55 protein-coding genes and 2 pseudogenes (1 of these 57 only partly in view) are annotated in these 56,751 nt (G+C 69.5%); 35 read left to right on the top strand and 22 right to left on the bottom strand.

What is annotated here, in order from left to right; genetic code table 11:
* A protein-coding gene (locus ORI60_RS16030) for an SDR family oxidoreductase (protein WP_266038095.1) crosses the window boundary here: on the top strand, nt 1-621 show its 3' portion. Its footprint begins 81 nt before the window's first position; the window shows 621 of its 702 coding nt (coding positions 82-702); its start codon lies off the left edge, out of view; its stop codon occupies nt 619-621.
* On the opposite strand, the gene ORI60_RS16025 is transcribed toward ORI60_RS16030, so the two are convergent.
* Nucleotides 618-1,025, bottom strand: a complete 408-nt coding sequence (locus tag ORI60_RS16025) for a hypothetical protein (RefSeq protein ID WP_266038094.1) — start codon at nt 1,023-1,025, stop codon at nt 618-620. The genes ORI60_RS16030 and ORI60_RS16025 overlap by 4 nt on opposite strands.
* Entirely contained in the window at nt 1,022-1,600 is a 579-nt protein-coding gene (locus ORI60_RS16020; protein ID WP_266038093.1) for a DJ-1/PfpI family protein, read from the bottom strand. Before ORI60_RS16020 ends, ORI60_RS16025 begins: the two co-directional genes overlap by 4 nt.
* A gap of 107 nt (nt 1,601-1,707) precedes the next feature.
* Here ORI60_RS16020 and ORI60_RS16015 point away from each other — a divergent pair, with 107 nt between their 5' ends.
* Nucleotides 1,708-2,634 (top strand): GlxA family transcriptional regulator, encoded by a 927-nt coding sequence (locus ORI60_RS16015; RefSeq protein WP_266038092.1) that lies wholly within the window; start codon nt 1,708-1,710, stop codon nt 2,632-2,634.
* On the opposite strand, the gene ORI60_RS16010 is transcribed toward ORI60_RS16015, so the two are convergent.
* Nucleotides 2,631-3,167, bottom strand: coding sequence for an NUDIX domain-containing protein (locus ORI60_RS16010; protein WP_266038091.1), 537 nt, complete (start codon nt 3,165-3,167; stop codon nt 2,631-2,633). The two genes, ORI60_RS16015 and ORI60_RS16010, sit on opposite strands and share 4 nt — an antisense overlap.
* A 54-nt stretch (nt 3,168-3,221) precedes the next feature.
* Between ORI60_RS16010 and nucS the strand changes: the two genes are divergently transcribed.
* The 5 genes from nucS (at nt 3,222) to ORI60_RS15985 (ending at nt 8,870) form a co-directional block, all read left to right on the top strand.
* The gene (nucS, locus tag ORI60_RS16005; RefSeq protein ID WP_266038090.1) at nt 3,222-3,881 is read left to right on the top strand and encodes an endonuclease NucS; all 660 of its coding nucleotides are present in this window, start codon (nt 3,222-3,224) and stop codon (nt 3,879-3,881) included.
* 214 nt (nt 3,882-4,095) lie between these two features.
* Nucleotides 4,096-5,787 (top strand): sodium:solute symporter family protein, encoded by a 1,692-nt coding sequence (locus ORI60_RS16000; RefSeq protein ID WP_266038089.1) that lies wholly within the window; start codon nt 4,096-4,098, stop codon nt 5,785-5,787.
* A gap of 11 nt (nt 5,788-5,798) precedes the next feature.
* Nucleotides 5,799-6,035 carry a hypothetical protein gene (locus ORI60_RS15995; RefSeq protein ID WP_266038088.1) on the top strand — a complete coding sequence of 79 codons (237 nt, stop codon included), beginning with the start codon at nt 5,799-5,801 and terminating at the stop codon, nt 6,033-6,035.
* A gap of 227 nt (nt 6,036-6,262) precedes the next feature.
* A complete protein-coding gene (locus tag ORI60_RS15990) occupies nt 6,263-7,276 on the top strand; it encodes a hypothetical protein (RefSeq protein WP_266038087.1) in 1,014 nt (337 codons plus the stop codon).
* 88 nt (nt 7,277-7,364) lie between these two features.
* Nucleotides 7,365-8,870 (top strand): aldehyde dehydrogenase family protein, encoded by a 1,506-nt coding sequence (locus ORI60_RS15985; protein ID WP_266038086.1) that lies wholly within the window; start codon nt 7,365-7,367, stop codon nt 8,868-8,870.
* Nucleotides 8,871-8,898: 28 nt separating this feature from the next.
* Here the strand turns inward: ORI60_RS15985 and ORI60_RS15980 are convergent, their stop codons facing one another.
* A complete protein-coding gene (locus ORI60_RS15980) occupies nt 8,899-9,891 on the bottom strand; it encodes an ABC transporter substrate-binding protein (RefSeq protein ID WP_266038085.1) in 993 nt (330 codons plus the stop codon).
* A gap of 144 nt (nt 9,892-10,035) precedes the next feature.
* Here ORI60_RS15980 and dhaK point away from each other — a divergent pair, with 144 nt between their 5' ends.
* The 5 genes from dhaK (at nt 10,036) to ORI60_RS15955 (ending at nt 15,541) form a co-directional block, all read left to right on the top strand.
* Nucleotides 10,036-11,028: a dihydroxyacetone kinase subunit DhaK gene (gene dhaK / locus ORI60_RS15975; RefSeq protein ID WP_266038084.1), complete on the top strand. Its 993-nt coding sequence runs from the start codon at nt 10,036-10,038 to the stop codon at nt 11,026-11,028.
* 1 nt (nt 11,029) lies between these two features.
* A complete protein-coding gene (gene dhaL / locus ORI60_RS15970; protein WP_266038083.1) occupies nt 11,030-11,656 on the top strand; it encodes a dihydroxyacetone kinase subunit DhaL in 627 nt (208 codons plus the stop codon).
* Nucleotides 11,653-12,360 carry a dihydroxyacetone kinase phosphoryl donor subunit DhaM gene (gene dhaM, locus ORI60_RS15965; protein ID WP_266038082.1) on the top strand — a complete coding sequence of 236 codons (708 nt, stop codon included), beginning with the start codon at nt 11,653-11,655 and terminating at the stop codon, nt 12,358-12,360. The genes dhaL and dhaM overlap by 4 nt, the downstream gene beginning before the upstream one ends.
* A gap of 767 nt (nt 12,361-13,127) precedes the next feature.
* Complete coding sequence (locus ORI60_RS15960) at nt 13,128-14,903, top strand: 3-hydroxyacyl-CoA dehydrogenase family protein (protein ID WP_266038081.1); 1,776 nt, start codon at nt 13,128-13,130, stop codon at nt 14,901-14,903.
* A 44-nt stretch (nt 14,904-14,947) separates the two neighbouring features.
* Nucleotides 14,948-15,541 carry a DUF3558 family protein gene (locus ORI60_RS15955; RefSeq protein ID WP_266038080.1) on the top strand — a complete coding sequence of 198 codons (594 nt, stop codon included), beginning with the start codon at nt 14,948-14,950 and terminating at the stop codon, nt 15,539-15,541.
* Here the strand turns inward: ORI60_RS15955 and ORI60_RS15950 are convergent.
* Entirely contained in the window at nt 15,538-15,747 is a 210-nt protein-coding gene (locus ORI60_RS15950) for an FmdB family zinc ribbon protein (protein WP_266038079.1), read from the bottom strand. The genes ORI60_RS15955 and ORI60_RS15950 overlap by 4 nt on opposite strands.
* A 32-nt stretch (nt 15,748-15,779) precedes the next feature.
* Here ORI60_RS15950 and ORI60_RS15945 point away from each other — a divergent pair.
* Nucleotides 15,780-16,067: pseudogene (locus ORI60_RS15945) on the top strand (hypothetical protein); the annotation flags it as partial.
* A 105-nt stretch (nt 16,068-16,172) separates the two neighbouring features.
* Here ORI60_RS15945 and ORI60_RS15940 read toward each other — a convergent pair.
* A complete protein-coding gene (locus ORI60_RS15940) occupies nt 16,173-16,865 on the bottom strand; it encodes an alpha/beta fold hydrolase (protein WP_266038078.1) in 693 nt (230 codons plus the stop codon).
* Nucleotides 16,865-17,410: a GNAT family N-acetyltransferase gene (locus ORI60_RS15935; RefSeq protein WP_266038077.1), complete on the bottom strand. Its 546-nt coding sequence runs from the start codon at nt 17,408-17,410 to the stop codon at nt 16,865-16,867. The genes ORI60_RS15940 and ORI60_RS15935 overlap by 1 nt, the downstream gene beginning before the upstream one ends.
* A 24-nt stretch (nt 17,411-17,434) precedes the next feature.
* Here ORI60_RS15935 and ORI60_RS15930 point away from each other — a divergent pair, with 24 nt between their 5' ends.
* Nucleotides 17,435-17,962: a histidine phosphatase family protein gene (locus ORI60_RS15930; RefSeq protein ID WP_266038076.1), complete on the top strand. Its 528-nt coding sequence runs from the start codon at nt 17,435-17,437 to the stop codon at nt 17,960-17,962.
* A gap of 244 nt (nt 17,963-18,206) precedes the next feature.
* Here the strand turns inward: ORI60_RS15930 and ORI60_RS15925 are convergent, their stop codons facing one another.
* Together ORI60_RS15925 and ccrA are read right to left on the bottom strand one after the other, a co-directional pair.
* On the bottom strand, nt 18,207-19,592 hold the full coding sequence (locus tag ORI60_RS15925) for a chromosome segregation protein (protein ID WP_266038075.1): 1,386 nt from the start codon (nt 19,590-19,592) through the stop codon (nt 18,207-18,209).
* Between the two features lie 36 nt (nt 19,593-19,628).
* Complete coding sequence (gene ccrA / locus ORI60_RS15920) at nt 19,629-20,942, bottom strand: crotonyl-CoA carboxylase/reductase (RefSeq protein WP_266038074.1); 1,314 nt, start codon at nt 20,940-20,942, stop codon at nt 19,629-19,631.
* A gap of 164 nt (nt 20,943-21,106) precedes the next feature.
* Here ccrA and ORI60_RS15915 point away from each other — a divergent pair, with 164 nt between their 5' ends.
* Nucleotides 21,107-21,466 (top strand): SPW repeat protein, encoded by a 360-nt coding sequence (locus ORI60_RS15915; RefSeq protein WP_266038073.1) that lies wholly within the window; start codon nt 21,107-21,109, stop codon nt 21,464-21,466.
* 60 nt (nt 21,467-21,526) lie between these two features.
* A complete protein-coding gene (locus tag ORI60_RS15910) occupies nt 21,527-22,087 on the top strand; it encodes a TetR/AcrR family transcriptional regulator (RefSeq protein ID WP_266038072.1) in 561 nt (186 codons plus the stop codon).
* Here the strand turns inward: ORI60_RS15910 and mce are convergent.
* Entirely contained in the window at nt 22,056-22,496 is a 441-nt protein-coding gene (gene mce, locus ORI60_RS15905; RefSeq protein ID WP_266038071.1) for a methylmalonyl-CoA epimerase, read from the bottom strand. The two genes, ORI60_RS15910 and mce, sit on opposite strands and share 32 nt — an antisense overlap.
* Nucleotides 22,497-22,621: 125 nt before the next feature.
* On the opposite strand from mce, the gene ORI60_RS15900 reads away from it, so the two are divergent.
* The 5 genes from ORI60_RS15900 (at nt 22,622) to ORI60_RS15880 (ending at nt 28,074) form a co-directional block, all read left to right on the top strand.
* Complete coding sequence (locus ORI60_RS15900) at nt 22,622-23,812, top strand: acetyl-CoA C-acetyltransferase (protein WP_266038070.1); 1,191 nt, start codon at nt 22,622-22,624, stop codon at nt 23,810-23,812.
* Between the two features lie 11 nt (nt 23,813-23,823).
* Nucleotides 23,824-24,774: a methylmalonyl Co-A mutase-associated GTPase MeaB gene (meaB, locus tag ORI60_RS15895; RefSeq protein WP_266038069.1), complete on the top strand. Its 951-nt coding sequence runs from the start codon at nt 23,824-23,826 to the stop codon at nt 24,772-24,774.
* Nucleotides 24,771-25,379, top strand: a complete 609-nt coding sequence (locus ORI60_RS15890; RefSeq protein ID WP_266038068.1) for a hypothetical protein — start codon at nt 24,771-24,773, stop codon at nt 25,377-25,379. Before meaB ends, ORI60_RS15890 begins: the two co-directional genes overlap by 4 nt.
* Nucleotides 25,380-25,918: 539 nt before the next feature.
* A complete protein-coding gene (locus tag ORI60_RS15885; RefSeq protein ID WP_266038067.1) occupies nt 25,919-27,430 on the top strand; it encodes a GAF domain-containing sensor histidine kinase in 1,512 nt (503 codons plus the stop codon).
* Nucleotides 27,421-28,074, top strand: a complete 654-nt coding sequence (locus ORI60_RS15880; protein ID WP_266038066.1) for a response regulator — start codon at nt 27,421-27,423, stop codon at nt 28,072-28,074. The genes ORI60_RS15885 and ORI60_RS15880 overlap by 10 nt, the downstream gene beginning before the upstream one ends.
* On the opposite strand, the gene ORI60_RS15875 is transcribed toward ORI60_RS15880, so the two are convergent.
* Nucleotides 28,071-29,363, bottom strand: a complete 1,293-nt coding sequence (locus ORI60_RS15875) for a glycosyltransferase family 2 protein (protein WP_323055918.1) — start codon at nt 29,361-29,363, stop codon at nt 28,071-28,073. The two genes, ORI60_RS15880 and ORI60_RS15875, sit on opposite strands and share 4 nt — an antisense overlap.
* Nucleotides 29,364-29,735: 372 nt before the next feature.
* Here ORI60_RS15875 and wecB point away from each other — a divergent pair, with 372 nt between their 5' ends.
* The 3 genes from wecB to ORI60_RS15860 are packed head-to-tail and all read left to right on the top strand — an operon-like array spanning nt 29,736 to nt 33,391.
* A complete protein-coding gene (gene wecB / locus ORI60_RS15870) occupies nt 29,736-30,992 on the top strand; it encodes a non-hydrolyzing UDP-N-acetylglucosamine 2-epimerase (RefSeq protein WP_266038064.1) in 1,257 nt (418 codons plus the stop codon).
* Nucleotides 30,989-32,764, top strand: a complete 1,776-nt coding sequence (locus tag ORI60_RS15865; RefSeq protein ID WP_266038063.1) for a polysaccharide deacetylase family protein — start codon at nt 30,989-30,991, stop codon at nt 32,762-32,764. Before wecB ends, ORI60_RS15865 begins: the two co-directional genes overlap by 4 nt.
* 12 nt (nt 32,765-32,776) lie before the next feature.
* Nucleotides 32,777-33,391: a hypothetical protein gene (locus tag ORI60_RS15860; RefSeq protein ID WP_266038062.1), complete on the top strand. Its 615-nt coding sequence runs from the start codon at nt 32,777-32,779 to the stop codon at nt 33,389-33,391.
* Here the strand turns inward: ORI60_RS15860 and ORI60_RS15855 are convergent.
* From ORI60_RS15855 to ORI60_RS15820, 8 genes are all read right to left on the bottom strand, one after another.
* Nucleotides 33,376-34,893 (bottom strand): alpha/beta hydrolase, encoded by a 1,518-nt coding sequence (locus tag ORI60_RS15855; protein WP_266038061.1) that lies wholly within the window; start codon nt 34,891-34,893, stop codon nt 33,376-33,378. The two genes, ORI60_RS15860 and ORI60_RS15855, sit on opposite strands and share 16 nt — an antisense overlap.
* Before the next feature lie 13 nt (nt 34,894-34,906).
* The gene (locus tag ORI60_RS15850) at nt 34,907-36,397 is read right to left on the bottom strand and encodes an alpha/beta hydrolase (RefSeq protein WP_266038060.1); all 1,491 of its coding nucleotides are present in this window, start codon (nt 36,395-36,397) and stop codon (nt 34,907-34,909) included.
* Between the two features lie 223 nt (nt 36,398-36,620).
* Nucleotides 36,621-37,598, bottom strand: coding sequence for an ABC transporter substrate-binding protein (locus tag ORI60_RS15845; RefSeq protein WP_266038059.1), 978 nt, complete (start codon nt 37,596-37,598; stop codon nt 36,621-36,623).
* A 15-nt stretch (nt 37,599-37,613) separates the two neighbouring features.
* On the bottom strand, nt 37,614-38,648 hold the full coding sequence (locus tag ORI60_RS15840) for an ABC transporter permease (RefSeq protein ID WP_266038058.1): 1,035 nt from the start codon (nt 38,646-38,648) through the stop codon (nt 37,614-37,616).
* Nucleotides 38,648-39,412 (bottom strand): ATP-binding cassette domain-containing protein, encoded by a 765-nt coding sequence (locus ORI60_RS15835; RefSeq protein ID WP_266038057.1) that lies wholly within the window; start codon nt 39,410-39,412, stop codon nt 38,648-38,650. The genes ORI60_RS15840 and ORI60_RS15835 overlap by 1 nt, the downstream gene beginning before the upstream one ends.
* Entirely contained in the window at nt 39,409-40,407 is a 999-nt protein-coding gene (locus ORI60_RS15830) for a class I mannose-6-phosphate isomerase (RefSeq protein WP_266038056.1), read from the bottom strand. Before ORI60_RS15830 ends, ORI60_RS15835 begins: the two co-directional genes overlap by 4 nt.
* 29 nt (nt 40,408-40,436) lie before the next feature.
* Nucleotides 40,437-41,420, bottom strand: coding sequence for a LacI family DNA-binding transcriptional regulator (locus tag ORI60_RS15825; RefSeq protein ID WP_266038055.1), 984 nt, complete (start codon nt 41,418-41,420; stop codon nt 40,437-40,439).
* 145 nt (nt 41,421-41,565) lie between these two features.
* Nucleotides 41,566-42,279, bottom strand: coding sequence for an AfsR/SARP family transcriptional regulator (locus ORI60_RS15820; protein WP_266038054.1), 714 nt, complete (start codon nt 42,277-42,279; stop codon nt 41,566-41,568).
* Nucleotides 42,280-42,631: 352 nt separating this feature from the next.
* Here ORI60_RS15820 and ORI60_RS15815 point away from each other — a divergent pair, with 352 nt between their 5' ends.
* From ORI60_RS15815 to ORI60_RS15785, 8 genes and pseudogenes are all read left to right on the top strand, one after another.
* Nucleotides 42,632-43,570 (top strand): hypothetical protein, encoded by a 939-nt coding sequence (locus ORI60_RS15815; protein WP_266038053.1) that lies wholly within the window; start codon nt 42,632-42,634, stop codon nt 43,568-43,570.
* Between the two features lie 229 nt (nt 43,571-43,799).
* Entirely contained in the window at nt 43,800-46,007 is a 2,208-nt protein-coding gene (locus ORI60_RS15810) for a GH92 family glycosyl hydrolase (protein WP_266038052.1), read from the top strand.
* 28 nt (nt 46,008-46,035) lie between these two features.
* Nucleotides 46,036-46,515: pseudogene (locus ORI60_RS44760) on the top strand (AAA family ATPase); the annotation flags it as partial.
* Between the two features lie 1,260 nt (nt 46,516-47,775).
* Nucleotides 47,776-48,252 (top strand): response regulator transcription factor, encoded by a 477-nt coding sequence (locus ORI60_RS44755; protein WP_416234419.1) that lies wholly within the window; start codon nt 47,776-47,778, stop codon nt 48,250-48,252.
* Nucleotides 48,253-48,346: 94 nt separating this feature from the next.
* A complete protein-coding gene (locus ORI60_RS15800; RefSeq protein ID WP_266038049.1) occupies nt 48,347-49,141 on the top strand; it encodes a hypothetical protein in 795 nt (264 codons plus the stop codon).
* A gap of 78 nt (nt 49,142-49,219) precedes the next feature.
* Complete coding sequence (locus tag ORI60_RS15795; protein ID WP_266038048.1) at nt 49,220-50,131, top strand: ABC transporter ATP-binding protein; 912 nt, start codon at nt 49,220-49,222, stop codon at nt 50,129-50,131.
* Nucleotides 50,128-51,171: an ABC transporter permease gene (locus tag ORI60_RS15790; protein ID WP_266038047.1), complete on the top strand. Its 1,044-nt coding sequence runs from the start codon at nt 50,128-50,130 to the stop codon at nt 51,169-51,171. Before ORI60_RS15795 ends, ORI60_RS15790 begins: the two co-directional genes overlap by 4 nt.
* 48 nt (nt 51,172-51,219) lie before the next feature.
* Nucleotides 51,220-51,543 carry a DUF3817 domain-containing protein gene (locus ORI60_RS15785; protein WP_266038046.1) on the top strand — a complete coding sequence of 108 codons (324 nt, stop codon included), beginning with the start codon at nt 51,220-51,222 and terminating at the stop codon, nt 51,541-51,543.
* Here the strand turns inward: ORI60_RS15785 and ORI60_RS15780 are convergent.
* The 3 genes from ORI60_RS15780 to ORI60_RS15770 are packed head-to-tail and all read right to left on the bottom strand — an operon-like array spanning nt 51,515 to nt 54,149.
* Nucleotides 51,515-52,558: a phosphotransferase family protein gene (locus ORI60_RS15780; protein WP_266038045.1), complete on the bottom strand. Its 1,044-nt coding sequence runs from the start codon at nt 52,556-52,558 to the stop codon at nt 51,515-51,517. The genes ORI60_RS15785 and ORI60_RS15780 overlap by 29 nt on opposite strands.
* Complete coding sequence (locus ORI60_RS15775) at nt 52,555-53,610, bottom strand: phosphotransferase (protein WP_266038043.1); 1,056 nt, start codon at nt 53,608-53,610, stop codon at nt 52,555-52,557. Before ORI60_RS15775 ends, ORI60_RS15780 begins: the two co-directional genes overlap by 4 nt.
* A 41-nt stretch (nt 53,611-53,651) precedes the next feature.
* Nucleotides 53,652-54,149, bottom strand: a complete 498-nt coding sequence (locus ORI60_RS15770; protein ID WP_266038041.1) for a MarR family winged helix-turn-helix transcriptional regulator — start codon at nt 54,147-54,149, stop codon at nt 53,652-53,654.
* A 51-nt stretch (nt 54,150-54,200) separates the two neighbouring features.
* Between ORI60_RS15770 and ORI60_RS15765 the strand changes: the two genes are divergently transcribed.
* The 3 genes from ORI60_RS15765 to ORI60_RS15755 all read left to right on the top strand — a co-directional run bounded on the left by ORI60_RS15765 (nt 54,201) and on the right by ORI60_RS15755 (nt 56,412).
* Nucleotides 54,201-54,506 carry an MTH1187 family thiamine-binding protein gene (locus tag ORI60_RS15765; protein WP_266038040.1) on the top strand — a complete coding sequence of 102 codons (306 nt, stop codon included), beginning with the start codon at nt 54,201-54,203 and terminating at the stop codon, nt 54,504-54,506.
* Nucleotides 54,507-54,616: 110 nt separating this feature from the next.
* Nucleotides 54,617-55,441 carry an SCO6745 family protein gene (locus ORI60_RS15760; protein ID WP_266038039.1) on the top strand — a complete coding sequence of 275 codons (825 nt, stop codon included), beginning with the start codon at nt 54,617-54,619 and terminating at the stop codon, nt 55,439-55,441.
* On the top strand, nt 55,438-56,412 hold the full coding sequence (locus tag ORI60_RS15755; protein WP_266038038.1) for a tetratricopeptide repeat protein: 975 nt from the start codon (nt 55,438-55,440) through the stop codon (nt 56,410-56,412). The genes ORI60_RS15760 and ORI60_RS15755 overlap by 4 nt, the downstream gene beginning before the upstream one ends.
* The last annotated feature ends 339 nt before the right edge of the window (nt 56,413-56,751 follow it).

Raw genomic sequence — 56,751 nt, 5'->3', positions numbered from 1 at the left:
CACAAGGTGTTCCTCGGCGCACGGCGGGAGGACCGGCTGGCGGCGCTGGCCGACGAGATCGGTGGCGCCTACGCGCCGCTGGACGTGACCTCCCGCGAGTCCTTCCAGTCCTTCGTGGACGCCGCCGTGGAGCGGTACGGGCGGGTGGACGTGCTGGTGAACAACGCGGGCGTGATGCCGTTGTCCCTCATGGGCTCGCTGAAGGTCGACGAGTGGGACCGCATGGTGGACGTCAACATCAAGGGCGTGCTGAACGGCATCGCCGCCGTGCTGCCCCGCTTCACGGACGGCGGGCACGTCGTGAACGTCGCCTCGATCGGCGCGCACATGGTCATGCCGACCGCCGCCGTGTACTGCGCGACGAAGTACGCGGTGTGGGCGTTGTCCGAGGGGTTGCGGCAGGAGCGCGACGACCTGCGCGTCACCGTGATCTCGCCCGGCGTCACGGAGTCCGAGCTGGCGGACACCATCACCGAGGACTTCGCGGCGTCGCTGATGGAGGACTTCCGCAAGCTCGCGCTGCCGGCGTCCGCCATCGGTGACGCCATCGCCTACGCGATCTCGCAGCCGGCGGAGGTCGACGTCAACGAGATCGTCGTACGGCCGGTGTCACAGCGTTAGGCACCGGTGGTCGAGCCCGGCCGGAGGATCATCAGCACCGTCACGGTGGCCCACAACAGGTTGAAGATCCCCGTGTACATGGCCAGGTGCTTGACGTCCTTGGTCCTGATGGCCTTCTCCTGGCCGGGAAGGATCTTCAGGGCGAGCACGAACGCGGCGGCGGTGGTGAGCGCGATCGACACGATCACCCAGGGGTGGCCGGTCACGCCCATCACGCCGGCCGTCGCGAACCCGAAGACCGGCACCGAGATGCCGATGAGCGCGTAGACGCGGCAGATCCGGTGCAGGAGTTCGGGGTTGCCGGCCGTGGTCACGGCCTTCGGGAACATGCTGGCGGCGACGGTGACCGGGCCGATCGCGACGATGGCGGCCAGGACGTGCAGCGAGAGGAAGAACTTGCTCACGCCGCGCTCCACACCGTGCCGCGGCGTTCGTGGGCGAACAGCGTCTCGACCTCCAGGGCCTGCTGGGAGCCGACCTCGCGTTCGACGAGGTAGAGACCGAGGTCGACGCCGGACGTGACACCGGCCGCGGAGACCAGGTCGCCGTCGTCGACGATGCGGGCGCGGACCGCGTTCACCCCCATCGACTCCAGCGCTGTCAGGCCGAGGTGGTTCGTGGTGGCGTTCCGGCCCTTGAGCAGGCCGGCGATGGCCAGCACGAGCGATCCTCCGCACACGGTGGCGATGACCGCTTTCGAGTCCCGGAGCACGGGCCCGAGCGTCGCCGCTGCGGCGCTGAGCAGGGCGAACACCTCGTCGTCCTGCATGGCCGCCGCACCGGGCACGACGATGACATCGGTGCCGGGGTCGAGCCGGGCGGTCGCGTCCAGGGACAACAGGTTCATCCCGGCGGGGACCTGCCGCGGTCCCTCCACCGCCACCAGTTCGGTCGGGATTCCGCCCGCCATCAGCGTCTCGTACGGGCCGATGACGTCCAGCGGGTCGAAACCGTCGAACAACACCACTTGAGCTCTCACTGCTGCCTCCTCACGTCGGTGATCAAAACCGTAGGAGCGGGGACGGCCGTGCAGAACTGGCTGGAATGCCATGTTCCAACGGATTCTCGCCAGCTACCGTGGTGGACGTGCACGAGGTGGCAGTGGTAGCGATGGACAGCGTCGTCCCGTTCGACTTCGCGACACCGGTCGACGCGTTCAACTGGGTCGGGCGGTACCGCGTGCGGGTCTGCGGTCCGAAGAGGACGGCCGACGCGGGCTGTTTCGGGATCAAGGTCCCGCACGGCCTGGAGTTGCTGTCCGAAGTGGACACGATCGTTCTTCCGGGTCACGATCCGGCCATGGTCGTGCCGAAGCCGGTGATCGACGGGTTGCGGCAGGCGGCGGCGAGAGGGGCGCGGATCGCGTCGATCTGCACGGGCGCGTTCGTGTTCGCGGCGACCGGTCTGCTCGACGGGTTGAGGGTGACCACGCACTGGCTGGGAGCCGAGGAGCTCGCGGCGCGGTATCCGGCGCTGGAAGTCGATCCGGACGTGCTCTACGTCGACAACGGCCAGTTCCTGACGTCCGCCGGTGCCGCCGCGGGCCTGGACCTGTGCCTGCACATGATCCGGCGCGATCACGGGTCGGCGGTGGCGGCCGACGCGGCGCGGTTCGCCGTGATGCCCCTCGAGAGAGAAGGCGGGCAGGCTCAGTTCATCGTGACACCGCCCGTGACGCCTCAGGGAGCAGAGCTGGAACCCGTGCTGCGGTGGATGGAGGCCAACGCGTCGCTCGACCTGACGCTGGAGGACATGGCCAAGCAGGCGGGCATGAGCACGCGGACGCTGAACCGGCGCTTCCGCGAGCAGACCGGCACGACGCCGCTCCAGTGGCTGCACCGCGCGCGGGTCCGCCAGGCGCAGCACCTGCTGGAGACGACCAGGGACCCGGTGGAGCTGATCGCGAGCCGCGTGGGCTTCGGATCGGCCACGGCGTTCCGCGACAGGTTCAAGCGGATCGCCGGGACCTCACCGCAGAGCTACCGGGCGGCTTTTCAGGGCAGCCACGCCTAGGGCTGGGAGTGTTCGTGCAGCAGGAGAAGCGTGTACGCGGCGATCGACTGGGCGTCGGTGATCTCGCCCTTCGCGATCATCGACTCGAAGTCGGCGCGCGGGAACCACGCCGACCGCATGTCCTGCTCCTCGTGCTCCCGCTCGTGGAATCCCTCGGAGAGGTCGGTCGCGAGGAACACGCGGCCGCGCTGCGACGACATGCCGGGCGCGACGTCGAGCACGCCGAGCTCGATCATCCGGCCGGCGCGCAGCCCCGTCTCCTCGCGGAGCTCGCGACGCGCCAGCTCCAGCGGGTCGGAGTCGGCGCGGTCCGGCGCGGTGCCCTGCGGGAACTCCCAGCGGCGCAGGCCGATCGGGTACCGGAACTGTTCGACGAGCCGCACGCGTTCACCGTCGAGCGGGATGATCAGCGCGAAGTCGGGCTTGTCGACCACGCCGTAGATGCCGCTCGAGCCGTCCGCGCGTTTGATCTCGTCCTCGCGAACGGTCATCCACGGGTTTGCGTACACCTCACGGGTGCCGAGGCTTTCCACGGCACGGACCGTACCTAACGCCCGGTTGTTGGACACACCCCGTAGCCTGTCGCGGTGCGTCTCGTCATCGCTCGCTGCAAGGTCGACTACGTAGGCCGACTCACCGCCCATCTGCCCATGGCGCAGCGCTTGCTGCTCATCAAGGCCGACGGCTCGGTGTCGATCCACTCCGACGACCGCGCCTACAAGCCGTTGAACTGGATGAGCCCGCCCTGCTGGCTGATCGAGGACCCGGACATCTGGACGGTGCAGAACAAGGCGGGGGAGAAGCTGATCATCACCCTCGACGAGGTCATGCACGACTCCAAGCACGAGCTCGGCCCGGAGCCGGGCCTGCAGAAGGACGGCGTCGAAGCCGACCTGCAGAAGCTCCTCGCCGAGCACGTCACGACCCTGGGCGACGGCTGGTCCCTGGTGCGCCGTGAGTTCCCGACCCCGATCGGCCCGGTCGACCTGATGTGCCGCGACGCCGCCGGAAAGTCGGTCGCCGTGGAGATCAAGCGGCGCGGTGAGATCGACGGGGTCGAGCAGCTGACCAGGTACCTGGAGCTGCTCAACCGCGATCCGCTGCTCGCGCCGGTGCAGGGCGTGTTCGCGGCGCAGCAGATCAAGCCGCAGGCGCGGGTGCTGGCCGAGGACCGCGGGATCCGGTGCGTGGTGCTGGACTACGACGCGTTGCGCGGCATCGAGCCGGACGAGTTCCGGCTGTTCTGACCGTCAGCTCACGAGCCCGGCACCCACGCGGTGCCGGGCTCGTCGTGCTTCCTCCCCTTCGGTCCACCAGCCGCCCAGCTTCAGCGAGCGACTCGGCTCACCTCGTGGTTTGGTGATCATCCACACGGGGTAGGAACTCGCTCACCTGGAGTACTGTCCTCTCCTGGTCGTTTCTGTTCGACTTTGTTGGAAGGCTTGGAGGTGGGCAGTGTCGATGTCGGTGCTGGCCGAAGCGGACCTGCGGCTTGACGCGGGACCGATCGACTACGCGTTGCTCGTCATCTACTTCGTGGTGGTTCTCGGCATCGGCGTGATGGCACGACGATCCGTCTCCTCCAGCCTCGACTTCCTGCTGTCCGGGCGGTCGCTGCCGGCGTGGGTCACCGGTCTCGCGTTCATCTCCGCGAACCTCGGCGCGCTCGAGCTCATGGGCATGACGGCGAACGGCGCGCAGTACGGCATGGCGACCGTGCACTACTACTGGATCGGCGCCATCCCCGCGATGGTGTTCCTCGGTCTGGTGATGATGCCGTTCTACTACGGCTCGAAAGTGCGCAGCGTCCCCGAGTTCATGCGCCGCCGGTTCGGCAAACCGGCCCACCTGGTCAACGCCATCAGTTTCGCCGTCGCGCAGATCCTGATCGCGGGCATCAACCTCTTCGCGCTCGCGGTGATCATCGACGCGCTGCTCGGTTGGCCTCTGCCGGTGTCCATCTGCGTCGCGGCGCTGGTGGTGCTCGCGTACACGACGCTCGGTGGCCTGAGTGCCGCCATCTACAACGAGGTGCTGCAGTTCTTCGTCATCGTGGCCGCGCTGGCGCCGTTGACGATCGTCGGCCTGATCAAGGTCGGCGGCTGGCAGGGGATCGTCGAGAAGGTCACCGACCAGGAGCAGCTGAGCGCGTGGCCCGCGACGGAACTCACCGGCATCAACAACCCGGTGTGGAGTGTGATCGGGTTGGTGTTCGGTCTCGGCTTCGTGCTGTCGTTCGGTTACTGGACGACGAACTTCGCCGAGGTGCAGCGCGCGATGAGCGCGAAGTCGATGTCCGCGGCCAAGCGCACGCCGATCATCGGCGCGTACCCGAAGGCGCTGATCCCGGCGATCATCATCATCCCCGGCATCATCGCCGCGCTGATCGTGCCGGAGATGGCGCAGCTCAAGGCCGGTGACACGAGCGGTGGGGTGGCCTACAACGACGTGCTGCCGCTGCTGATGCGCGACCTGCTGCCCAACGGCATCCTCGGCATCGCGATCACGGGTCTGCTGGCGAGCTTCATGGCCGGTGTCGCGGCGAACGTCAGCTCGTTCAACACCGTCTTCACGTACGACCTGTGGCAGGACTACGTGAAGAAGGACAGGCCGGACGAGTACTACCTGCGCATCGGCCGTCTCGCCACCGTCGGCGCGTGCGTCCTCGCGATCGGCACGGCGTTCATCGCGGCGGCGCTCGGCGGGTCCAACATCATGGACTACATCCAGGCGCTGTTCTCGTTCTTCAACGCGCCGCTGTTCGCGACGTTCATCCTGGGCATGTTCTGGAAGCGGATGACGCCGACCGCCGGTTGGGTCGGTCTGCTCGCGGGCACGTTCACCGCGATCTTCATCTACGCGATCTCGGAGCCCTCGTTCGGCATCAACCTGCTGGAGCTGCCCGGTCAGGGCGCGAGCTTCCTCGGCGCGGGTCTCGCGTTCGTGGTCGACATCGTCGTGAGCGCCGCGGTCACCATGGTCACGAGGCCCAAGCCGGACAGCGAGCTCGTCGGGCTGGTCTACAGCCTCACGCCCAAGGAGGACAGGGCTCACTCCACCACCGGTGAGGACGCGGGCTGGTACCGCTCGCCCGCCCTGCTGGGCGGCGGAGTGCTGGCCCTGACCACCGTTCTCTACTTCATCTTCGGCTGAGGGAGGCTGTCATGAGGTTGTTCGACCTGCGACTGATCATCGCTTTCCTCTTCGGCCTGTACGGCGTTGTACTGGTCGTCATCGGGTTCGGGTTCACGACCGACGAGGACCTGAAGAAGGCCGAAGGGGTCAACATCAACCTGTGGGCCGGCATCGCGATGGTGGTGCTGTCGGCGGTGTTCGCCGCGTGGGCGATGCTGCGCCCTCAGTTCGCGGACACGGACAAGCAGCCGCTCAAGGAGCTATGACTGCGGACGGCCGGGGTAAACGGGGTTGAAGGCCTCGATCGTCCACGCGTCGAGCCAGTTGAATGCGCGGCGAATTCGGTTTCGCACGTCTCTCCTTCTGTCGGGGTCTTCACCATGTACATCGCGTTGATGTTCTGAATCGTTCCCGTAGCTGTGGGTGACATGTGCCACGGGGTAACTCGGGGTACCGCCCACGAAGGCGCGCAAAGGTCGCTACCGTGCACGTCGTGCCTCGTTTTCGTGCCACCGCTGTGGTCGCCGCCGCCGCGTTGCTGATGGCCGGCTGTGCGACCGGGCCGGGTCTTGCCAAGACCAACTCGCCGCGCCGCACCGTGCAGGCGGGTGCGGACACGTCGACGTCGACCGACCCGTCGGTCAAGCAGTCCGCGCAGCCGGGCAAACCGGTCGACCCGGCGTTCGCGCCCGAGCGCCTGCGACTGGTCAACCCGTGCGCGTTGATCGAGAAGGAGCTGCTGCAGACGGTCGGCACGCCGTCGAGGTACACGAGCAGCTCCTACACGCGCTGCTCCAACTACATGAAGGACAAGGCCGGCAAGACGCTCAACATCACGCTGGACATCGGCTACTCGCTGACGTCCACCGAGCTGAAGAAGGCGACCAAGCAGATCGCCGGCCTCAAGAGCGGTGAGCAGAAGCTCAGCGGCGCCTCGTGCTTCATCTCGGCCGTGACGCAGGAGAACCCGGCGCAGGCCGTGCGGCTGCAGGTCAGCACGGGCAACGACGGCGCCGAGGCGTGCGAGCCGGGGCGCAAGGTGCTCGAAGGCGCCGTGCGCAAGCTCAAGGGCAACCCGCAGAAGTACAGCCCGCCGAAGGGCTCGCCGGTCGAGGTCGACCCGTGCACGATCGTGGAGAAGTCGACGCTCGCGCCCGTCCTCGGTGCGTCGCCGCGTGCGCTGCCGTACGGTCTGCACCAGTGCTCGTGGACGGGGCAGAGCGCGCAGATGCAGATCGAGTTCAAGACGGCGCGCATCCCGAAGGACGGCAAGTTCGACAGCAAGTCCGTCGAGACCGATCTCGGTGGCGGGCTGAAGGGCTACCAGTCGTTCAGGGACGGCGCCTACCCGACGTGCGAGCTGGTGCTGATCCGGACGAGGGACCAGGCCGACGCGGGTGAGATCGCCGAGTTCATCGTCGCGGCCTCGAAGGAGAAGGAGCTGGATCGCTGCCAGGCGGCGCAGGCGTTCGCCAAGGCGGTTCTTCCTTCACTGCCCCAGGCCTGACCGTCCCGCACGGGACCAGGCAGGGGCTGAAAGTTCCCCGAGTACGCGTTAGTGTCGAGGTTACTGGCGAGTACCGGGAGGAGCCCACATGACGCAGACCGCTTCGGACAGCGCGCTGTCGGACGATGGCGAGCAGCGGCGGTTCGCATCATTGGACCCGCGCACGGGTGAGGTCGTCGCGCACCACCCGATCCACACGGCCGCAGAGGTCGAGGACGCCGTGTCCTCGGCGCGCGAGGCCGCCGCGTGGTGGGCGGGTCTCGGCTTCGAGGGCCGCAAGACCAAGCTCGACGCGTGGCGCAAGATCCTCTCGCAGCGCTCGGACGAGTTCATCGGGCTGATCAGCTCGGAGTCGGGCAAGCCCGCCGACGACTCCCGCGTCGAGGTCGCTCTGGTGATGGACCACCTGCACTGGGCCGCGCGGCACGCCGGTCGTGTGCTGGGCAAGCGCCGGGTGTCCTCGGGCATGCTGATGTTCAACCACAGCGCGACGCTGGAGTACCGGCCGTTGGGCGTCATCGGCGTCATCGGGCCGTGGAACTACCCCGCGCACACGCCGATGGGGTCGATCTCGTACGCGCTCGCCGCGGGCAACGCCGTGGTGTTCAAGCCGTCGGAGTTCACGCCGGGCGTCGGCACGTTCCTCGCGTCGACGTTCACCGAGGCGGTGCCGGAGTACCCGGTGTTCCAGGTGGTCACGGGCTTCGGCGAGACGGGTGCGGCGCTGGTCGCCTCGGGCGTCGACAAGATCGCGTTCACGGGCTCCACCCGGACGGGCAAGAAGGTCATGGCCGCCGCCGCGGCGTCGCTGACGCCGGTGCTGGTCGAGTGCGGCGGCAAGGACGCGCTGATCGTCGACTCGGACGCCGACCTGGCCGCTGCCGCCGAGGCCGCGATCTGGGGCGCGGTGTCCAACGCCGGCCAGACGTGCGCGGGCGTGGAGCGGATCTACGTGGCCGAGGACGTCGCCGACGAGTTCACCGAGATCGTGGTGAAGCGGGCGAAGAAGCTCAAGCCGGGTGGCGAGCCGAACGCGAACCTCGGGCCGATCACGATGCCGTCGCAGGTGGAGATCATCCGCGAGCACGTGCAGGACGCGCTCGACCGCGGTGGCAAGGCGCTGGTGGGCGGGCCGGACTCGATCAGGCCGCCGTACGTCGAGCCGGTGGTGCTGGTCGACGTGCCGGAGGACTCGCTGGCGGTCACGGAGGAGACCTTCGGGCCGACCGTGGTGATCAACCGGGTGCCGAACGCGCTGGAGGGCGTGCGGCTCGCGAACCGGTCGAAGTACGGGCTGGGCGCCGCCGTGTTCTCCAAGTCGCGCGGCGAGGAGCTGGCCGCCGAGCTGCGCGTCGGGATGGTGTCGGTCAACTCCGTGCTGACCTACGCGGCGGTTCCCGGCCTGCCCTTCGGTGGCGTCGGCGACTCCGGGTTCGGGCGCATCCACGGTGAGGACGGGCTGCGCGAGTTCGCCTACGCCAAGGCCGTGACGAAGCTGAAGTTCAAGTCGCTGATCGACATGGCGACGTTCGACAGGCCGTCCCTGGCGGGCAAGCAGATGCTGCGCCTCGCGCGGATGCTCTTCGGCCGCTGAGCCGCCGAGGAGCACCCGCGCCGGGTTCTCAGACGCCGAGCTGCTTCTTCATGTCGTCCAGGACGACGTCCGCGGCGAGCACGCCGAGGCCGAGGAAGTACGTCTCGTCGAGGACCGGCTTGGCCTTGCCCGCCTTGACGGCGTTCAGGCCGCTCCACAGCGGGCCGCCGACGACAGCGCCCGTCGCGGTCTTGGCCGGGTCGCCGTAGGTGGAGTAGAGGATGAAGTCGCCGTCGGCCTTGCTGATCTGCTCCGCGCTGACCTCGGCGGCCAGGTCGTCCACCTGGGACGAGGTCGGCTGGCCGATCTTGGCGTCGACCAGGATCGTCCCGATGAACGACTTCTTGGCGTAGAGGCGAATGCGGCCCGGCATGAAGCGCAGCGCCGTCACCGTCGGACGCACACCGAGCTTCTTCTCGATGGCGTCACCGGTCTCGACGGCCTTCTTCGTGTAGTCCTCGAGCATCTTCGCGGCGTCGGCCTGGCGGTCGAGCGCGGCCGCGTTGAGCAGGAAGTTCTCCTTCCACACGTAGCCGGGGCGCACGCTGAACACCGTCGGTGCGATCGCCGAGAGCTTCGGGTAGAGGGCCTCCGCTCGCAGCTGCGAGCCCAGGATGAGGTCCGGGTTCAGCTTCGTGATTGCCTCGAGGTTGAGGTTGTTGGTCGTGCCGACGTTCTCCGGCGTGCCGCCCTTGGCGCCGATGTAGGACGGCATGGTCGGCGAACCGTCCGTGTAGGCGATGCCGACCGGCTTGATGCCGAGCGCCACGACGTTGTCGAGCTCGCCGGTGTCGAGCACGACCACCCGTTCGGGTTTCTTCTCGAGCTTGGTCTCACCCATCGCGTGCTTGATCGTGCGGGGGAACTCGCCGGGCTTCTGCGTCGTGCCGAAACCGTTGCTCAGTTCGTACGCCTTGCCGAAGTCCTCGCCACCTTGGGCGACGGTCGGCTTGTCCGGCGTGCTGGAGCAGGCGGTGAGGGTAAGGGCGACTGCTACGAGCAGCGCTGCTCTCTTCGACACGACGTTGTTCCTCCACTACGGAACGTGATGTTGACCTGCATTTCTTAGGGCGGCCTAACGGTACGCGGGTCGTTTGCCAGTTCCGAGCGTCAGACCCCCGGAGTAAGAAGGAACACGGCACCGACTTCTCGGGAGGGCTGTTCGATGAAGAAGATCATCAATGATCCGGACACCGTGGTGCAGGACGCGCTGCGGGGCATGCAGGCAGCCCATTCCGACCTGCTGACCGTGCACTACGACCCGGCCGTCGTCGTGCGCGCGGACGCGCCGGTGCGGGGCAAGGTCGCGATCATCTCGGGTGGAGGGTCGGGGCACGAACCGCTGCACGGCGGGTTCGTCGGGCGGGGCATGCTCGACGCGGCCTGTCCCGGTCCGGTGTTCACCTCGCCCACGTCGGACCAGGTGGTCGACGCCGTGTCGCGGACGGACGGCGGCGCGGGCGCGTTGCTGATCGTGAAGAACTACACCGGCGACGTGCTGAACTTCGAGATGGCCGCCGAGCTCGCGGAGTCGGAGGTCAGGTCCGTCGTGATCGACGACGACGTGGCGGTGAAGGACTCGCTGTACACGGCCGGGCGTCGCGGCGTCGGCGGCACGGTGCTGCTGGAGAAGATCGTGGGCGCGGCCGCCGAGCGCGGTGCTGATCTGGCCTACTGCGAGACGCTGGCCCTGAGGGTGATCGCCTCGGTGCGGTCGATGGGCCTCGCGCTGACCGCGTGCACGGTGCCGCACGTGGGTTCGCCGTCGTTCGAGCTGGGCGACGACGAGATGGAGATCGGCATCGGCATCCACGGCGAACCTGGCCGGCAGAAGGTGCACGCCGGTACCGCCGCGGAGATGGTCTCGGCGTTGCTCGACCCGATCCTGGAAGACCTGCCCTTCGCGTCGGGCGACCGGGTGCTGCTCTTCACGAACGGGATGGGCGGGACGCCGCTGCTGGAGCTGTACCTGGCGCACGGCATCGCGGAGCAGTTGCTGGCTGATCGGGGGATCACGGTGGAGCGAAGGCTGGTCGGCCCGTACATCACGAGCCTGGAGATGCAGGGGATGAGTCTCACGCTGCTGCGCCTCGACGACGAGATGGTCGAGCTGTGGGACGCGCCGGTCCACACGCCCGCGCTGCGGTGGGGAGTCTGAGGTGGGCTGCACGGCAGAGGACGTCGTGGCGGCACTGCGAGCCGCCGCGGCCGTCGTCCAGGAACACCGCGACGAGCTGGTGCGCCTGGACCAGGCGATCGGCGACGCCGACCACGGCGAGAACATGAAGCGCGGCTTCACCGCACTGGTGTCCCGTTTGGACACCGAGCCACCGGACACGCCCGCCAGGGTGCTGAAGCTGGCCGCCACGACGTTGATCTCGACGGTCGGCGGCGCGGCGGGCCCGTTGTACGGCACGGCTTTCCTGCGCGCGTCGTCCGCGGTGGGTGACGCGGCCGAGCTGGACCGCGACGCGGTGGCGCGGGCCCTGCAGGCCGCACTCGACGGCGTGGTCGCGCGTGGCAAGGCCGTGGTGGGCGACAAGACGATGGTCGACGCCCTGACCCCGGCCGTGACAGCCGCGGCGTCCGCCGAGGGCACGGTGGCCGCCACCCTCTCCGCGGCCGCCGACGCGGCGGAGGAGGGCGCGTCCTCGACGGTGCCCATGGTGGCGCGCAAGGGCCGCGCCTCCTACCTGGGCGAGCGCAGCGCCGGCCACCTGGATCCGGGCGCGAGGTCGACGGCGTTGCTGTTGCGCGCTTTCGCGGACGCGGCGGCCAAGGCATGACGGCGGCGGCACCGGCGAGCCGAGTCGGCCTGGTGGTCGTCTCGCACAGCGACATGCTGGCCAACGGCGTGGCGGAACTGGCCGTCCAGATGGCCCCGGACGTCGCGGTGCTCCCCGTGGGCGGCACCGAGGAAGGCGGCCTGGGCACCGACTACGGCGCGGTGGTCGAAGCCCTGGCCGACGCGGACTCGGGCGCGGGCGTGGTCGTGCTCTACGACCTGGGCAGCGCCAAGATGACGGCGGAGATGGCCGTCGAGTCGGCGGACGACCCCTCCCGCTACGCGGTGGTGGACGCCCCCTTGGTCGAGGGCGCGGTGGCAGCAGCGGTAACAGCCCAGGGAGGCGCCCCGTTACCTGACGTGGCCAGCGCCGCCGAAGGCGCCTCCGGCGAGGCCCCGGTGGCCGCGCCCACCCGCCCGGCACTGCACCTGGTGCCGGACGCCGTGTCGGCAGAAGTGCTGCTGACCAACGAGGTGGGCCTGCACGCCCGCCCAGCGGCCCTGCTCGCCAGAACAGTCGCAGAACTGGACGCCGACGTGGTGGTCCGCTACGGCGACGAGGAGGCGAACGCGGCAAGCGTGCTGGCCCTGATGGGCCTGAGCGCACCGGGCGGCAAGTCGATCACCGTGGTGGCCACGGGCAAGGACGCGGCGGAGGCGGTGCGGCGCATCGAGGAGCTGGCGGAAAGGGGTTTCGACGACTGACGCTGCCGCCGCCACGCTCCCGAACCGCACCTCAGCTCTGCGCTGAGGCGGGCAGCGCTGAGGTGGCCAGGGTCTAGAAGCAGGAGGTGCTGGGGCCGGTGTCAGGGCCGCGTGGTGTCAGGTGCCGTGGGCACCCGTGCCGTTCGTAGTCGATGCTCTGGCTGCGATCTGCCGCAGCGGTCCCAGCTCATCTGCGGTGGACCGCAGGTGGTCGGCGTGGCCTGCTCACCACGCCGGCCATCGCGATCCGGTACCGGTGTTCAACCAGCGTGATCCGGCCGCGTCGGCTCACCGTCCACTGCGGTCCGCCGCGACTCACTCCTCGCGGACCTCCGCGCTCGGACTCGTGCCGCTCGGACTCGTGCCGTCCGGACTCGTGCCGCTCGGCCCCGCGCCGCCTAGCCCCGCGCCGCCCGAACCCACCCGCTGCGGTCCCGTCCTCCACACGCCCACACGCCCGCACGCCCGCACGCCCGCACGCCCGCACGCCCGCACGCCCGCACGCCCGCACGCCCGCACGCCCGCACGCCCGCACGCCCGCACGCCCACGCGGCCGGGCCAAGCCGTCCCTCGGCCCCAGACGGCGCAACCCTCCGTTCCCCCACACGGGTTCATCAGGCAAAAGGCCGCTGCCAGGCATCCGCTAGACCGATAACTGTTTCGATCCCGATGGCGAAGCTCACGACGCCCGCCGGCGCTGGGAGTGGCATAGTCGCCCGCAAGTTACTCCTTGGTAGCCCACGCTTTACCCCGCAGGGAGGTCTGCAGTGGCGCGCGAAATCAACACCGTCGGAGTCGTCGGCTTCGGAACCATGGGCGCGGGCATCGTGGAGGTACTCGCACGCACCGGGCTCACCGTGAAGGTGGTGGAAGTCGACGCGGCCGGCGTCGAGCGCGGTCTCGGGCACCTCGAGCACTCGACGCAGCGCGCCGTGAAGCGGGAGAAGCTGACCGCGGACGAGAGCGCGGCGCTGCGCGGCCGGGTCAGCACGAGCCTCGACCTGGGCAGCCTCGCGGACTGCGACCTCGTCATCGAGGCGGTGCCGGAGAGCATCGAGCTCAAGGCGCGGATCTTCAAGGACCTCGACGAGGTCCTGAAGCCCGAGGCGATCATCGCGTCCAACACGTCGTCGTTGTCGATCACCGAGATCGGTGTCGTCACGAAACGGCCCGGCAAGGTCGTCGGCCTGCACTTCTTCAACCCCACGCAGGTCCTCAAGCTGGTCGAGGTCGTGCGCACGGTCGTGACGGAGCCGGACGTGATCACCGACGTGGTCGCGTTCGCCGAGCGGCTGGGCAAGTCGCCGGTCGTGATCGGGGACAGGGCAGGCTTCATCGCCAACGCCCTCCTCTTCCCCTACCTCAACCACGCCGTGAAGATGCTGGAGTCCAAGTACGCGACGCGCGAGGACCTCGACGCGGCCATGCGGTACGGGTGCGGTTACCCGATGGGACCGTTGGCGCTGCTGGACCTCATCGGTCTCGACACCGCGTACGAGATCCTCGACACGATGTACCACCAGTCGCGCAACCGCTTGCACTCGCCGGCGCCGCTGCTGAAGCAGATGATCACGGCCGGCCTGCTCGGCAGGAAGACGGGGCGCGGTTTCTACACCTACGACGGGCCCGATTCGCCGGTCGTCGTCGAGGACGTGCACACACCGTCCGAAGTGGACAGCGCTACGCAGGCGCGTGAGGTCCAGCGGGTCGGCGTCATCGGAACCGGCACGATGGCCACGGGCATCGCCGAGGTGTTCGCCAAGCGCGGGTACGACGTGGTGCTGCGGGCGCGGAGTCTCGACAAGGCGGAGAAGGCGATCGGCGCGGTCCGCAAGTCGCTCGACCGCGCGGTCAGCAAGGGCCGGCTCTCCGAGGCGGACCGCGACGCGACGCTCGCGCGCATCTCGCCCGCCGTCGAGTTCGTGGAACTGGCCGACTGCGATCTGATCGTCGAGGCGGTGGCCGAGGAGATCGGGATCAAGAAGGAGGTCTTCGCGGCACTCGACGAGGTGTGCAAGCCCGGTGCGGTGCTCGCGACGACCACGTCCTCGCTGCCGGTCATCGAGGTCGCGGCAGCGACCAGCAGGCCGGCGGACGTCGTGGGCCTGCACTTCTTCAACCCCGCGCAGGTCATGAAGCTGGTGGAGGTCGTGGAGACGATCTCCACGGGCGCCGACGTGGTCGCGACGGCCCGCAAGATCTGCCTCGACCTCGGCAAGCACCCGGTGCACTGCGGCGACGTGGCAGGCTTCATCGTCAACGCGCTGCTCTTCCCGTACCTGAACGACGCGGTGAAGATGCTGGAGGCCCACTACGCGGAGGCCGACGACATCGACAACGCGATGAAGGTCGGCTGTGGTCTGCCGATGGGACCGTTCGCGCTGCTCGACGTCGTGGGGCTGGACGTGTCGCTGGCGATCCAGCGCACGCTCTACAACGAGTTCCGCGAGCCCGGCTTCGCGCCGGCGCCGTTGCTGGAGCACCTGGTCACGGCCGGTCGTCTCGGCCGCAAGACCGGCAAGGGGTTCCGCGACTACTCGTGAGCCACTCACAGGGGCACCATGTCGCGTCTGGCATGGTGGGAGCCATGCGGCGACTGGTGCTCCTGTTGGCTGTCCTCGTGTTCGCGTCCGGCTGTGCGCGGGCGGTCGTCGAGGGCAGTCCGGTCGCGCAGGCTCCGCTCGACGTGACCTCACCGTTCGACAAGGAGGGGTCCACGGACCCCAGTGCCGAGCCCAGCGAGTCCGAGGACCCGGAGACCGCGCCGATCGACGGCGAGATCACGCCCCACTGCGCCAAGCTGAAGTGGACGGACCTGCCCTACCCCGGCGCCAAGGCCGAGACGCCGCCCACGCAGATCAACTACGACTCGACGTTCGAGGAGTCGTGCCGCTGGACGACGAAGATCGACGGCGTCGAGGTCGGTGTCTCCCTGCGCTTCCGGGAGGGCACGCCGATCAAGATCGAGCGCACCACCGGCGAGTGGGACGTGAAGGGCCACAAGGTCGCGTACCTGAACCGCACGGGCGAGCAGGAAGTCGAACCGTCTTGCGTGCTCGCCCTGCCCTACAGCGGTGGCGGGCTCGGCATCATCGTCATCGACTCGAGCGGCAAGTTCGGCGACGTCTGCGAGCAGGGCCGCAAGGTCGCCGAGGTCATGATCGACCGCGAGACGGCCTAACCGCAGCAGCCTCCGCCGCAGCACCCACCGCCGCCACCACCACCGGGCGCGGCCTGCTGCGTACCGCCGATACCGGCCATGGACAGCAGCTTCACGGTGTCGGGATGGCCCTCCGGGCAGTTCGCCGGCGAGGACGACTCGCTCATCGGTCGCTGCACGTCGAAGGTGTCGTCGCAGGTTCGGCAACGGAACTCGTAGGTCGGCACGCCCTGATTCTACGAGCGGTTAACGTGTTGTCGTGCCACGTCGTAACAGCCCCAAACCCAACGAACCCCGTCCCCTCGGTGGGGGTGTGGGCTGGGCGCGCACCGAGTCGGGCCCGGACGGCGACTGGCTGGTCCGCGCCATCTCGGGTGCGCAGGCGCAGAAGACCTACCGCTGCCCCGGCTGCGACCACGAGATCCGTCCCGGCGTCGCCCACGTCGTGGCGTGGCCCGCCCAGGAGACGGGCTCGGTGGAGGAGCGCCGGCACTGGCACCAGGCGTGCTGGGACTCGCGGGGGCGGGGGGGGGCGGCCGCCCCGCGGGGGGGGGGGGCAGGTCCCGGGGGGGGGGCGCCGCGCCGCCGGGGCCCCCCGGGGGGGGGCGCCCGCGGGGGCCGGCGCGGCCCGCCCCCACGTCGCTGGTAGTCGTCAGATACCGGTCTGCTCGCGCCACCGTTCGAGGCGGAAGCGGAACTCGTCCGGCTGCTCGACGGGCGGCAGGTGCCCCGAGTTCTCGATGCGTTCGCTCGTGGAGTGCATGAGCGTCACGGCGAGCTTCGCGGCGACGTCGGGCGGCGTGAGCTTGTCGTGTTCGCCCACGAGCACCAGGGACGGGACGTTCAGCGACTCCAGCACGTCCGTCGAGTCCGGCCGCTTCGCCATCGCGCGCTGCCACCACGCCACGTCCTCGGCCTGCTGGTCGAGGATCATGGTGCGCACCGACGCCCGCGCCGTGTCCGACGCGTCCGGGCCGAGCAGGTTCGGCAGCATCGCGTCCGCCAGCCACTCGCCGACGCCCTCGCGTTCGACGCGGTCCGCCATCGCGTGCCGGTTCGCGGCCGCTTCCGGCGTGTCCGCGGTGTGCTTGGTGTCGACGAAGACCAGGCCCTTGACGCGGTCCGGCGCACGCCTGAGCAACGCCATCGCCACGTAGCCGCCCATCGAACAGCCGCCGAGCACGACGCGATCAAGGTTCCGTTCGTCGAGCACACCGAGCACCTGTGCCGCGACGGTGTCGAGGTCGGGCTCACCGCTGCCGCGCAGCGACGGCGTCAGCGCGCCCGGCACGTCCCACATCCGCGCGTCGAGCGGAAAGGCGTGCAGCAGCACCAGGTCGTCCATCAGCTCTCCCACTCCGGCGCCAGCACCGACCACACCTCGAGGTCCTGGCGAACCCCGCGGTGCAGGAAGTACGAGCGCAGCACGCCGTCCCTGCTCATCCCGAGCCGCCGCGCGACCGCGATGCTGGGCGCGTTCGCCGACGACACCAGCCACTCAACCCGATGCACGCCGCGCTCGCGAATCACCCAGTCGATGAGGAGCTTCGCCGCCCGCGTGACCAGTCCCTTGCCGGTCGCGGCCGGCTCCAGCCAGCACCCGACCTCGGCGCGGCCCTGCGGGACGTCCATCACGCGCAGCAGCACGCCGCCGACCAGCTTGTCGTCGAGCCAGATCCCGAAGATCCGCCCGGTGTCGGCCGCGGCCTTCTCCGCGTAGCCCTGCAGGAGCTCGCGGGTGCTCTCGAGGTCCTTCGCCTTGTCCGCGAACCCGATGTGCTGCCCGATGAACTCCCGGCCGCGCTCCATGTGCGCGAAGAACTCCTCGGCCTGCCACGGTTCCAGCGGCCTGAGCTCGGCACCCTCCGTGCCCAGCGACTTCACGAACATCCTGTTCCCCCAAGATGGTGTGTTGTGACGACACGAATCGTATTGGTGCGCCACGCGCAGGCCGTTCCGCCGCCCTTCGGCCTGCCCGACGACGGCCGCCGCCCGCTGACGCCCGCGGGCGTGGAGGCGGCGAGATCGTTGGCCGAGCGCCTCGTCGCGTACGGGCCGGCCGCGGTGCTGTCGAGCCCGCAGCTGCGCGCGGTGCAGACCGTCACACCGGCCGCCGACGTGCTGGGGCTCGCCGTGACGACGTGGCCCGAGCTGCGGGAGTGGGAGTCGGGCATGCTGCCGAGCGCGGACTGGGAGGAGCGGTACGCCCGCAGCTGGGCTGATCCGGGATCCGCGCAGGGCGAGGGGGAGAGCCTTGACGCGCTGACCTCGCGGGCCGGGAAAGCGTTGGCGCGCATGGCCGCGGAGTACCCGGAGGTGACGGTGCTGGTGGGGTCGCACGGGACGTTTCTGGCGCGTGCGCTGATCGCGGCGGGGCGCCGCGTGGACTGGGCGTTCTGGCGTGCGCTGCCTATGCCGGCTGTCCACGAGGTGGTGGTCTGACCTGCGCGGACGCGGAATTGTTGGTGCTGGCTGGGATAATTGAGATCAGGGGTCCCCCTGGGCGGGGGACCCCTGCGCGAGCTTGCGGCGCCGGATTTTTGGCCTGCTGCGCTCGCGTGAGCTTGGGCGGCACGAGCCTGTGCTGCTGCTACGGCGCGACTGCAGGAGCCTCGGGCTGCCTACCGTGGCGTGCGCTTGGGCGGCAGGGGCCTGGGGCCGCCTGCCGCCGCGTGAGCTTCTGGAATCAGGACTTCTTGGCGGTCTGCGGACGCGCGAGTTGTGCCGTGGGGCCGTCGACCTGAGAGGCCTGAGCCTTGGGAGCAGGTACCGGCTTGTTCGGCGCGGCGGGCGTGGCCTGCTGAACCGGAGACGCCTGCTTCGCAGGAGCCGGAGCCTGGGCCGGCTTGGCCTGCGCGGGAGCACTCGGACCCTGTGCCGGAGCCGCCTGGGTCGGAGCACCGGCCCCCTGGGCCGGAGCGGCTTGTGCCGGAGCTGAACCCTGCGCCTGCCCACCCGAACCCTGAGCGGAAGCGCCAGGCCCCTGAGCGGGAGCATTCGAACCCTGCGCCGGAGCGCTCGGGACCTGGGCCGGAGTGCCCGGCCCCTGCGGCGCGGTAGCGGGTGCCGGCTTCTCCTCGTCCACCGGGTCGAGCAGCGGCACGACCTCCTGCAGCGCCGTCCGCACGTTGTGGAGCTGGTGCGAGAGGCGGTTGCGGAGGTTGCGGAGCTGTTCGACGCGCTGCGTGGCGGCGGTGGTGCGGCGGTTGGCTTCCTCGGTGGCCTCGCGCACGCGGCGGTTCGACTCGTCGGTCGCTTCCTGGATGCGGGCGGTGGCCTCGGCGATCGCGTCGTGGCGGCGGCGGTTGGCCTCTTCGGTGGCCTCGCGGACTCGGCGTTCCGCGTCGGCCTTCGAGGTGCTCTGCTCCTGGGCGATCGCGGCTCGGACGCGGGCGGCTTCCTCGGCGGCCTCGCGCATGCGGCGGTCCGCCTCGGTCTTGGAGGCCGCTTCCTGGGCTGCCAGGGTCGCCATCGCCTCGGAGCGGCGGGCGGCCATCGCGATCTCGAAGTCCTCTTCGACGGTCACGCGGCGCTGCTCGGACTCGTCGGCGATCTTGCGGGCGGCGCTCTCGGCCTCGGAGACGATCTTCTCGGCCTCGTTGCGCGCCGTCTCCAGCACGCCCTTGTGCTCGGCCTCCATGGCCGCGCGGCGTTCGTCCAGCTCGGCGATCAGCGTCTCGTAGCGCTGGCGCAGCACACCCGCGTCGGCTTCCGCCTTGGCGCGGATGTGCCCGCCCTCCGCTTCGGCACGGGCCTTGATCTCGTTGGCCTCGTCCTGGGCCAGCCGCAGCATGCGCTGGAGGCGCTCGGAGAGCCCCTCCAGCGTCGTCGGCGGCAGTGACAGGCGCTCCACCTGGTTGCGCATCTCGGTGATCTCCGAGCGTGCGGCTTCCAGCTGGCGCGCCAGGTCGGACGTCTGGGACACGGCGGCATCGCGGTCCGCGGCGAGCAGCCGCAGGTCCGAGTCGAGGCGTTCGAGATGATCCTCGACCTGAGCGCGGTCGTAACCGCGCTTGACGATGTCGAAGCCGGATCCCAGTGGGACGAGGTCACGGTCGTCGGCGAGGCCCATGCCCCTCACGCTACCCGTTCGGGTAACCCCGGAAGGTCATACACCCCGGAATCGATTGATAGCTGTGAGGTGCTTCGCGCGCAGTTCGTGATCCAGCACACCAAGACCTTCTTCCGGCGCAAGGCAGAGCACGCCGACCTTGCCCTGGTGCACGTTGCGGTGGACGTCGTGCGCCGCCTGGCCCGTTTCGTCCATTGAGTACACCTTGGACACCGTCGGGTGGATCTTTCCCTTTGCGATCAACCGGTTCGCCTCCCACGCCTCGCGGTAGTTCGCGAAGTGCGAGGAGATGATGCTCTTCAGGTTCATCCACAGGTAGCGGTTGTCGTACTGGTGCATGTACCCGGAGGTCGACGCGCACGTCACGATCTTGCCGCCCTTGCGCGCCACGAACACCGACGCGCCGAAGGTCTCGCGGCCGGGGTGCTCGAACACGATGTCCGGGTCCTCGCCGCCCGTCAGCTCACGGATGCGAGCGCCGAACCGCTTCCACTCGCGCGGGTCCTGCTCGTGCTCGTTCTTCCAGAACTTGTAGCCCTCGGCGGAGCGGTCGATGATCAGTTCGGCGCCCATGGAACGGACGATCTCCGCCTTCTCCGGCGAGGAGACGACGCAGATGGGCGTGGCGCCACCGTTCAGCGCGAACTGCGTGGCGTACGAACCGAGGCCGCCCGACGCGCCCCAGATCAGCACGGTGTCGCCCTGCTTCATGTTCGCGCCGTTGGTCGACACGAGCTGGCGGTACGCGGTGGAGTTCACCAGGCCCGGCGACGCCGCCTCTTCCCACGTGAGGTGCTTCGGCATCGGCATCAGCTGGTTCGACTTCACCAGCGCGAGGTCCGCGAGGCCACCGAAGTTCGTCTCGAAGCCCCAGATCCGCTGCTGCGGGTCGAGCATCGTGTCGTTGTGGCCGTCCGGCGCCTCCAGCGGCACGTCCAAGCAGTGCGCCACGACGCGGTCGCCCGGCTTCCACGCGGTGACGCCGGGACCGGTGCGCACGACGACGCCGGCCAGGTCCGAGCCCACGACGTGGTACGGCAGGTTGTGGCGGCCACCCAGCTTCTTGAGGAAGCCGAACGTGGACACCGGCTCGAAGATCGAGGTCCACACGGTGTTGTAGTTGATCGCGGACGCCATGACGGCGACCAGCGCCTCACCAGGACCGAGCTCCGGCGTGGCGACCTCGTCGACGTGCAGCGACTTGCGCGGGTCCTTGTCCCGCGTCTCGAGGCCCGAGAACATGTCGGCCTCGTCCGCGTGCACCGTCACGCCCCGATAGCTCTCCGGAACGTCCAAGGAACCGATCGCGTCCAGCTCGTCGGCCAGGATCGCGTCAAGGATCTTCTGCACGGCGGCATTCCTTCCCGAGTGAGGGATAGTCGCAGGTTGCCGGAGGTTACTCAGCAGTAACCGATTCAGATGCGCGCTTGTGAGGGATTCCACTCAGAAGTGTTGACCGGGCGGCCAACCAAGGAGGACGATCGAAGCGTCCGAGCAAGGAGGAGGTGGTGGAGATGACCAAGGCGTGGACCAGGTGGCAGGACTGGGCCGAGGTGGCGATCGGCGTTCTGGTGCTGCTGTCTCCGCTCGTCGTGGACACCTCGAACGCGGCCATGTGGACGATGATCGTGCTCGGCGCGCTCATCGCGGTCGACGGACTCGTCGACCTCGCCAGGCCCGCGATGATCTACGGGGAGTACGTGCAGATGGTGCTCGGAGCACTGCTGTTCATCTCTCCGTGGGTGATGGGCTACAGCGACCTGATGGCGGCCTCGTGGGTCTCCTGGGTCGGTGGTGTGCTCACCGTGGCCGCGGGGGCGCTGGCGATGCCCTCCGCGAACGCCGCGCACTCGGCCGCGGCGCAGCCGCACTGATCAGCCGGAAAACCTGTGGGCCCAGGAGCTTCTTGGGCCCACACAGCCGTGGAGGAACGCGTGGAGGACTCGGCCAAGGAACGCATCCTGGCCGCGGCGGAGGAGCTCTTCGCCGACGGAGGCTTCGACGCCACCCCGACCTCGAGGATCGCCGAACGCGCCGGCGTGCCCAAAGGCCTGGTGCACTACTACTTCAACCGCAAGAAGGACCTGCTCGCCGCGCTGGTCGCGCGGTTGCCGGACAGCACGGTCGACCACCGCAGGGTCGTCGTCGCGGGAGATGTCGCGGAGTCGCTCAGAAGGCTCGTGGCCGCGCTCGACGCGCGCCTGAACGCCTCGCCGCTGCTGTCCCACCTGCTGTGGCGTGAAGCGGATACGCATTCGGCCGTGCGCGACGCGATGCGGGCGCGCTACGACAACGTCGCGGCGCAGATCAAGCAGGTCATCCTGGCCGCGGGCGGCGCCGCCGTCGCGATCAAGGACGTCGAGGCCGCCGCGGCCCTCCTCGCGCTGGCCGTCAGCTACCGCCATTCGGTGGCGAGGCACAGCGACGAGGAGGACCCGATCGACCGCGAACTGGCTTTCGTCGCTAGCGCTTTGCAGGCTCGACCAGCTCGATGAGCACGCCGCCCGCGTCCTTCGGGTGCACGAAGTTGACCCGGCTGTCGGACGTGCCGCGCTTGGCCGCGTCGTAGAGCAGGCGCAGGCCCTTCGCCCGCAGCGCGTCCGCCGCGACGTCCACATCGGACACCCGGTAGGCGAGCTGCTGCAGGCCGGGACCGGAGCGGCCGATGAACTTGGCGATCGTGGAGTCCTCGTTCAGCGGCGCCAGCAGCTGGATCGCGGTGCCCGCGTGGTCGCCGGGCGCGTGCAGCATCGCCTCGCGCACGCCCTGCTCCTCGTTCACCTCTTCGTGAGCGACCTCAAGGCCGAAGTTGTCGCGGTAGAACGCGATGGCGACGTCGAGGTCGGGCACGGCGATGCCCACGTGGTCGATCGCGGTCACGAATCGAGCGAGGTCTGCGTTCATAGCGGGCAAGGGTATCTACCTGATCGGTGCAGGTGCTCCTGTGCGGGGTCTCACACGATTACCGCCCAGTAGCCCCAGGTATGGTGCCTAGTTAACGACCGTTCGCTCTTCCAATGGAGGCAGTTGTGTCCGGTTCCGTGATCGTCGCCGGGGCGCGTACCCCGATGGGCCGACTGCTGGGGTCGCTCAAGGACTTCTCGGGCGCCCAGCTGGGTGGCGTCGCGATCAAGGCGGCACTGGAACGCGCCGGCGTGGCCCCCGAGCAGGTGCAGTACGTGATCATGGGTCAGGTGCTCACCGCCGGTGCGGGCCAGATTCCCGCCCGCCAGGCCGCGGTCGCCGCGGGCATCCCGATGAGCGTGCCCGCGCTGACCATCAACAAGGTCTGCCTGTCCGGCATCGACGCGATCGCGCTGGCCGACCAGCTGATCCGCGCCGGCGAGTTCGACGTCGTCGTGGCCGGTGGCCAGGAGTCGATGACGCAGGCGCCGCACCTGCTGCCGAAGTCGCGCGGCGGGTTCAAGTACGGCGACGTGACGATGGTCGACCACATGGCGCACGACGGTCTGTTCTGCGCGTTCGACCAGGTCGCGATGGGCGTCTCGACCGAGAAGTACAACGGCCGCTACGGCGTCACCCGCGAGGAGCAGGACGCGTTCTCCGCGCGGTCGCACCAGCTCGCCGCGAAGGCCGCCGAGAACGGCGTGTTCGACGCCGAGATCGCGCCCGTCGCGATCCCGCAGCGCAAGGGCGACCCGATCCTGTTCAGCACGGACGAGGGCGTCCGCGCGGACACGACCGCCGACTCGCTCGGCAAGCTGCGCCCGGCGTTCGCCGCGGACGGCACGATCACCGCGGGCTCGGCGTCGCAGATCTCCGACGGCGCGGCCGCCGTGGTCGTGATGAGCAAGGCCAAGGCCGAGGAGCTGGGCCTGGAGTGGATCGCGGAGATCGGCGCCCACGGCGTCGTCGCGGGTCCCGACGCCTCGCTGCACGAGCAGCCGTCCAACGCCATCAAGGCCGCGTGCGCCAAGGAGGGCATCGACCCCGCCGACCTCGACCTGATCGAGATCAACGAGGCGTTCGCGGCGGTCGGCATCGTCTCGTCCCGTCAGCTCGGAATCTCCGAGGACAAGGTCAACGTCAACGGCGGCGCCATCGCGCTGGGCCACCCGATCGGCATGTCCGGCGCCCGCATCGCGCTGCACCTCGCTCTCGAGCTGCAGCGCCGGGGCGGCGGCGTGGGTGCCGCGGCACTGTGCGGTGGTGGTGGTCAGGGCGACGCTCTGATCATCCGCGTGCCCGCCAAGGCCTAGTGTTCCCGGCTGTGGCCACAGCTGTTGACGTAGCAGGACTGGTCGACCGCGCGCGTGACGGCGAGCCGCGCGCGGTCGCCAGACTGATCTCGCTGGTGGAACAGGCGAGCTCGGCCCTTCCGGAGGTGGCCGCGGCGCTCGCCCCGCACACCGGCAACGCCCAGGTCATCGGCCTGACGGGCGCCCCGGGCGTGGGCAAGTCGACCTCCACGAACGCTCTTGTGCGCGCCTTCCGCGCCGAGGGCAAGCGTGTCGCCGTGATCGCCGTCGACCCGTCCAGCCCGTTCTCCGGCGGTGCCCTGCTGGGCGACCGCGTGCGCATGGGTGACCACGCCACCGACCCCGGCGTCTTCATCCGCTCGATGGCCACCCGAGGCCACCTCGGCGGCCTCTCCTGGGCGACCCCGCAGGCGTTGCGCGTGCTCGACGCCGCCGGCTTCGACGTGGTCCTCGTGGAGACGGTCGGCGTCGGCCAGTCCGAGGTGGAGATCGTCGCCCTCGCCGACACGACCATCGTCCTGCTGGCGCCTGGCATGGGCGACGGCATCCAGGCCGCGAAGGCGGGCATCCTGGAGATCGCGGACGTCTTCGTGGTCAACAAGGCCGACCGCGACGGCGCGGACCAGACCGCGCGCGACCTCAAGTACATGATCTCGCTGGGTCGCCGCGACCGCTCCGGCCCGGCCTGGCGCCCACCGGTGGTCAAAACGGTGGCCGCCCGCATGGAAGGCCTCGACCGCGTGGTCGAGGCGATCGCCGAGCACCACACCTGGATGGCCGAGCACGGCGAACTCCTGGAACGCCGCCTGCGCAGGGCGGGCGCCGAGATCGAGGCGATCGCCGTGGACCGCGTCCGCACCCGCTTCGGCCCGGTGGACCAGCTCGCGAAGCGCGTGGTCTCCGGCGAACTCGACCCTTTTGCCGCGGCAGACCTGTTGATCAGCGGTAATCTGCGGCCATGACCGCTTGGGGAGCACCTCCACCCGTCATCGTCGACCTCGGCAAGAGCGACACCCGCAAGGTGCTGATCGGCGGCTCGGTCGCCGGGGTCCTGGGCATCCTCGCCCTGGTGGGCGCCGTCACCGCCTTCGTGGACGGCGAACCGGTGGGCGGCAGCATCGCCGCCGTCATCGGCATCGCGTTCACGGGCATCGGCGTCATGGCCGTCGTCAAGTGGAAGACCATCTCCCGCCCCCGCAAACTGGTCATCGAGCAGCAGGGCATCCGCCTGGACGACCCGCAGGGCATGCCGTGGGCGGTGGCCTGGCAGGAACTGGGCGCGATCTCGATCTCCCGCACCCGGGAACGCGCGGTCCAGCTGGCAGACGCCCTGGTGCCCAGAACCCTGGTGCGCGTAGACCTGCACCCGCGCGACCCGCGCCAGTTCCGGCCCGCGCACCCGACGATGGAGCCCCTGTGGGAGTTCCACCGGGTGCAGAACGGGTACCGGCTGCCGCTCGGCGACTCGGCCGGGTTCATCGGCCCGATCGACCACGGACTGAGGACGTTCGCTCCGCAGATCTACCGCGGAGTGATCGACGAGGGCTTCACGGTCGGCCTGCACTGAGCAACCAGCCGCTGCGCGGCAACGGCGGAGCCGAGCCACCCTCCCACCCAACGCAATGGCGAAGCCGAGGCGTGTGAACTACGGCCTGCCGAATAAGCGGTGGTGGCGCAACCCCGACGGCGATTGGGGCTTGACCTTGAGGGGGCGGGATGCTCCCCTCATGGGCACGGCCGGGCGCTTTTCAGCCCGGCCTTTTCCGGCCGTTTCAGCATCCCGCCAGAGGCTCAAGGTCAAGCCCCAATCGCTATCGACGCGCAGCGGCGATGACCGGCACCGGCTCGGTACTGCCCGCCCAACCACCCACGCAAAGCGACCCGAACGCATTGGCGGCCGCCCCGCTGGAACCGGCGCCAGCCGGCGCAAGCCGACCCGCGCTCTGCGAAACCCAGCACGCCACACGCACCCAACAAGACGCCCCTCTACTCTCAGTAGTCCCAAAGTTCACTGTTTGCAGTGCTGGTCTCCCCCTTGACTACGCTCGGGAGTTACCCTCAGTCGTTCGTGCGGTGGTCACTTCTATCCCCCTGAGGGGTGAAGCCGTGGGCGTCAAGGTGAGCACGGAACAGCGGGTGCTGGACGTGGTGCTGTCGTTCGCCGAGGACGACACCCTGCCCGAACTGCTTCGCCACGTCGTCGAGTCCGCCTGCGAACTGATCGAGGCCCCCTACGGCGCGCTGGCGGTGATCAACGGCCACAAGGAGCTCACCGAGTTCGGCGGCCACCACGACGGCCAGGTCGAGATCACGTCCGGTGACCCGCGCTCGATCGGAGTAGCGGACTTCCTGGGCGCGCCGATCAAGGTCCACGACGAGACGTTCGGCAACCTCTTCCTGGCGGGCAAGGCGGAGTTCACCGCTCAGGACCGCGACATCCTCGCCGCGCTGTCGACGGCGGCGGGCAGCGCCGTCGGCCACCTGGACCGCTACGAACAGGCACGCAAGCGCGAGGTGTGGCTTCGCGCCGCCGCCGAGGTGACCACCGACCTGCTGATGGGCACGAACGGCCGTGACGCGCTCTACCTCGTCGCGAAGACCGCGCGCACGACGGCGAACGCCGACTTCGCGGCGGTGGTGCTGCCCGATCGGAACGGTGATCTCGTCATCGAGGTGACCGACGGCGGTTCGTACGACGCCGAGGGCATGCGGGTGCCGAAAAAGGGCACCGCCACCTACCGGGTCTACCAGTCGGGCCAGGGCGAGTGCCACGACGAGGGCAGGCTGGCCGCGGTGCCGGGAGCGTCGGCGATCGTGCCGCTCACGGTGGGGGAACGGACGATCGGCGTTCTCATCGTCGCGCGACCGCCGGGTGAGCCCAGCTTCGACGACCCCGATCTGATCGAGGCCTTCGCGGCGCAGGCCGCGCTGGTGCTGGAGTTCACGCGAGCTAGGAGCGACACCGAGCGGCTCGCGGTGCTGGAGGACCGCGACCGCATCGCGCGGGATCTGCACGACCTGGTGATCCAGCGGCTGTTCGGGCTCGGGCTCGGGTTGCAGGGGCTGATCGGGATGAGCGGCAAGCCCGAGCTCGTCGAGCGGATCAGCGGGTTCGTGGAGGAGGTCGACCACACGATCCGCGAGATCCGCCGCACCATCTTCTCCCTGCAGGAACCGCCGTCCGGGAGCACGAGCCTGCGCGGCCAGCTGCTCAACGCGGTGCACGAGTCCGCACGCCTGCTCGGCTTCGAGCCGGACGTGTCGCTCGAAGGGCCGTTGGACAGCGTTGTGCCGGACCAGGTTCGGCCCGATTTGCTCGCCACGCTCCGGGAGGCGCTAACGAATGTGGTGCGCCACGCGAGAGCTAAGCATGTCGCTGTTGCCGTGAGCGTGGATCGCACCGTGACGAGCCTTGAGCTCATGGTCAAGGACGACGGCCGGGGCTTGCCGTTGGCTGACGATTCCGACGGCGTGCCCCATCACGCCGGTGGACTGGCGAACATGGCGGCTCGGGCGCGGCGTCACCACGGCGACTGCGCGGTCGACTCGATCCCCGGTGCGGGAGTGAGCATCACCTGGTTCGTCCCACTGGTGCTGCAGGAGGCGAGATGGCGATAGCGGTGCTGCTCGTGGACGACCACGAGATCGTGCGGCGCGGGCTCGTGCAGTTGCTGGCGCAGGCGGAGGACGTCGACGTCGTCGGCCAGGCGGACAGCGCCACGGCCGCGGTCGCGCAGGCGACCCGGCTCAGACCCGATGTCGCGATCATCGACGTGCGGTTGCCCGACGGCGACGGTGTCACGGTGTGCCGGGAGATCAGGAGCCTGGTGCAGCCGCCGCCCGCGTGCCTGATGCTCACGTCCTACTCGGACGACGAGGCGCTGTTCGGCGCGATCATGGCCGGCGCGGCCGGCTACATGCTGAAAGAGGTGTCCGGCAACGACCTCGTGGCCGCCGTCCGCACCCTCGCCTCGGGCGGGTCGCTCCTGCACGCCGGCGTCACGGCCACCGTCCTGCAACGACTCCGCGGCGGGCCCGAGGAGGATCCGCGCTACGCCGCGCTGAGCCCCCAGGAACGCCGCATCCTCGACCTCATCGCCGAGGGCATGACCAACAGGCAGATCGCGAACCGCCTGTTCCTCGCCGAGAAGACCGTCAAGAACTACGTGTCGTCACTCCTGCACAAGCTGGGCTTCGACCGCCGCACCGAGGCGGGCGTCTACGCGGCCCGGCGCAGACGCGCCCACCCCGGCACCTTCTAGGCGATCTTCGGCAGCGGGTTCATCGCCACCGCCGGAACTTCCTTCTCCGCCAGGCGTTCCGTCTTCGCCCACGTGTTGCGCCCGGCGAAGTGCCGGTACAGCGCGCGCAACGTCGACACCGAACCCAGGATCAGGAAGAGCGGATAGGCCAGGCTGACGAGCAGGCATCTCCACAGCGGTTCGTCGCCGTGCTTGAGCCGGTGCACCAGGCCCCAGATGAGGCCGGGCAGCAGCAGGGCCACCAGCCAGATCCCCAGCGCCAGCAGGGTGCTCGAGCCGCTCGCGGTGAACCCGCCGATCTCCAGCCCGGTGAACTGCGCGTAGAAGTTGACGCCCACCAACGCGGTGACGAGCACCGTCATCGGCGCGACCAGCCACGGCGTCAGCAGGTACTGCAGGAACTCCATCAGCGCGACGGAACCCACGTGCTTGGCCCTGATCAGCTTCGGCACGTACCCGAGGCACTGCAGGTTGCCCTGCCCCCACCGGGTGCGCTGCCGCAGCAGCCGCTGCACGTCGACCAGGCCCTGCTGGGTGATCGTCGCGTGGGTGGCGTACCGGATGCGCTGGCCGGTCAGGTGCACGCGCAGACCCAGCTCCAGGTCCTCGACCAGGCACGCCGACCACGGCGCCTCGCCCAGGTCCATCAACGTCCTCAGGCGCACGAACTGGCCGTTGCCGCCGAGCCCGACCGTGCCGACGGCGTCCCGCAACGACTGCGAGGCGTCGACCACGCAGCTGAACTCCAGGTCCTGCAGGAACGCCAGCAGGTTGGTGCGGTTGTGGATCCGGACACGGCACTGCACGGCGCCGACGGCGCGTTGTGCGAAGTACGCGGAGATCTCGGACAGCATGCCGGGCTCGCCGCGGCCGTCGCCGTCGATCACGCCGACGATCGTGCGGTGGACCGTGCCGGCCTCCTCCGCGATGCCGCGGATGTAGGCGAAGGCGTGGTTCAGCGCTTCGCCCTTGCCCTTGCGGGCGTCCGGCAGGGTGCGTCTGAGCACGTGCAGCCGGTGGTCGTCGATCTCGGCGAGCACGCGCGGGGTGCCGTCGTCCGAGCCGTCGTCGACGACGACGACCTGAACCGGTGTGCGGGCTCCGTCCAAAGCGAGTGCGGCACGCACGGTATTTGCTACGACACGTTCCTCGTTCAACGCCGGAATGATGATCCAGTACTGCAAAGGATGCCGCGAGGGAACTCCCGGTCCGCCCGGTTTCGGACGCCACCAGACAAACAGTGCGAGCACCAGGTTGTAGCAGGGCCAAAACACCAGCAGGACGAGCATGAACGTCGCGAATTGTGTCGTGTCTGTCATGACACAAACCTGTCTACAAAAGCGGTTGCGGGAGCAACAACAACGGACCGGATGTGAAGTTGAGTCATTCTGGCTCCTGGTAACGAAGCGCTGGGCCGGTGCGAGATACCAGACAGCAAGGCCAGGAGCAGGTGTTCAAGGCGAAGATCGTGGTCAGCTTAGCAGGTCGTCACCTGGCCATATCGGGTACGAATAGACCTTCGTTACACGAGGTTCGCACAGTCGATCACCGATATGGCGGTACCCCGCGAGACGGGTACCAATTGATTGTCGGCGGTGCCCGAACACCGCGATGATGGCGCACGTTCGCCGCGCGTGCCTGGACGTTCAAAGAGGTAGAAGATGGGACTAAGTGCCCTGGTGCCCGGCCCTCGGCAGTTCTACCGGGGGGAGGTTCCCGAAGTTTTCCTGGTCGCGGGAACGCGCCCTGAAGCAGTGAAGATGGCGCCGGTGGCCGCGGCGATGTTCGCGTGCGGTCGTCTCCGGCCCGTCCTCGTGAATTCGGGGCAGCACCCGGAGATGGTCGACCAGGCGCTGGAGTCGTTCGGCTTCACGGCCGACGTCAGGCTGAAGCTGAACCGCGTCACCGGCGGCCAGGCCGAACTGACCAGCCAGCTGATCGAGGAGCTCGACCGGCTCTTCGCCGAACGCACGCCGGGCGCGGTGCTCGTGCAGGGCGACACGACGACGACGCTCGCGGGCGCGCTCGCCGCGTTCTGGCGGCAGATCCCCGTCGTGCACCTGGAAGCCGGGCTGCGCTCGCACGACCTCACCTCGCCGTTCCCCGAGGAGGGGAACCGCAAGATGGTGGGCCAGCTCGCGTCACTGCACCTCACGCCGACCGCGGACTCGGCCGCGCACCTCGCCGCGGAGTCGTTGCAGGGCAACAACGTCCTGACCATCGGCAACACCGTGGTGGACGCCGTGCTCGACGTCGCCGCCCGCCGCGCGCCCTACGGCGACAGCCGGCTGCAGGAGATCGAGAACCGGGTCCACGCCGGACAGTCGCGGCTCGTGCTGGTCACGGCGCACCGCCGCGAGTCGTGGGGCGAGCCGCTCGACCAGGTGCTGCACGCCGTCGCGGACATCGTGCGGGAACGGCCCGACGTTGAGGTCGTGCTCCCCGCGCACCCGAACCCCGACGTCCGCCAGCAGGTGGTGGACGTGCTGGGCGGCGTCGCCCGCGTCACGGTCACCGACCCGCTGCCGTACGCCCAGATGGCCCGGCTGCTCGCGCAGAGCACGCTGGTGCTGTCCGACTCGGGCGGCATCCAGGAGGAGGCGCCGTCGTTCGGCGTCCCGGCGCTGGTGCTGCGCGACGTGACCGAACGCATGGAGGCGGTCAACTCGGGCTGTGCCGTCCTCGTCGGCACCGACCGCGAGCGCATCACCGCGCTCACCCTCCAGCTGCTCGACAGCCCCTCCGCGCGCGAGGCGATGACCGCCGACGGCAACCCGTTCGGCGACGGGCTCGCGTCCGTGCGCACCGAACAAGCACTGGCCTGGCTGCTGGGCCTGCAACAGCAGCGACCCGCCGAGTTCGCTCCTTACGCGGGCAGCGCGACCGTGCGCATGTCCGGAGAGGTTGATGTGGCATGAGAAGCCGACTGCTCAAGGTCGCCGCCGGGGTTGCGCTCGCGGTAGCGATGGTTCCCGCGCCCGCCGCCCAGGCCGCGCCCCTCCCGCTCAAGCTGGACGCCGTCGGCGAGCTCGCGGAGAACGTGCTTCCCGCGCCGCCGCTGACGACCACGAAACCGTCCGCGACCAGCTCACGCATCACCAAGCGCACCACGCAGCCCGGTGTCATCTCCACCGCTTTAGGCACGCTCGGGCTGGCCTCGGCGCAAGCCGGCACGAACGGGGGCGGCGCGCCCGGTGCGAAGGCGTCGCAGAAGACGCTGATCCTGTACGACAGCACGGGGCCGTGGGCGTGGCTGGGTGAGGCCTACGCGGTGCAGGCGGGCAACCTCGCGTCGCACGGCAGCGCGTACGCCATGCACCCCGTCGGCTCGTACACCGCCGGCGAGATGTCCGGCTACACCGGCGTGATCTACATCGGCTCGACCTACGACGAGCCGATCCCGGTGGCGTTCCTCGACGACGTGCTCGCGGGCAGCAAGCCGGTGCTGTGGATGGCGCACAACATCTGGCAGCTCACCGCGCGTGCCCCGAGCTTCCAGGCCACGTACGGCTGGAACTGGGTGCAGTACGACACCGGTGCCGCGACCACCGTCCGCTACGAGAACACCGACCTCGGCCGCAACCCGCTCGCGACCCCGTCCGGTCTGATGATCACCTCGATCACCGACCCGGCGATCGCGTCGGCGCCGGCCGTCGCGACCGGCTCGGCGGCGGGCCCGATCAACTGGGCGACCAAGGCCAGGAACCTGACCTACATCGGTGAGATCCCGTTCAGCTACGTCGACCACGGCGACCGCTACCTGGCCGCGGCGGACCTGATCAGCAAGGTCTCGAACCCGGCGATGGCCGACCGCAAGCGGGCGCTGGTGCGCATCGAGGACGTCGGCCCCGACGCCGACCCGAACGAGCTGCGCGCGGTCGCGGACTACCTTAAGTCGCAGAACGTCCCGTTCAGCATCGCCGTCTACCCGCGCTTCGAGAACCCGCTGGGCGCCGACAACAACGGCGTGCCGGAGGCGGCGAACCTCGCGCAGAAGCCACAGGTCATCAAGGCGCTGCAGTACATGGTCCAGCGCGGCGGCACGATCCTGATGCACGGCTACACGCACCAGTTCGGGAAGCTGGTCAACCCGTACGACGGCCGCAGCGGCAACGACTTCGAGTTCTACACGGCCCACGTCAACGAGAACGACAGCGTGATCTACGACGGCCCGGTCCCCGGTGACTCGGCGGCGTGGATGCAGGGCCGGATCAACTCGGCGACGACCGCGCTCGCGCAGGCCGGCTTCCCGAAGCCCGCCATCTTCGAACCGCCGCACTACGCCGCGTCGGCCGTGGACTACCAGGTCATCCAGCAGAACTTCGGCAAGCGCTACGACCGCGGCCTGTACTTCGCCGGGTACTGCCCCGGTGGCGCGTGCGGCGCCGGCACGCCGCAGTACGACAAGATCTACGGCCAGTACTTCCCGTACCTGGTCCGCGACGTCTACGGCTCGGTCGTGGCGCCGGAGGCGGTGGGCAACGTCGAGCCCGAGCCGTTCAACAACCACCCGGCTCGCCTGCCGGCCGACCTGGTCAAGACGGCGAACCAGCTCAAGGTGGTCGATGATGGTGTCGCGAGCTTCTTCTACCACCCGTACCTCGGTACCGGGTACCTGCAGCAGACCGTCTCGGGGCTGAAGAACGCGGGCTACCAGTTCGTGTCCGTCGGCACCGTGATGGCGGGGTGACAAGGAGGTCCGGTGCGCTGGACGTGGGCGGTGCTGCTGCTGGCCGGGTGCTCTGCCGGTCAGGTGGCGCCGCCGCACCCCGGCGCCACCGACGAGGGCTGGCAGGTCACCGTCTACTACACGGCCGTCGAGTCGTTCCACAGCGGACCCGCGGTGGCCGTGCGGGGCTGCCGGGTCATCGACTGCGAGCACGGTGACGACCTGCTCGGCACGGTCCCGCGGTCGTTCGCGCGGGCGGTCGAGGACGAAGGTACCGGCCGGATGACCTCCGGCCGGTACCTCAACTGGTCCCACGACAAGGGCTACTGGCTGGACGACGAGCCGCGCGACTCGTTCGGCAAGCCCCTGAAGCCCTTCGTCTCCGCCGCCGCCGACGGGGTCAGGACCGGCTCGCGGATCAAGCTGGTCTCGTGTGGACAGACCCCCGAGGGCGGCAACGTCGACCCGGTCGTGTGCCGCAAGCTCGCGTCCTCCTCCTGGGAGATCACCGACGAGTTCACGCCAGGGCTCGGCGGCGAGCGGCACATCGACCTCTACCTGGGCGAGGAGACCGGACCGGGGTTCACCGAAAGCCCCTGGTACACGACGTTCGCCCAGGCCGTGCTGGAGATTCACCAGCCGAGCTGAACCGCCAGCTCCCGCGCCCTGGTGAGCGGGTTGCCCGTGCTCTCGCCGGGTGCCGGCAGCGGCACGCCGGGGCAGCTCAGGTCCTTGCGCGGCACCACGCCGTCGACGAGGTAGCTCTCCACCACGTCGCTGACGCAGTCGTTGCCGAACTCGTAGATGCCGTGGTCGCCCTCGTCCCGCACGGTGAGCATGCGCGAGTTGGCGAACTTCGCGTGTGCCCGTTGCGCGCCCGCGAGCGGCGTCGCGGGGTCGCGCACCGACTGGACCATGAGCGCGGAGTCCACGCCCTTGCCGGTGGGGCGCTTGAGGTGCACGTCGGGGCGGTCCCACCACGCGCACGGGCCGGTCACCTGGTAACCGCCGACGAGCGAGTACTTCTTGACGCTCCTGTTGCCCTCGCGCTCCAGCGACTTGCGGTCACCGCGGAACGGGGTGTCGTTGCACATGATCGACATCTGCGTGCCCATCAGCGCGTCCGGGTACTGCTTCGGCGCCGACTTGGCCAGCGCGGCGGGCTGTGCGATGTACGCGAACAGCTCGGCCGTGCCCGCGAACGAGTCCTTGCTGTACAGACCGCCGAAGATCAGTGCGTCCAGCAGGACCGGCGTGACGACGGTGCCGTCCGGCAGCGTGAGGGGCTGCTCGGCCAGCCGTGCGCGGGTGGTCTCGTACTTCTGGCGCACCTCCTCCGCGGTCTTGCCGAGGTGGAACACGTTGTCGTACTTGGCGACCCACGGCAGGAAGTCGACGCGGAACCGGAGCTCGGCGCCCGCCGGGAGGTTGTCGAACACCTCCTGCCACGACTCGGTGAACTCGGTGTTGGAGTCGAGCACGATCTTGTCCAGCGTCTTGGGGAAGTAGGTGGCGTAGTAGGCGCCCATCCAGCTGCCGGCGGAGTAGCCGATCCAGCTGACCTTCTTGCGGCCCAGGATCTGCCGGAGCAGGTCGAGGTCGCGCACCGTCTGCTCGGTGGTGATGTACCTGCCGAGCTCGCCGGACTTGGTCTGGCAGAACTTCGCCTGCAGCTCCATGCCGCCGTAGATCAGGTCGAGGCCCGCCTCGCTGCGGTCGCGCCAGTCGCTGGCGAGGCGGTGCTGGTAGCCGCCGCACGTGACGTTGTCGCTGCCTCCGGTGCCGCGCGGGTCGATGCCGACGACCTCGGCGTTCTCGCTGAGCTTCGGCCGGTTCAGGTAGATCATCGGCAACGTGCGCCCGGCACCGCCGGGGCCGCCGGGGTTGGTGAAGACCGTGGTCTTCGCCTTGCCGTTCAACGGAACGGTGCGGCTGACGGCGATCGTGATGGTCTTGCCGTTGCGCGGGTCGTTCCAGTCCATCGGCGCGGTGAAGCTGCCGCACTCCAGCCGTTCGAATCCCGGCTCGTCGGTGCACTTCTGCCACGTGATCCGCTGGTCGGCCAGTCCGGCCGCCTGGGCCGGTGGCGCGATCAGCAGCGATGTCGCGGTGACGGCGGCGAGTGCCGCCGCGATCTTCTTGCGGTGCATGCGTTTCCCCCTGCTACTTGCCGAGATGGGTCGCGAGCCGGCGTGCGTTCGCGAGCGGGTTCTGCTTCGTCTCGCCCGGGGCGGGGAGCGGAACTCCCTGGCACGTCAGGTCCTTCACGGGCGTGACGTCGTCGACGAGGTAGCGCTCGACGATGTCGTTCACGCAGTCGTTGCCCAGGCCGTAGATGCCGTGGTCGCCCTCGTTCTCGACGGTCAGCATCACCGAGTTCCTGAAGTTGCGGTGTGCTCGCTGCGCGCCTTCGAGCGGCGTCGCCGCGTCGCGCACGGACTGCACCATCAACGTCGTCGGCACGCCGATTCCGGTGGGCTTCTTGAGGTTCACGTCCGGCCGGTCCCAGAACGCGCACGGACCGGCGATCTGGTAGTAGCCGACGAGCGGCCACTTCGCGCCGTTCACCGCGGCCTCGCGTTCGAGGAACTTCCTGTCACCGCGGAACTTCGTGTCGTTGCACAGGATCGAGTAGGCCGTGGCGGTCTGCGCGTCCGGGTAGGTGGCCAGTGCCTTCGGCTGCGCGGGCACGGTGCCGGCGAGCTCCGCGAAGATCTGCGTGCCCTGCTCGAAGCTGTCCTTCACGTAGAGCGTGCCGCGCAACAAGAGGTCGAACTGCACGCCGTTGTACACGCCTTCCGGCCGCGTCACGGGCTGCTCGTTGAGCTTGGCGCGGGTGCGTTCGTAGGACTGGCGCACCTCCTCGGCGGTCTTGCCGAGGTGGAAGACGCTGTCGTACTTCGCCACCCACGGCAGGTAGTCGACCCGGAAGCGGCGCTCGAAGCCCATGCCCCAGTCGTCGAACGCCTCCTGCCACGGCGAGGTGAAGTCGACGTTGGAGTCGAGCACGATCTTGTCCAGCGTCCTGGGGAAGTACGTGGCGTAGTAGGCGCCCAGCCAGCTGCCGCCCGAGTAGCCGAGCCAGCTGACCTTCTGCTTGCCCAGCACCTGCCGCAGCAGGTCCAGGTCCTTCACCGTCTGGTCGGTGGTGACGTACCTGCCGAACTCGCCCGACCGGGCCTGGCAGAACTCGGCGTGCAGCTTCATCGCGCCGTAGACCAGGTCGAGGTTGGCCTTGCTGCGGTCGCGCGGATCGGTCAGCCCCGTCGCGTCGAAGCTGCCGCAGGTGACGTTGCTGCTGGCGCCCGTGCCGCGCACGTCGATGCCGATGATCTCGGCGTTGTCGCTCAGCTTGGGCCGGTCGAGGTAGACCAGCGGGAGGGTGAGACCGGGTCCGCCCGGCCCGCCGGGGTTGGTGAAGACGGTCCGCTGGGCCTTGCCGCTCTTCGGCGCCAGGCGGCTGACCGCGATGGTGATCGTCTTGCCGTTGCGCGGGTTGTTCCAGTCCATCGGCGCGGTGAAGCTGCCGCACTCCAGCCGGTCGCCGCCCGGCGGAAGCCCCGGCGGCGGCGTGTCGAAACACTTCTGCCACTGGATCTTCTGCGTGGGTGCCGCCGTCGCCTGTGGTGCGATGAGCAGGGATGTCGCGGTCACGACGGCCAGTGCCGCCGCGGTTGTCCTTCGTAGCATTCGAGCCCCCTCCAATGTGCCTCAAGCACATCGGTTCCGGGGACGCTGGACATCGGCTGAAGGATGACGGGTTCGTACGACTTGGGTCTTAGCCCAACGCGGCCAAGAGGCCATGACAAGCGTCATCGAGCCCTGACGGGCCGAAGGGCCGTCCCCCGGGAGGGAACGGCCCTTCGGAAGGCGGAACTCAGCAGGACTGCTTGTAGAAGTACTTCGAGTTGGCCGACGCGTCGTCCTTCGTGATGGCGACGAGGTCCGTCTCGATGTTGCGCTTGGTCTCCTTGCCGTCGATCGCGGCCAGCGCCTGCTCGACGCCCTGCTTGCCGATCGTGCCGGGGTCCTGGGCGATCAGGGCCTGCACGGTGCCCGCCTGCAGGTCCTTCACCTGGTTCGGCGAGGCGTCGAAGCCGACCAGGTTCACCGTGCCGGTCTTGCCCGCGTTGCGCAGGCCGGTCGCCGCGCCCTCACCGGTGTTGAGGTTGGTCGCGAACACGCCGATCAGGTCCGGGTTCGCGGCCAGGGTCGCGGTCACCTTCGAGGCCGCGGTGGCGGGCTCGTTGTCGGTGTACTGCTGGCCGATGTACTTGAGGTTCGGGAAGGCCTTGATGGCGTCCTCGAAGCCCTTCGCGCGTGCGTCCGTGGTGGACGTGCCGGCCTTGGTGTTGAGCACCAGCACCGAGCCGGACTTGCCGGCGGCGAGCTTGTTCAGCGTCTCGGCCGCGAGCTTGCCGCCCTGCTCGTTGTTGGACGAGATGGAGGAGACGCCGATCGAGGTGTCCTGCAGCTTGGTGTCGACCTCGACGACCTTGATGCCCGCGTCCTTGAGCTGCTTCATCGGGCCCGCCATCGCCTTGTCGTCGGTCGGCGCGATCAGGACCGCGGCCGGCTTCGACGCGAGGATGCCCGTGACGATCGGGGTCTGCTGGGCCGCGTCGAACTTCGCGGGGGCCTGCGTGTCGAACTCGTAGCCCGCGGCCTTCGCCGCCTCCTCGAAACCGCACTGCATCGAGATGTAGAACGGTTCCGCCGTGATGCCGGGGATCAGCACCAGCTTCTTGTTCGCGGCCGAGTTGCCCGAACCCGAGTCGCCGATCTGCCCACCACCGCCACAGGCGGAGACGAGGAGCAGTGCGGCTGAGACGACCACTGCGGAGCGGATCTTCATTGGTCCAGCACCTTCCTAACGTCGGTTGCGCGCCCGCCGCCGTGTCTGGTCCAGCCACACGGCGGCCACCAGCACGATCGCCACGGCGATAGGCTGCCAGAACTCCTTGACCCCGATGATCACGAGGCCCTTCTCCAACACCGCCGGGATGAACACGCCGAAGACCGTGCCCAGCACGGAACCCATGCCGCCGAAGATGCTGGTACCACCCAGTACGACGGCGGCGATCGCGTTCAGGTTGTCCGTCTCGTGGCCGGTGACGACCGCGACGCGGAAGAACGCGTTGCCCATGAACCCCGCGAGACCCGCGAGGGTGCCCGCGAGCAGGTACACCTTCGTCAGGTGGCCGCGCACCGAGATGCCGACGCGCCGCGCCGCCTCCTCGTTCGAGCCGACCGCGTAGGTGTAGCGGCCGAACCGCGTGGTCGACAGCAGCAGCGCTCCGAGAGCGGTGACGACCGCGGCCACGATCACGATGTTCGGGATGCCGAGGTACGTGCCGGAGCCGAAGGTGCGGTTCAGCCTGTCCGGGATGCCGGACAAGTTGGAACCGTTGTTCAGCAACAGGGCCGCGCCCTGCGCCGCGCCGAACGACCCCAGCGTCACGATCAGCGCCGGGATCTTCGCGCGCGAGATCAACAGGCCGTTGAGCAGACCCCAGACCGCGCCGCTGACCACCGCGACCAGCAGCCCGAACGCGATCACGCCCCAGCCGGCGTTCGTCGCGTCGCCACCGGAAACGGCGTTCATCGCCATGGCGGAGGACACCGACGCGAACACCAGCACCGAACCCACGGACAGGTCGATGCCGGACGTGATGATCACGAACGTCATGCCGACCGACAGCACCAGCAGCACGGCCGTCTCCGCCAGCAGGAACTGCAGGGTGGTCACCTGGAAGACCGCGTCGGGCCGGATCGCTCCGAACGCGGCGACGAGGCCGAGCAGCACCAGGCCGATCCAGAGCGTGTTCGCGCCGGTCAGACGCTTGAGCAACGGCGTGCGCTGCTCGTCCGGCAGAGATGACATCGTTGTCGTCTCGTCAGTCATCAGTCCGCGTCCTCCTGGGTCAGCGCGCCGGTCATCGCGCCGACGAGCTCTTCCACGCTGGTGTCCGCGGCCTTGAAACGAGCCACGCGACGGCCGAGGCGCAGCACCTCGACGCGGTCGGAGACCGACAGCACCTCGGGCATGTTGTGCGAGATCAGCACGACGGCGACGCCTTCGTCGCGCACGCGCTTGATCACGTCGAGCACGCGTTGCCGCTGCACGACGCCGAGTGCGGCAGTCGGCTCGTCCATGAACACGAGCTTCGACGCCCACGCCACCGACCGCGCGACCGCGACGGACTGGCGCTGGCCACCGGAGAGCGCCGCGATCGGCACGTCGACGCTCTGCAGCGTCGCGCCGAACCGGGTGAAGTGCTCGGAGGCCTGCTTGCGCATCGCCTTCTTGTCGAGCACGCCGAGGAGGCCGAGGATCCCCGGCTTGAGGATCTCCCGGCCCAGGAACATGTTCGCGGCCGGGTCGAGGTCCGGCGCGACCGCGAGGTCCTGGAACACGGTCTCGATGCCCAGGTCGCGGGCGTCGTTGGGGGAGTTCAGCACGACCGGCTCACCGTCGAAGATCATCGTGCCGCCGGTCGGCCGCTCCACCCCGGACAGGCACTTCACCAGGGTGGACTTGCCGGCGCCGTTGTCGCCGATCAGCGACACGACCTCACCGGCGTGAGCGGTGAACGAGGCACCGCGGAGAGCTTTCACGGTGCCGTAGTTCTTCGTGAGATCACGAGCCTCCAGCAACGGCTGGCTCAAGGCGTCACATCCTCCACTGTGGACAGAACGGGCGGACGGCAGCGGATCGCCACCAGATCACCGGTCAGACCGAGCTCACCCGCCGCGTGCGGCACGACGAGCGTGTGGCCCTTGCGCACTTCCAGCTCACCGAGCTTGCCCGCGCCCTCCAGCACCACCAGCACGGCGAACGACGGCTCCAGCGTGAAGGAGCCCTCGACGTGAAGGCGGTCGGCCTGGAAGAACGGGTCCGCGTCGTGGCCGAGCAGGTCGACCGACGGCGCCCACTTCTCGGACGTCTGGCGCACGAGCTCGTCGAGCTTGCCGTTCCAGCCCCGCCGGTCGACGCAGTCGAGCGCGACGTCGTAGCCGAGGCCGAGGTGGCCGACGTCCGCGTCGGCGAGGAAGCCCTGCCACTCCAGCGTGACCGAGAAGTCCGTGGGCTGCTGCAGTTCGACGATGAACACGCCCTCGCCGATCGCGTGCGGCACGCCGGCGGGCACGAACACGGTGTCGCCGGGACGGACGCAGACCGGGTTCAGCGCGTCGAGCATCGCCTTGGTGTCCTGCGTGGCGACCCAGTCGGCGACGGTGTCCGCGGGCACGTCCTCGCGGAATCCGATGTAGACGGTCGGGTTCGCGCCGGTCGTGCCGACGACGATCCACGCCTCCGTCTTGCCGTGGCGGCAGTTCAGGTGGGAGGACGCGAACGCGTTCGACGGGTGGCAGTGCACCGGCAGGCGCTGGCCCGCGTCGAGCAGCTTCACCAGCAACGCCGTGTCGCCGCCGAACTTCGCCGCGTGGTCCGCGCCGAGCCATCCCAGCGGGTCCGCCTGCACCGCGTCGCGCAGCAGGACGCCGTCCGGCAACGTTGTCAGACCGGCGTCGCTGCGCCCGTAGAGAGTCGTCGTCGACGCCACCCAGTCCTCGGGGCCGAAGTCACCGCTGGTCCCGCCGCGCAACGCGGCGATCGCCTCACCGCCGCGGTAGAACTGCTTCGGCTGGTTGGCGGGCAAGTTGACAGGCTGGTGGAGAACACCAGAACTCACGCGTGGACCTCCCCGGATCCTCGTGGCACCAAGCGCACCGGCAGCACGACGCGGCGCGGTGGTGAGTTGTCGCCATCCAGTCGGGCGAACAACAAATCGGTGGCCGCCTTGCCGAGCGCGCTCGCGTCGTGCGCGATCACGGTCACCGGCGGCGACAACAGGTCAGCGAGTTCGAAGTCGTCGAAGCCCACCAGCGCGGGCCTCTCGGCGACGCCCGCGAGTGCGCGCAGGATGTAGACGGTGATGCGGTTGTTGCCGGCCACGATCGCCGTCGCGGGCTCCCGCATGCCGTGCAGGCGCTGCAACGTGGTCCTGACGCTGCTTTCGTCGTGCGGGCCCATCGCCACGAGCTCCTCGTGGTACCCGATGCCCGCTCGCACGCACCCTTCGCGGTAACCGCGCAGGCGCTCGTTGGCCGTGAAGATGTCCGGCGCGTCACCGAGGAACGCGATGCGGCGGTGCCCGTGCGAGGCGAGGTGCGTGACCGCCTCGACGGTGCCGCCGATGTTGTCCACCAGCACGGTGTCCGCCACGACGTCACCCGCGGGCCGGTCCAGGAACACCACGGGCGTGCCCGCGCGCATCTCGGGAACCAGGTAGCTGTGCTGCAGGCCGGCGGGCACGATCAGCAGCCCGTCCACGCGCCTGCTGCAGAACTCCAGCGCCAGCTCGCGTTCACGCCCGGGATCCTCGTCGGACGACCCCGAGATCACCTGTCTGCCGCGCAGCCGGGCGATTTCCTCGACAGCGCGGGTCACGCCGGAGTAGAACGGGTTGCCGACGTCCTCCAGCACCAGCCCGATCGTGCCGGTGGACGAGCCCCGGCGCAGGTTGCGGGCACTCAGGTTCCTCCGGAACCCGAGCTGGTCGATGGCCGCGAGCACGCGCTCGGCGGTGGACGGGTGCACGCCCGGCTCGTCGTTGACCACGCGCGAGACGGTCTTGATGCTCACGCCCGCCAGCCGCGCGACGTCGTTCATCGTCGCGCGACGTACCTTGCGCTGACCGGCTACGGGCCCGCTGGGGGACAACGTTGTCATAGTGGGCGTATCTCACCTCGGCTTTACGGGCTTGTCAACAGTTTCCTGCCCGGTCAAGGGGCTGCCGCGGGTTGACGCCCATGGCTCACAACGCTGACTGGGACGCGACGAGCCGGGTCATGTGCGATGACGGTGTGACGCCCAGTTCGCGGTGCAGAAGGGCGCGGTAGTGCTGGTAGTGCCGCAATGCCGACCCGCAGTTGCCCTGGGCGAGGTGTGCCGCGATCACCGACCGGTGCGCGGTTTCCCGCACCGGGTCGATGGAGATCGCGGTGAACGCGGCCTCCATCGCGGCGAGGTGTGCGCCGGCCGAGATGAAGTGCTGGGCGATCGCCTCCAGCGCGTGCAGCCTGACCTGTTCCCAGCGCCGTCGCTCGGCGGCCAGCCACTCCTCCGGCCAGTACGGCAGCAGATCCCTCGACAACGCGCCGACGAGCCCGGCCGCGCCCGCCGCGGCTGTAGCGCCGACGACGTGGTGTGCCGCTTCCACGGCAAGGCAGAAGTCGACGGTCAGAGCGGGGGACAGCCGCAGCCGGTCCACCGAGGGTTCGACGACGGGGCGGTCTGTGGCGCGGCGCAGGTGCCACAACGCCTGCCGCACGTTGGCGGTCGCGCGCTGCCTGCGGCACTCGGGCCACAGCTGCTCGGCGGCGGCCTGCCGGCTCACCGCGTCGCCGTGGTGGATCGCGAGGAAGGCCAGCAACCGCTGGGCGCCCTTGGGCAGCACGACGTCCCCGCGGCCAGTGAGCAGCTCGAACCGGCCCAGCAACACCAGGTGTGCGCCATCGGCGTCTCTCATCGTGATCCTTCCGTCGGCCGTTTCGAGCATCGCCCGGTGGCGTCTCCGGGGCATCTCTCGTCCGCCTGCGGCGGCGTCCGCCCTTCGGCCGTCCGGTGGTGGCCCCTCAGTCGTGCGCGCACTTGACCGCCACCCGGTAGGGAGTCCGCGGCGACAGCGCGTCGCCGATCACCCGGCAGCCATAACGCCAATGGCCCAACGGACGCGCCTGTTCCGGTCCAGCCCATCGGGTGACGTCGATGCGGCGGCGACAGGACGTCGTGCGTTACGGCGATGCCGGGGAGACGCGGGCATCGGAGCGTGTGCGGTGTCGGGACCGCACGGCCCTGACATCCAGGACAGGAGAACGACCATGACCGATGGCCAGAAGAGCGTCGAGATCCGGCTCACCCCGGACGCTCTCGTCAAGATGAAGGCGAACCACTACAACCTCTGCTTCGCGAGGAAGGTCAAGGACACGTACAACGTCGTCTGGAAGTCGGCCGACAAGGAGACGTACCTCGGCTCGAACACGTTCTCCTGGAAGCCGGAGTTCCAGTTCTTCGTGACGAACTCCTACCCGGACAGCCCGCAGGTGATGGTCGCCGACGACGCGCTGGACGTCGGGCTGGGCTCCCTGGTCGAGATGGACAAGTACGGCGAGCTCAAGGGGCCCGGCACCGGCCCGTCGCCGACGGCGATCACGTTCCAGAACGACTTCGGGGACATCCATCCGGTGCTGGCCGCTGTCTCGGTGGACGGCGCGGGCAACAAGTCGGTGACGCCGATCTACGCGGCGCAGGACAAGGTGGTCATGGGAACCGACAGCCTCACCCCGGTGGACACCGTGCTGGTCTGGTTCGAGCAGAAGATCGCCACGGGCACCATGTTCAGCGAGGCCAGGTCCAGGCAGGTCGAGATCGACCTGACCACAGCCGACCACGCGGTCCGGCTCTACGACGGTGCGAAGTGGACGACACCGATGAAGAGCGAGCTCGAGGCGGACCCGGTGACGATCCTGACGGTCGTCGCCGGCCTGACCGCGTTCGTCGGCGTGGTCGACCTCGCGTGGAAGATCAACTCGTTGTTGACCGGCATCTACTCGAGCATCAGGGTCGAGGTGAGCGCGACGGACAACAGATCCGTTGTGGTCACGTACGGTCACGGCCCCGGCGCCACCGCGGCTGAGCTGCACCGGACGCGGTCGTCGCTGCCGGACCCGGCCCTGAACGACCGGCTCGCCGAGCTCACCCTGGAGGCGTTGGCGAAGCTCGGCGTGGGCTGCACGTCGCTTCAGGCGATCCCGGCCTGACGGCTCGTGTTGTCCGGAACCGGACAGGTGATCGTCATGGTCTTGACCTGGACCGTGTGCGCTCAGCGATGATCTGGTGACGGACCGCGTTGTACCCCGGTCCGGTGAGCAGACCCCCGGGCCGGGGTGCGCGTGCGGCGGTGGTCGCGCCCCGGCCCGGTCCCTCACCGCGGGACCACCCGACCGGACCACTCGGCCAGGGCCGGGAACCACCACTAGGGTCGATCACGTGGACGCACTGGATCCCATCGAGTCGGTCAACACCTTCATCGGCACGAAGGACGAGGGAAACACGTTCCCCGGCGCGTCCATGCCGTTCGGCAAGGCCCACTCCAGCCCGATCGGTTCCCACTACGCCGGCTACCGCTACGACGACCAGCAGATCCGCGGCTTCGGGCACTTCTTCCTGTCCGGCGCGGGGTGCTGGGAGCAGGGCGGGCTGGTGCCGATCCTCCCGGTGACGCAGCTGCCGCAGACGTTCGACCACAAGCGGTACGCCAGCGCGTACACGCACGACGGCGAGATCGGCAAACCCGGCTACTACAAGGTGAAGCTGGACCGCGACATCACCGTCGAGTGCACCGCCACCACGAGGGCCGGCGTCGAGCGCTACACGTTCCCCGGTGGTGTCAGGGGCACGCTGCTCGTCAACGTCGGGCAGGCCAACGACAAGGAACCCGTCAGCGCCAGCTCCATCAGGGTCGTGGACGACCGCACGATCACCGGAACCGTGGAGACGCAGGCCTTCTGCGGTGGCCGTCCGTACGTCACCTGCTTCACCACCAGGTTCGACCGCCCCTTCGAGGAGTTCGGCACCTGGGGCCCGACCGGACCCAGGCCCGGCCGGCGCGACTCCGCGGGAGGCGCCGGACTCCGGGGAGCCTGGGTCACGTTCGCGCCGGGCCCGGTCACGGCGGTGACCGCACTGTCCCAAGTGGACGAGCAGGGCGCCGCGAACAACCTGGAGACCGAGACCGCCGGCAAGACCTTCGACGACATCCGCAACGAGGCGCAGGAGGCCTGGCGCGCGGAGCTCGGGTGCATCGAGATCGAGACGGAGGACTGGGACGAGCGGGCGGTCTTCTACACCGCGCTCTACCACGTGCTGCTCCAGCCGCTGACCGGCAGCGACGCGGACGGCCGGTACCGCGGCTTCGACGACCAGATCCACCAGGCCGACGGCTGGACCTACTACGAGTACTACTCGCTGTGGGACACCTACAGGGCCCACAACCAGCTCCTCGCGCTGATCCGCACGACCAGGAGCAAGGACATCGCGCGGAGCATCCTGGCGATCCACGAGCAGGGCGGCTGGCTGCCGCGCTGGGCGTACGCGAACCAGGAGACGAACTGCATGACCGGCGACCCGGTCACGCCGTTCCTGGTCGACCTGTGGCGGTTCGGTCATCTCGCGGGCTTCGAAGAGCAGGCGTACCAGGCGTTGCTGCAGAACGCCGACGGCGTCCCGCCGCAGAGCTCCCGCTTCCAGGGCAGGTCCGGCAACCCGAACTACCTCGCCAAGGGCTTCGTCCAGTACGACAAGCGCTTCCCGAAGAAGGGGCAGGACACCGATCCGCACCACGGCGCGTCGGCGACCATGGAGTACGCGCTGGCCGATGCCACGCTCGCGATCATGGCCGAGGCGCTGGGCCACACCGAGGACGCCGAACGACTGCGCGCGCGGGGTCTCAACCACCGAACTCTCTGGGACAACAGCGTCACGGACCGGGGCTTCACCGGCTTCCCGCGGCCCAAGCTGCAGAACGGCGCCTGGCTCACCCCGTTCACACCGCAGGGGCCGGAGGGGTTCCACGAGGGAACGGCGTGGCAGTACCAGTGGCTGTGCCAGCACGACATCACCGGACTGATCACGGCGCTCGGCGGCAAGGCGGCGGCCGAGGCGCGGCTGGACGACTTCTTCGCCTACGCGGACCTGCTCGTCGACCCGAAGCGGACGGTCCGCGAGAAGTGGGTCGTCGGTCCGTACGACTACTACAACCAGTTCAGGTACAACCCGAACAACGAACCCGACCTGCACGTGCCCTGGATGTACGCGCTCATCGGGAAGCCGGAGAAGGCGTCGGTGGTCGTGCGGGCCGCGCAGACGCTGTTCGTCAACGGCCCGGCGGGCGTCACGGGCAACGACGACCTCGGCACGATGTCGGCCTGGTACGTGTTCAGCGCGCTCGGGATGTACCCGGCGGTGCCGGGAACCGGTGAGTTCGTGCCGCACGCCCCGAGGTTCACCAGAGCCGTGATCCACCTCGAGAACGGCAAGGACGTCGTGATCGAGGCGGAGGCGGCCGACGTCACGAAGACGCAGGTGGTGCAGCGGATCCGGAGCGGCTGGCGCTCGAAGGCGAAGGACCGGGTCGAACTCGCGGAGCTGGTCTCCGGCACCACGCTGGTCGTGGAACTCCGCACACCTTCCAACTGAGACGACGAGACGGTCGTACGCTCGTGTGATGGGTGTCTGCCCGAGCTGTGGCACGGAGTTCGCGTCCCTGCCGTCGCGGGCTCGGTACTGCTCGAACGCGTGCCGTCAGCGTGCCTACCGCCGGCGTTCCACGGGGACGTCCACTGTGGTCGCCGAGCTGCCCGGCCACGACGACGCGTTCGTCGGCAGGGAGCGCGAGCTGGCGGAGCTGCTCCCGTTGCTGCGCAAGCACAGGATGCTCACGCTCGTGGGGTCGGCCGGGATCGGGAAGACCAGGCTCGCGGTCGAGCTCGCCAGGCGGGCCGGACGCGCCGAGGTCCGCATGGTCGAGCTGGGCAGGCTGACCCGGCCGGAGCAGGTGGTGGAAGTGTTCGCGGAAGCCGCCGGCGTGCACCAGCGCGCCGGTGTCGCGTTGCGGACGACGTTGCTCCAGGAACTGGGCGGCCGGCGGGTCCTGCTGCTCGCCGACAACTGCGAGCACCTCGTCGAGGAGTGTTGTGCCGTCGTGGACGCGCTGCTGTCGCGCTGTCCGAACGTGCAGGTTCTCGCGACCAGCCGGGAGGCCCTGCGGTCGATCGGCGAGGTCGTCTACCCGCTGCACGGCATGGCCGACGCGGTGGAGCTGTTCGCCGAACGCGCGGGAACGAGCGGAGACCCCGAGGCGGTCGAGGCGATCTGCGCACGGCTGGACGGCGTGCCGCTGGCCGTCGAACTGGCGGCGAAGCTCTCCGGCTCCGTGCCGTTGCACGAGATCGCGGAGCGTCTCGACCACCGGCTCGACCTGCTCGGCGGCCTGCGTGCGGCCATCGCGTGGAGCCACGACCTGCTGACCGGGGCCGAGCAGGAGCTGTTCCGGCGGCTCGCACTGCTGCCGGGCGGGTTCGGGCTGGACCTCGCCCGGGTCGTCCACGGGGGCGAGGTGATCGGGCCGCTCACGGCGTTGCAGGCGAAGTCGTTGGTGGTGCGGGAGTCCGGCGGCCGGTTCCGGATGCTCGAATCCGTTCGCCTCTACGCCCGGGAACGGCTGGAGGAGCACGGCGAGCACGCGGTGACGGCGGAACGGATCATCGCGTGGCTCTGCGAGAAGGGCGAACCCGGCGTCTCGTCGTCGATCCTCGCGCCGGAGCAGGTCGAGGCGCAGCACCGGGAGTACGACAACGCGGCGTACGCGTTCGCTCACCTGGTGGAGCCGCAGGACGACCGGCGGCTGTTGCTCGCCACGATGCTGCTCAGGGTGTGCTTCGACCGCGGGCGCTTCGCCCAGGCCGGCGCGGTGCTGACGCAGGTGCTGCACCAGTCACCCGCCGACGCCCGTTACCGGATCCTCGCGCTGGAGTACGCGTCTCTGCTGGCAAGCCACGAGGAACGGCACGAGCAAGCGGTGAAGTACGCCACCGAGGCGATCGAGACGGCGAAGTCCGGTGGGCAGGACCTGATCATGTGCCGTCTGTTCCGGACGTTGGCGGCCGCTCACGACGGCGCGGGCGACGTGTCGAACGCCGCAGAGGCGTTGCGCCGATCGATCCAGCACGGCGTACGCAACGGCAACGAGGTGAGTGTGGCCGTGTCGAGCCACAACCTCGGCTGGCGGCTGCTCGCCGACGGTGCGGTCGACGCAGCCGAGGAACTGGTCGACGGCGCGTTGCCGGTCCTCAGAGCCCATGCACGCCAGGACGTCGTGGCCATCGCCGTGCACACGGCGGGGTGCATCGCGTTGGAGCGCGGGGATGTGGTGACGGCGGGGGTCCGGTTCGCGGAGAGCGCGCGGATGACGGCGGACGCACCGCGGGCCGCGCTGGAGCCGGTCGAGGGCCGTGGCCTGGTCGCGGTGGCGTCCGGCCGGCACGAGCTCGGCGTGCGGCTTCTGGCCGCCTGCCAGCAGATGCGCGCGACGTGGGTTGTTCCGCCGGAAGCGTGGTGGCGGCGGAAGACTGCCGCCGCGCTGGACCTGGCACGGGAATCCCTTTCCCAGTCGGCATTTCAGCGAGCGCTCGGCGCGGGCAGGGCGATGGACGCGCGGCACGCCCTGGAAACCGCGCTGGACCAGGAGGCGGTGCGGCACCCGGTGCTCAGCGACCGGCAGCGGATGGTCGTCGAACTGGTGGCGCGCGGCCTGACGAACGCCCAGGTGGCGGCCAAGCTCGGGATTTCGCGCCGCACTGTGGAATCCCATGTGCACAACGTGAAGACCGCGCTGGACCTGTCGACTCGCGCGCAGCTCGCGGAGTGGGCCCGGTCGCACTGACGCGTCCAACTGAGACGTAACACTGCGGTACATCCGGATGACTTCTGGCCCCCCGCCGTTCATGGTGAGCACGACTGCGGAAGGGGGAGGCGACGTGGAACCGTTCCGTCTGCTGCACCCCGACCTCGTGCCGCAGCGGCGCGAGTCGCTGCAGCACGCCGCGTCCACGCTCGTCCAGATGGGGCTGGACGACACGGTGCTCTCGGCGTCGCCCGTGCACCAGCGCCTCGCGCGCGTGGTCCTCGCGAGCAGCGGCGTCATCGAGTGGACGCCCGGCTACCGGGTCCACGACTCCGGCCTCGACGAACGCTTCGGTGTCGTGCGGGTCGGCGGCGACCGCGGCGGCGTCTTCCTCTCCAGCGTCCTCATCGCCTACCTCGACGTGCTGGAGAACGCGGCCAGGATGGGCACCTCGATCCACGAGGACTCCTGGCGCACCCTGCTCTGGGCGCCGACCGCGCTCTTCGACCACGTGCTGCGCCGACCCCAGGTCGGCATGACCGTCGTGACGCCCGGCTGCGGCACCGAGAACCTGCCGCTCGAACGCGTCCAGGCCGGCCAGCGCCTCTACCTCGCGCTGATGCAGGCCGTCCGGTTCGCCGTCAGCGGTGTCGTGCGCGCACAGGACGACCGCCCGCTCGTCGAGGACTGCGTGACGCTCGCGACCGCGTGCCTGCGCGCCGCGGCGGTGGCGCTCGCGTTCGCCGCCGACGTTCCCGGCCACACGCCGCAGCCCCTCGCGGAGACCGCCGAGCACCGCTACCTGTGGCAGGTGATCGGCGAGGTCCGCGCGGCCGTTCCCCGTGCCCGCTTCGAGCAGTTCGCCTCGGCGCTGCGCAGGTTGAACGACATCCACACCGCTTGCCCGTTGCTCGTCTCGGGCGGCTGACCTCGTTCGTCTCGACTTCGCGGCGACTTTCGTCGTTCCGCGACCCGGTGCGACAGGTGCTGACCTACCGTCTCGCCCATGACGGAGGAACGGTCGGCGGTCGTGGTGCGGGACGTCCGCAAGAGCTACGGCGACCTGAAAGCGGTGGACGGGGTCTCGTTCACCGTGGCGGAGGGCGAGTTCTTCGGAATCCTCGGCCCCAACGGCGCCGGGAAGACCACCACGCTGGAGATCGTCGAGGGGCTGCGCAAGCCCGACAGCGGCGAGGTGCGGCTGCTCGGTGAGAGTCCGTGGCCGCGCAACGTGGAGTTGTTGCCGCGCATCGGTGTCCAGCTGCAGGCGACGGCGTTCTTCGACAAGCTGACCGCGAAGGAACAGCTGCAGACGTTCGGCGCGCTCTACGGCGTGAGCGCCGGCACGGCCGCGGACATGCTGGAGCTGGTCGGCCTCGCGGACAAGGCGAACGAGCAGGAGAACAAGCTCTCGGGCGGTCAGCGCCAGCGGCTCTCGATCGCCTGCGCGCTGGTGCACGACCCGGACATCGTGTTCCTCGACGAACCGACCGCGGCGCTCGACCCGCAGGCCCGCCGCAACCTCTGGGACGTGCTGCGCGCCATCAAGGAACGCGGCAAGACCATCGTCTACACCACGCATTACCTCGACGAGGCCGAGATCCTCTGCGACCGGGTGGCCATCATGGACACCGGCAGGATCCTCGCGCTCGACCGGCCGGCCGTGCTGGTGCGCGGCCTCGACGCGCCGACCCACGTGACGCTGCAGAAGGGCGTTCTGTCCGTTGTGGACGCTTCCGCGCTCGACGGCGTCGACGAGGCCCACGAGGACGAGGTGTCGCTGACGCTCTCCACGCGCCGCCCCGCTCCTGTGCTGTCGGCGCTGGCCGACCGCGGCGCGCTCGACGGACTGCAGGTCCGCACGGCCACCCTCGAAGACGTCTTCCTCAACCTGACCGGCCGGGAGTACAGGGCATGACCGCGTTCAAGACGCTTTCGGTGGCGATGCTCAAGGGCTTCGTCCGGGACAAGGTGACGCTGTTCTTCACCTTCCTGTTCCCGCTGATGTTCCTCGTCATCTTCGGTCTGCTCCTGCGCGACGGCGGCACGGACAAGACGAGGATCGCCCTGGTCGGTGACGGCCCGATCGCGGCCGCGCTGCGCGACAGCGGCGCGCTGGAGCTGGAGTCCTACAACGACGTCGACGCCGCCGTGCGGAAAGTTAAGGACGGCGACCTCCCGGCCGCCCTGATCATCCGCGGGCAGCAGGTCGACGTGCGGTTCGCGCAGAGCGACCAGGTGCAGTCGGCGACCGTGCTCGGGATCGTCAACGGCTTCGTGGACAGGGCGAACCTCGCCGCGACCGGCCAGCCGCCGACCTTCACGTTCGCCGCGGAGAAGGTCGAGGACGCCTCGCTCAAGCCGATTCAGTTCCTGACGCCGGGCATCCTGTCGTGGGGCGTCGCCGTGTCGGCGGTGTTCGGTTCGGCGCTGACCCTGGTGTCGTGGCGGCGCAAGCAGGTGCTGCGGCGCATCCGGCTCGCGCCGATCTCGACGGCGTCCGTGCTGTCGTCGCGGATCCTGGTGAGCACCGGCGTCGCGCTGATCCAGGGAGCGACCTTCATCGGCATCGCCTCGCTGCCGGTCTTCGGGCTCCAGCTGTCGGGGCAGTGGTGGCTCGCGATTCCGTTGCTGCTGCTGGGAACCATCGCGTTCTTCGCACTCGGCATGCTGGTCGGCGCGTTCGCCAAGACCGAGGAGGCGGCGTCGGCGGCCGCGAACATCCTGGTGCTGCCGATGGCGTTCCTGTCCGGCACGTTCTTCCCGGTGGACCAGGCGCCCGCGTGGCTGCAGACCGTCTCGAAGATCTTCCCGTTGCGGCACATGAACGACGGCATGCTCGACGTGCTGGTGCGGGGCAAGGGGATCGAGGCGCTGGTCGTCCCCGGCGCCGTCCTGGCCGGCTTCTCACTGGTGGTCGGGTTCGTCGCCTCCCGCGTCTTCAAATGGGAGGAATAGGACAGGCCCCGTGCTCGTGTGCTTCCCGTCACGGTTCATGATGGGGCCATGACGTTCTCCAGCGTGGTCGGACGGTTCCGCATCCTCGCCCTGGCCGAGGCCCTCTCCTGGGCGGGCCTGCTGCTCGGGATGTTCTTCAAGTACGTCGTCGTGCAGAACGAGATCGGGGTCAAGATCTTCGGCCCGATCCACGGCTTCGTCTTCGTCGCCTTCATCCTCGTCACGCTGATGACGAAGGAACCGCTGAAGTGGAACGCCCGCACGCTGGTCCTCGCCCTGCTGTCGAGCATCCCGCCGTTCGGCACGGTGCTCTTCGAGCGCTGGGCCTCGAAGACCGGCCGCCTCAGCGAGCCGGCCGCCGAACAGCTCTGAGATGCCTCTCGGGGGCTCCGCGGTGGTAGATCCGCTCGGATTCCTCGATGTTGTCCAGGAACTGCTGGTACTGCACCGCGAGCAGCAGGTGCGCGGCGCGGCGGGCGACGTCGAGGGCCTCCAGCGGGCGGCTGTCCGGCCGGTGCCGCAGCCAGGCTTCGCTCCACACGCGGCGGATCAGGTCGCGCAGTTCGGGACGGCAGAACTCGACGAGCCGGCCCGCGTCCAGTGCGGGATGGCCCCAGACCACGTCGGACCAGTCGATGACCACGCCGCTGCTGAACCAGTTGCCGGGGTGGAAGTCGCCGTGCACCAAGGTGTCAGGCAGTCCGAACGACGGCATCGGCACCACGCACTGCCGTAGCCGGGGTTCGCCCGCCAGCGCGTGCTGCACCGCGACCCAGCGCGGCACGATCTCCTCGACGTGCTCGGGCCTGGTGTCCCAGCAGCCCTCGCCGGGAGCCTCGCCGAGCAGGACGCGCAGCGGCGCCGCGGCGATCAGTTCGGGCACCAGGCCGGGGTCGTGGGCGGCGACCATCCTGATCACCTCGCCCTCGTTCGCGAAGAACGGCGGGACGGCCTTCAGCCACGCGGAGCCGCGCGCGGTGGGCAGGCGGTGCACGCTCGACAGGTTCCACGACTTCACCTGGACGGCCGGGCCGGTGCGTTCGACGTGCTCGTCGGCCCAGGCGACCAGCTCGGACGGGCCGCCCGGCCGTGCCCACGGCAGCCTGTGCGGAGCGTCCGGGGCGGGTTCCTCCGCGGGGTGGAGGTGCGTCCTGTCGGGCTCGCCGTGCGCCTCGACGTGGTAGGTGACCACGCCGCCGCCGGACCGCTCGCCGCCCTTCGCGGAGATCAGCCTGAGCACGCTCGTCCGGACGCCCAGCAGTCGTTCCAGCACCTCGTTGACCGGTTCGACGTCGGCCCACCAGCGCGAGCCGACCTCGATGGCGTCCGTGCGGCCCGCGAACCCGGTCGGGGTGCTGACCAGGGCGATGACCGATCGTGCGGTCACGGGGTCACCAGGCGCAGGGCCTCGCGGAGCTCGACCTGCGGGTCGCCCTCGTGGTAGATCCGCTCTGAGGCCTCGATGTTGTCCAGGAACTCCTGGTACTTCACCGCGTTGTGCAGCCGGGACGCGCGAGGCGCGACCTTCAGGGCCTCCAGCGGTTGACTGTCCGGGCGGTGGGAGAGCCACGCCTCGCTCCACACGCGGCGGATCAGGTCGTGCAGTCCGGGCTCGGCGTACTCCATGAGCCGGCACGCGTCGAGCGCCGGGTGGCCCCAGACGGCGTCGGACCAGTCGATGACGACTCCGCTGCTGCGCCAGTTGCCGGGGTGGAAGTCGCCGTGCGTGAGCGTGTCGGGCAGGCCGAAGTCCGGCATCGGCACGGCGGACGGCCGCAGCTGCGCCTCGCCCGCCAGCGCGTGCTGGACGGCGACCCAGCGCGGGACGACGTCCTCGATCTGCTCAGGGGTCACCGGCCAGCAGTTGGCGCCCTCGGCCTGGCTGAGCAGCACGCGGTTCGGTGCGCTGGCCAGCACCTCGGGCACCAGGGTGGGGTCGTGGGCGGCGACCGTCTTGATCACCGTGCCCTCGTCGGCGAAGAACGGCGGCACGGCCTTGAGCCAGACCGGTCCCCGCGCGGTGGGAAGCCGGTGCACGCTGGAGAGGTTCCACGTCCGCACCTGGGCCGCCGGGCCGGTGCGGGTGACCACCGAGTCCGCCCACGCGACGAGCTCGGACGGTCCGCCGAGCCGTGCCCACGGCAGCCTGTGCTCGGCGTCCGGTTCGGGGGCGTCAGCGGGGTCGAGGTGGGTTCGGTCGGGTTCGCCGTGCGCCTCGACGTGGTAGGTGACGACGCCGCCGAACGGCACGCTGCCGCCCTCCACCGAGATCAGGCGCAGGACGCTGGTCTCCACCCCGAGCAGGTCGCGCAGGGCGGTGTTGACCGGCTCGACGTGGTTCCAGTTCGGTGTCTCGACCGGAATCGTCCTGGTGCGCCCGGTGAACCCGCTGGGCGTGCTGACGAGCGCGACGATGGAGCGGTCCGGTCGATCCCACATGAGCCCATCAGGCCACAGGCCGGCCTGACCGCCCAAACGAATTAGTCCTCGAAGTCGCCGCTGGCCCTGCGGACCTTCGCGAGCAGGTCCGTGAGCTGCTCGGTCTGGCGGTCGGTGAGGCCCTTGAGACCGAGGTTGACGTCGACGACGGCCGCGGTCGCGCTCTCCCGGCGCTGCAGTCCGGCTTCGGTGATCTCGACCAGCGTGGTGCGGCGGTCGGTCGGGTGCGGGGTGCGGCGGACGAGGCCGTCGCTCTCCAGCCGGTCGACGATGTTGGTGACGCTCGTCGGGTGCAGTTGCAGGCGCTCGCCCATCACCCGCATCGGCAGCGCGCCCTTGCGGGAGAAGTAGAGCAGCACCAGCGCCTCGTAGCGCGCGAACGTGAGTCCGTGCGGCTTGAGGGCTGCGTCCACGGCGGACTGGATGATTTGCTGGACACGCATGACGCTCGTGACGGCTGCCATCGCCGTGGCGGAACCCACCCGGTCGTCCCACAGTTCGGCCGCGCGGGCGATCGGATCGAACGGCAGCGGTGTCATGGGCACGGAAGCTACCAGTCAGTACCACTCGTGGATCAGCAGGAGGCACGTGTGCTTGTCGCGTTCAGCGTTGCTCCGTCCGGTTCGGACGAATCCGGAAGCGTCGCGAAGGCGGTCGCCGAGGCGATCCGGGTCGTGCGCGAGTCCGGCCTGCCCAATGAGACGAACGCGATGTTCACCCTGATCGAGGGGGAGTGGGACGAGGTGATGGACGTGGTCAAGCGCGCGACGGAAGCCGTGCAGGCCAGTGCCCCGCGCGTGTCGCTCGTCCTCAAGGCGGACATCCGGCCCGGCTACTCCGGCCAACTGAGGGCCAAGGTCGAACGCGTCGAGGAGCACCTCTCCGACACGCCGTGACCGCGGAGGTGGCCAGGAGGCTTTCCGAGTCTCCTCGGATGGCCGAACGCCTTACGCCGTGACGGTGAGCGCACCCGTGCGCGGGGGTCCACTGGGCTAGCGTGTCGGGCGTGGACGCGAGACAGCTGTGGTTGAGGTTCGAGCCCTACCACGACGTCACGTACTTCACGCCCGAGTCCCGCGCGGCGACGGACGCGCTGGGCTGCAAGGGCGGCTGGATGGGCTACTTCGGCATGCGCGCCGCACCTCTGGGGGCCGCGTCGCCGGAGCTGGCGACGGCGGTCTTCTACAACTTCGCGCCGCGCATGGTCTCCCGTGCGCTGCCGGACGCGTGGGCGGTCGCCTCGCCCTCCACGTACCTGCGGGTGCGGCTGGAGGGCGTCGACGGAGCGTTGCGGCGCCTGCTGGGCTCGGTGGACACCGCGGAGATCGCCGAGGCGGCGACGCTGGCCAGGACGGCGGCTCTCGCGGCCCCGATCGCCGGGCGTCCGCTGGCCGCCGCGAACCGCGCGTTGCCGTGGCCCATCGAACCCCACCTTGCCCTGTGGCACGCCTGCACGATCCTGCGCGAAGCCCGCGGCGACGGCCACGTGGCGGCCCTGGTGGCCGCGGGCGTGGGCCCGTGCCAAGCGCTTGCGCTCTACGCGCGTGAGCATTCCCTCGATCCGGCATACATGCGCACCGCGCGTGGTTGGACTGTCGAAGAATGGGAAGCGGTTTCTGATCTGCCCGGCGACCTCGCCGCAGTCGAGCGCGCGACCGACATGGCCGCTCTCGCACCGTGGGAAGCGCTGGGTGCAGTAGGTACGAAGCGGTTCATCGACCTGATGACACCGCTTGCTCTACGCATCGCCTCAGCCAACGAGGCGATGCGCGTCAACCCGATGGCCCTGGACCCGGTCCGGGAACTAGCCGTGCCAGGATGGAACACGTGACAAGGCCTGATCCTCGCAAGACCGCCGCACTGTCCGCCGCACTCTCCGGCGCCGTCGACCTGGGCGCCCTGAAGGCCCGAGCCGACGCTGCCCGCACCGCCGCTGCCAAGCCGGCCCCCGCCGGTGGTGCCCCCGCACCCGACAACGGTTCCGCGCCGTGGATCGTGGACGTCACCGAGGCCTCCTTCCAGGCTGTGGTCGAGCAGTCCCTGCAGGTGCCCGTCGTGGTGCTGCTGGGCGCCTCCTACAGCCCCGAGTCGCAGCAGCTGGCCGCTTCGCTGACCCGCTTCGCCACGGCCTCCGGCGGCGCCTGGATCCTGGCGCGGGTCGACCTGGAGACCGCGCCCCGGATCGGGCAGGCGTTCGGCGTCCAGTCGGTGCCCACCACCGTGGCCGTTGCCGCAGGTCAGCCTATCGACGCTTTTGCCGGGCCCATCGCCGACGCCGAGCTGTCGCAGTGGATCGCCCGGTTGCTGGACGCGTTGCGGGAGCGGCTGCCCGGGATTCGGGCTGGTGAGGCTCGGGCCGGGGCTGTTCCCGGGGTTGAGGAAGACGTCGTCGAGGACCCTCGGATCGTTGCCGCCGAGGAAGCCTTCGAGCGTGGCGACTACGTCGCCGCTCAGGGGTACTACTCGGAGATCCTCGCCTCCGAGCCCGCGAACGAGCTGGCCAAGGAAGGGCTTGCGCAGGCTCGGTTCGCTGAGCGGGCCGAGGCTGTTGACCCTGCTGTGATCGCCAAGGCTGATTCGGCGCCTGAGGACATCGACGCCCAGCTTGCCGCTGCTGACGCTGAGGTCGCCGGGCAGATGGTTGATGAGGCGTTTTCCCGGTTGGTCGAGACTGTTCGGCGGGTTTACGGGGAGGATCGGGATCGGGTTCGGCAGCACCTGGTGGGGCTGTTCGAGCTGTTCCCGGCTGATGATCCTCGGGTTGCTGCGGCTCGGCGGAAGCTGGCTTCGGCTTTGTACTGATCTTGTCGGGGGTTGTGAGTAGGTTGAGTTGTAGGGGGTCCCGGGGCGGGGGGACGCCTGCGTTGGCCTGCCGCGACCTTGCGGGTGGTCGCCTTTACCTGCCGCGGCTTGGTGGGTGGTCGCCTTGCGGGCGGCGGCTTGGGTTGCGTGCTTTCCCTGGGGGCGCTGCCCCCAGACCCCCGGCAATCTGATCAGGGGGCCAGCGCCGTGCGCGGGTTGATGGCACGCCTGTTGAGTTGGGCGGCTGCCTGTTGCGTAGCTGGGTGCGTTGGCGGTGGGGTCCCATCACAAGCCGCACCAAGAGCGGGCCACATGCGTGAAGGGGTGTCAACTCGACGA

It is taken from the genome of Lentzea sp. NEAU-D7 (assembly GCF_026242055.1).
Classification (GTDB): Bacteria; Actinomycetota; Actinomycetes; order Mycobacteriales; family Pseudonocardiaceae; genus Lentzea.
This window is presented reverse-complemented; position numbering and strand designations above follow the sequence as displayed.

Excerpts from the sequence above, each read along its gene's own strand:
- ORI60_RS16000 (WP_266038089.1), top strand. The coding sequence starts at position 4,096 with ATGTCGGTGCTGGCCGAAGCGGACCTGCGGCTTGACGCGGGACCGATC.
- ORI60_RS15995 (WP_266038088.1), top strand. The coding sequence starts at position 5,799 with ATGAGGTTGTTCGACCTGCGACTGATCATCGCTTTCCTCTTCGGCCTG.
- ORI60_RS15985 (WP_266038086.1), top strand. The coding sequence starts at position 7,365 with ATGACGCAGACCGCTTCGGACAGCGCGCTGTCGGACGATGGCGAGCAG.
- dhaK (WP_266038084.1), top strand. The coding sequence starts at position 10,036 with ATGAAGAAGATCATCAATGATCCGGACACCGTGGTGCAGGACGCGCTG.
- dhaM (WP_266038082.1), top strand. The coding sequence starts at position 11,653 with ATGACGGCGGCGGCACCGGCGAGCCGAGTCGGCCTGGTGGTCGTCTCG.
- ORI60_RS15955 (WP_266038080.1), top strand. The coding sequence starts at position 14,948 with ATGCGGCGACTGGTGCTCCTGTTGGCTGTCCTCGTGTTCGCGTCCGGC.
- ORI60_RS15940 (WP_266038078.1), bottom strand. The coding sequence starts at position 16,865 with ATGGACGACCTGGTGCTGCTGCACGCCTTTCCGCTCGACGCGCGGATG.
- ORI60_RS15935 (WP_266038077.1), bottom strand. The coding sequence starts at position 17,410 with ATGTTCGTGAAGTCGCTGGGCACGGAGGGTGCCGAGCTCAGGCCGCTG.
- ORI60_RS15925 (WP_266038075.1), bottom strand. The coding sequence starts at position 19,592 with ATGGGCCTCGCCGACGACCGTGACCTCGTCCCACTGGGATCCGGCTTC.
- ORI60_RS15915 (WP_266038073.1), top strand. The coding sequence starts at position 21,107 with ATGACCAAGGCGTGGACCAGGTGGCAGGACTGGGCCGAGGTGGCGATC.
- mce (WP_266038071.1), bottom strand. The coding sequence starts at position 22,496 with ATGAACGCAGACCTCGCTCGATTCGTGACCGCGATCGACCACGTGGGC.
- ORI60_RS15890 (WP_266038068.1), top strand. The coding sequence starts at position 24,771 with ATGACCGCTTGGGGAGCACCTCCACCCGTCATCGTCGACCTCGGCAAG.
- ORI60_RS15880 (WP_266038066.1), top strand. The coding sequence starts at position 27,421 with ATGGCGATAGCGGTGCTGCTCGTGGACGACCACGAGATCGTGCGGCGC.
- ORI60_RS15875 (WP_323055918.1), bottom strand. The coding sequence starts at position 29,363 with ATGCTCGTCCTGCTGGTGTTTTGGCCCTGCTACAACCTGGTGCTCGCA.
- wecB (WP_266038064.1), top strand. The coding sequence starts at position 29,736 with ATGGGACTAAGTGCCCTGGTGCCCGGCCCTCGGCAGTTCTACCGGGGG.
- ORI60_RS15865 (WP_266038063.1), top strand. The coding sequence starts at position 30,989 with ATGAGAAGCCGACTGCTCAAGGTCGCCGCCGGGGTTGCGCTCGCGGTA.
- ORI60_RS15855 (WP_266038061.1), bottom strand. The coding sequence starts at position 34,893 with ATGCACCGCAAGAAGATCGCGGCGGCACTCGCCGCCGTCACCGCGACA.
- ORI60_RS15845 (WP_266038059.1), bottom strand. The coding sequence starts at position 37,598 with ATGAAGATCCGCTCCGCAGTGGTCGTCTCAGCCGCACTGCTCCTCGTC.
- ORI60_RS15840 (WP_266038058.1), bottom strand. The coding sequence starts at position 38,648 with ATGACTGACGAGACGACAACGATGTCATCTCTGCCGGACGAGCAGCGC.
- ORI60_RS15825 (WP_266038055.1), bottom strand. The coding sequence starts at position 41,420 with ATGAACGACGTCGCGCGGCTGGCGGGCGTGAGCATCAAGACCGTCTCG.
- ORI60_RS15820 (WP_266038054.1), bottom strand. The coding sequence starts at position 42,279 with ATGAGAGACGCCGATGGCGCACACCTGGTGTTGCTGGGCCGGTTCGAG.
- ORI60_RS15815 (WP_266038053.1), top strand. The coding sequence starts at position 42,632 with ATGACCGATGGCCAGAAGAGCGTCGAGATCCGGCTCACCCCGGACGCT.
- ORI60_RS44755 (WP_416234419.1), top strand. The coding sequence starts at position 47,776 with ATGACGGCGGACGCACCGCGGGCCGCGCTGGAGCCGGTCGAGGGCCGT.
- ORI60_RS15795 (WP_266038048.1), top strand. The coding sequence starts at position 49,220 with ATGACGGAGGAACGGTCGGCGGTCGTGGTGCGGGACGTCCGCAAGAGC.
- ORI60_RS15790 (WP_266038047.1), top strand. The coding sequence starts at position 50,128 with ATGACCGCGTTCAAGACGCTTTCGGTGGCGATGCTCAAGGGCTTCGTC.
- ORI60_RS15785 (WP_266038046.1), top strand. The coding sequence starts at position 51,220 with ATGACGTTCTCCAGCGTGGTCGGACGGTTCCGCATCCTCGCCCTGGCC.
- ORI60_RS15775 (WP_266038043.1), bottom strand. The coding sequence starts at position 53,610 with ATGTGGGATCGACCGGACCGCTCCATCGTCGCGCTCGTCAGCACGCCC.
- ORI60_RS15770 (WP_266038041.1), bottom strand. The coding sequence starts at position 54,149 with ATGACACCGCTGCCGTTCGATCCGATCGCCCGCGCGGCCGAACTGTGG.